The sequence below is a fragment of the Thermicanus aegyptius DSM 12793 genome (assembly GCF_000510645.1).
Classification (GTDB): domain Bacteria; phylum Bacillota; class Bacilli; order Thermicanales; family Thermicanaceae; genus Thermicanus; species Thermicanus aegyptius.
On record NZ_KI783301.1, the window covers coordinates 3,528,236 to 3,585,520 of the forward strand.

The window sequence follows — 57,285 nt, forward strand, 5'->3', positions numbered from 1 at the left end:
GAAAGTTCCCGAAAGAAGCCGAAAGGCGAAAGAGAGAAGTCTGGTGACGATGGCGAAGAGGACACACCCGTACCCATCCCGAACACGGAAGTTAAGCTCTTCAGCGCCGAGGGTACTTGGGGGGCGACCCCCTGGGAGAGTAGGACGTTGCCAGGCCAATGGGAGAAAACCGACGGTCAGCTTGTAAAAACGAGCGAACCCGTCGGTTTTTTATATGGGAAAGAACATGCACCTTCTCTTTTTTATCATAATATATGTATAAAGCAAGTAGAAACCGTCAAGGCTGGTAAAAAAAGAAGGATGTGAATAGAATGCCTCGATGTATCATCTGTGACACGGAGAAAGAAGAAGGAATAGATATTTGGAAGAGTTTTATCTGCAACGAATGTGAACAGGAGATGGTAAGGACGGAAGTAAGCGATCACCGGTATAACGACTTTATCCACAAATTAAAGAAAATTTGGTTAAAGCAAGATGCGTAAAAGAGGCAAAAAAAAAGGCCTCTTTTTTTAAATTTCTGTTATACTAAATACAATATAGATTTTATTCAGGAGTTGTTATGATCTCTCAGAGTCGTGCACCTCTATATGAAGCGTTGCTTAAAATGAAAGAACAGATATCCTTCCATGTTCCAGGCCATAAGCAAGGAAATTTCTTTGATCGCGAGGGGATAAAGGATTTCGGCGGGATCCTCTACTTAGATCAAACGGAATTACCTGGGCTCGATGATCTCCATCATGCGGAGTCCGTCATTAAGGAAGCGGAGGAACTGGCTCGGGATGCCTTTGGTGCGGGTGGGACGAAATTCCTCGTCGGAGGGACCACCGCAGGAATCCTCGCTTTACTCCTCGGGGTAAAAGCTGAAACGATCGGGGTCCAAAGGGATTCACACAAATCCGTCTTTAACGGGCTAAAATTGGCTAGGAAAAAAGGGCTGCTCCTACCACCGGTTATCGATGATTTATCCCTATTACCCAAAGGAGTGAACATAAAAATACTTCTTTCACTTCTAGCAGATCATAAGATGAATGCCCTTTTTCTTACAAGCCCGAATTATTACGGCTATGCGACCTCCCTTCATGAAGTTGTCTTTGCAGCCCATAAAGAGGGGATCCCCCTCATGGTGGATGAGGCCCATGGTGCTCACTTCAAGTTTCATTCTTCTTTTCCGCCTACCGCACTGCAACAAGGGGCCGATGCGGTGGTTCAGTCGATTCATAAGACCTTGCCGGCGATGACGATGGCCTCTATGATTCATTGGCAGGGTAAGAGAATCGGCTGGAAAGGGGTAAAAGAATGGCTTTCCGCTATTCAATCAAGCAGTCCTTCCTATCCTCTCCTAGCCTCTCTGGATCTGGCACGGAGGCACTTGGTCCTCTACGGAGAGGAAGCATTCGAAAGAGCCATGAAAGAGATGAGGAGACTTAGGGAGCGGTTAAAAAGTCTCCCATGGCTACAGGTTGTGGAAAACGATGACCCTCTCCGGCTGGTTCTCCTCCTCCCTGAAGGTTGGGGTCAGCGACTGAAGGAACATTTGGAATCGCTCCGAATCTTTCTGGAAATGGTTACTCCTTATCATCTGGTTTTTGTCTTTACCCCAGGAAATACCGCAGAAGATTACGATAAGTTGTGGAGAGCGTTAACCTCTTTCTCCCTACCTAGCCTGAAAGCTCGTTTTCCCAAGCAGATCCCCTACCCCATGGAGATCTGGGGGAAAGAAAAAGTGATCGCCTTTGACTCCCTGCCCAGGGAGAAAAGAAAAATATCACTAGAGGAAGCCGTCGGGAAAAGAGCTGGAGAGATGATTATTCCATATCCGCCGGGAATTCCCCTTCTTCTTGAAGGGGAAACGGTAGAGAAAGAAGCGATGGAGTGGCTTTTCGCATGGAGAAGAGAAGGGAATTCCGTCTATGGGGTTTATGATGACCAAATTTACATTTATGATGAATAGGAGGTATCATGGATGAAAATGATTATTGCTGTGGTGCAGGATCAAGATAGCAACAAATTGGCCAATGCGCTGGTAAAGGAAAATTTTCGGGCGACAAAGCTTGCCAGCACGGGAGGCTTTCTTAAGGCGGGGAATACCACGTTTTTGATCGGTGTACAGGATCACGAAGTGGAGACCGTTCTTCAAGTGATTCAAAAGAGTTGCAAGTCCAGGGAGCAGATGATCTCTCCTGTTTCCCCCATCGGAGGGACGGCCGAATCTTACGTCCCTTATCCGATTGAGGTACAAGTGGGAGGAGCAACCGTTTTTGTGCTTAATATCGAAGAGTATCGTCATTTTTAAAGGAAGAAGAAGGAATTATGTGGAAAGATCTCATCTATCAAAAGAAAATAGCGGGGATTTTACAAAAAGCTGTTGCAGGGGGGAGGATTTCCCACTCCTACCTATTCATGGGATCCAAGGGATCTGGGAAAGGGGAGCTGGCTCTTCAATTGGCGAAATCCCTTCTTTGTCTTCAAGGCGGAAACGGGGATAGCTGTGATACGTGCAGATCATGTAAAAGAATTGAATCAGGGAATCATTCGGATGTTTACCAGGTTCTGCCGGATGGCGGTTCCATCAAGTTGGAACAAATCCGTCTCCTTCAGGAGGAATTTAGCCGAAAAACAGTGGAATCCCCCCGAAAGATCTATATCATTCACCAAGCAGAAAGCATGACCAAGGAAGCGCAGAATCGTCTTTTAAAATTTTTAGAAGAGCCGACAGGAAGCATCGTAGCCATCCTTCTAACAGAAAGACCTCAGCAGCTCCTTCCCACCATTCATTCCAGGTGCCAAACCTTCCATTTGTTGGACAAACCCTGGAAGGAGATCGCCATGCAGGTGGAGAAAGAAGGAGTAGGAGTGGGGGAAGCCCGGGTTGCCGCCCTTATCGCAGGAAATCAGGAAGAAGCTTTAAATCTTTGTCACAAGGAATCATTTGCAGAACTTCGTCAAAGAGTGATAAAATTTTATCAAAGGAATTGGGAGGACCGTGGAAAAGTCCTTACCTCATTTCATGAAGAATTCCTCCTTAGTGAATTATTAAAAGATGAAATTCCTATATTTTTTGACTTAACTTTAATATGGCACAGGGATGCGCTTCAGCTCGCGTTGGGAAGGACGGATGAAGTGGCTAACCTGGATTGTTTAACTCAATTGAATGATTGGGTTAAATCCTTCAGTTTGATGGACTTGGAACGTCGAATCATGAATATATTAAATGGGAGATGGGCGTATGAATCATCCCATTCCCTCTTTGCATTGGAACAGATGATCCTGCAGATGTAGGAGGAGAAGGATGTACGAAGTAATCGGTGTTCGCTTTAAAAAAGCGGGTAAAATATATTATTTTGATCCGGGTGAATGGCCCGTCGAAAAAGAAGACGGAGTCATCGTTGAAACCGCTCGGGGAATTGAGTATGGCAAAGTGGTTATTGGAAGAAAAATGGTGGGGGAAGAAGATGTCGTTCTTCCGTTAAAACCGGTGATTCGTATCGCCAATGAAGAGGATATCCAGGTGGTCGAGAAGAATCAGGAATTGGCGAAAGAAGCTTTTACGATTTGTCAAGAGAAGATAAAAGCCCATCAATTGCCTATGAAACTGATTGATGTAGAATATACCTATGATCGGAATAAAATTATCTTTTATTTTACCGCTGACGGAAGAGTAGATTTTCGGGAACTGGTAAAGGATCTGGCAGCGGTTTTTCGTACCAGGATCGAACTTAGACAGATTGGTGTTAGGGATCAGGCAAAAATGCTAAGCGGCATCGGCCCTTGTGGCCGAGTCCTCTGCTGCTCCTCTTTCTTAGGCGATTTTGAACCGGTATCGATAAAAATGGCAAAGGATCAAAATTTATCTTTAAACCCAGCAAAGATCTCAGGACTTTGCGGTAGATTGATGTGTTGCCTGAAGTATGAGAACGACAATTATGAATCGGCCAAAGAATCACTCCCCGATATCGGCGAAGAAGTGATCACCCCCTCGGGAACGGGGAGGGTGGTAGCACTGAACCTGTTAGATAAATGGGTACAAGTAGAGATTTATGATTTAAACCGGGTGTTGCAATTCTCTCTGGATGAAGTCCTCGATTTTATGGCGAAAAATTTGCAGTAAAAGAGATCAATTATGATCCGTATGGGGATTGAGGTGAAAAAGTGGAGAGGAAGGATCTTTTTGCTGAAGTAGAATCCATGGAGGAAAATATTGGCCGTTTATATGAACAATTGGGCCAATTAAAAAGACAGCTTAAAACACTCCTAGAAGATCATTATAAACTCTCACTGGAAAATCACAATCTCAGGGAAAGGTTACAAGAACGTGGGGAGAAAGGGGATCTTAAGGAGGGAAAAACCAATCCGATCGGAGAAGGGGTGGATAACTTGGGCCGCCTTTATTACGAAGGCTTCCATATTTGCAACCAATATTATGGAAGTATGCGGCAAGAGGGGGATTGCCTGTTCTGCCTCTCTTTTTTGAATAAACGGTTAGGGGGTAAGGAGTAAAGGAGGAAAGAGGTTTATGGAGATTCACCCAGGGGAGCGGCTTGACCTTATCTCCAAATCGGGGCTAAAAATCATTCAGAGCAAAGAGGTTTTTTCCTTTTCTATCGACGCAATACTATTGGCTCATTTTGCCAATGTTCCCAAGAAAGGGCGGATCATTGACTTGTGCACTGGGACAGGAGTGATTCCTCTTCTCATCAGCCAAAAGACGGAGGGCGAAATCTACGGCGTAGAGATTCAAGAACGCCTGTGGGATATGGCGGAACGAAGCAGAAAGATTAACCAACTGGAGAAGAGGGTTTCCTTTATCCTGGGGGATATTAGAGATATGCCGGCTCGTTTCGGAGATGGGAGGTTTGATTACCTCACTTGTAATCCACCCTACATTCCAAAGGGAACGGCTGATCAGAATGTGAATCTCCATGTTGCCATTGCGAGGCATGAACTTCTCAGCACCTTAGAGGATGTGATCCGTACCTCTAGTCGGCTTGTCCGATCCGGGGGAAGAGTAGCTTATGTCTTTCGTTCCTCTCGTCTCGTAGATCTTCTCGCCCTTATGCGTACCTACCGCATTGAGCCGAAGCTTCTCCGCCTTGTCCATCCGAGACCGGGGAGAGAGGCGAATCTGGTTTTGGTTGAGGGAATCCGGGATGGGGGAAAGGAGATGAAGATTCTGCCTCCGTTATTCGTGCATGATGAGAAGGGGGAATATACGGAGGAAATGAGAAGAATTTACGAAGGGATTCCTCCTGCCACGGGGATAGCCGAGAATAAGGAGCAAGCAAAGTGAAGAGAGTTAAAAGTTTTGCGACGGAACAGGGGGGCGTCCTCTATCTGGTTGGAACCCCCATCGGTAATCTTCAGGATATGACCGAACGGGCGATTCATACATTAAAAGAGGTTGATTTCATCGCAGCGGAGGATACGCGTGTCACACGAAAACTCCTTTCTCATTTCGATATACATACTCCCCTCATCAGTTACCATCAACACAGCAGCAAAGGAAGAATGGAAGAGCTGATCAAACAACTTAAGGAAGGAAAGCAGATCGCCTTGGTAAGTGACGCCGGTTTACCCGGCATCTCCGATCCAGGCCAAGAGCTGGTGGAGGCGGCTGTGCGGGAGGAGATTCGGGTCATTCCAATCCCGGGAGTAAACGCAGCCATCAGTGCCCTCATCGCCTCCGGTCTTCCCACCCAGCCCTTTTTGTTCATCGGATTTCTCCCAAGAAACAGAAAAGAAAGGATAGAGGAACTGGAACGATGGAAGGAGGCAAAGGCCACCCTCCTCTTCTACGAATCTCCCCACCGTGTTAAGAGTACTCTTAAAGATATGACAGAGATTTTAGGAGACCGGAAGGCCGTTTTAGCCAGGGAGCTGACAAAAAGGCATGAGGAGTGGATCCGGGGTAGCCTGACTCAAATATCTTCTTGGTTGGATGGGGAGGAAATCAAAGGGGAGATCACCCTGGTGGTGGAAGGGTCGGCCGAGGAAGAATCCTCGGAGAAAATAAACTGGTGGGATGGGATAAGTATTAAGGAACATGTGGAAATCTGGGTGCAAAGGGGGATGGATCGTAAGCAAGCCATCCTCACCGTGGCGAAGGAGAGAAAGATCTCAAAAAGAGAAGTATATCAAGCGATTCATGTGAAATAATCCCACCTGCCCGAAGACAGGTGGGATGTTCATTAGCGGGTAACCGCTTTTTTATCTTCTTCTACCAATGCTTCAATGCAGTGGTGGCAGATCACTTTGCCGTGGTAGTAAGTCAGCTGTTCTGCATTACCGCAGAAGATACAAGCAGGCTCATACTTTTTAAGGATGATCTTTTCTCCGTCAACATAGATCTCTAAAGCATCCTTTTCTGCGATACCCAAGGTACGGCGCAACTCAATCGGGATCACAACGCGGCCCAGTTCATCTACTTTACGAACAATCCCCGTAGATTTAATCATAAATGTACCCTCTCCTTACGTTCTCTTTGTATCAATTTTCGACAACCTTGTACATTTTGTATGATACCAAGCATTCCCATAAAAGTCAATAACATTTGCAGGAAAAAAATTGTAAATATTGCAGGAACTTTAATAACACGTACACCTTCGAGGCTTCTCTTCACGTGCAAATTGGGAATGATAAAAATTTCCACTTCGCCTTTATTCTCTCTTTTTTGAGGAAATAGGGGGAGAGAAAAATGGATATAATTTCCTTAAATTAAGGAAATACAGAGAACGAATGGAAGAATACTCTTGACACATGGGACTCTTTTTTGTATAATTTTAACAATCTAGTGCAAAGAAGAAAAACGATGAAGGGAAGAGTAGCCATGATCTTGCTTTCAAAGAGAGCCGGGAGGGTGGAAACCGGCAAAGCCGTCATGGTGAAAATGGCCCCAGATGTTGCTCCCACGAAGAGGAGAGTAGGGGGAGACGTATCCGGCGTTATCGGACGGCATGAAGAGGAATGAAGTCCCTTTGCCCATGGGGAAAGGGAGAAGTTGGGTGGTACCGCGGGATCGAACTCGCCCCAAGCAAGGGGTGGGTTTTTTCTTTTGTTGTTTTTAAGATTAGGATTTCCCCGGTTGGTAAAAGAATTTCAGGGGATTCGATTACAAGCAAGATGATCCAAGAGGAGGAAGATGAAATGAAACCTGCTTTTTACATCACATCGCCGATTTATTATCCCAGTTCAACCCTTCACATCGGCAATGCTTACACGACGATCGCCGCCGATGCCATGGCCCGTTACAAGCGGCTGAAGGGGTTTGATGTGTTTTATCTAACAGGGACGGACGAACATGGCCAGAAACTGCAGCGGAAAGCGGAAGGAGCCGGAAAAAAACCGCTGGAGTACATTGATCCGATCGTGGATTGGATTAAAGATCTTTGGAGGCAGCTAGATATCAGCTATGACGATTTTATCCGAACCTCTGAAGAAAGGCATGAAGAGGTCGTTCAGGAGATTTTTCGGAAATTAATGGATCAAGGAGATATCTACCTGGGGGAATATGAGGGCTACTACTGCGTGGAATGTGAAGCCTTTTGGACCCCTTTCCAGGCGAAGAAGGGGGATGAGTATCTCTGCCCGGATTGTGGACGTCCCGTCTCTTTGGTAAAAGAAGAGAGTTATTTCTTCCGACTTTCCAAATATCAGGATCAACTTCTTCATTACATTGAAACACATCCGGAATTTATCCAGCCGGAATCGAGAAGAAACGAGATGATTCAAAATTTCCTAAAACCGGGTTTAGAAGATCTCTCCGTATCCCGTACCAGTTTCGATTGGGGGATTCCGGTTCCGGGCAATCCGAATCATGTCATTTATGTCTGGATTGATGCCCTCTCCAATTACATTACCGCCATCGGATACGGCAGGGATGAGGAGAAATTCTCCCGCTATTGGCCTGCGGATATTCATTTAATCGGAAAGGATATTCTCCGTTTCCACACCATCTACTGGCCCATCTTGCTGATGGCGTTAGGCCTTCCCCTTCCGAAAAGGGTATTTGGCCATGGTTGGCTGCTGATGCCGGATGGGAAGATGTCCAAATCGAAGGGGAATGCGATTGACCCTAAATTTTTAATTGGCCGCTACGGTTCCGATGCGATCCGTTATTACCTGTTGCGGGAAATCGCATTTGGTCAAGATGGGATATTTACACCGGAAGCCTTTATCCAGCGTTGCAATTATGACTTGGCCAACGACTTGGGGAATCTGGTCAGCAGAACGTTGGCGATGATTGAGAAATATTTCGACGGGAAGATTCCCCATGCCCGCCAGCGGGAGGAAGGAGACGAAAAGCTGATCTCATTGGCCATGGCCACCAAAGGGAAAGTGGAGGACCATATGGAAAAGCTTTTATTTGGTCAAGCGTTGGCGGAGATCTGGGCATTGATTCGGCAAACGAATCGCTATATTGACGATAATGCACCTTGGGCTTTGGCCCGGGAGGAAAAGAACCATCCAAGGCTCGGCACCGTTCTCTACCATTTAGCGGAGAGCATCCGCATTATTTCCATTCTGATTCAGCCTTTTCTGACGAAGACTCCCGCCAAGATCTGGGAACAGCTGGGGTTTAGGTCGGGAGAGGAAGGTTTATCCTGGGAGGATGCGGGCCGGTGGGGCTTGCTTCCCGAAGGGCAAAGGGTGTATAAAGGAGAAGCCCTCTTTCCCCGCCTCGACATAACGGCTGAAATTGCTGCGATTGACGAATACACCGCCGAAGCAAAACGAAAAGCGGAGGAAAACAAAAGACTTCAGGAGGCACGGGAAGGAAAAGAGAAAATCGAGTTGCGAGATGGCAAAGAACCGGTTGGGAAGGAACCGAGAAGTAGGATGGACGAAGAAAAGAAAGCCACGGAGGATAAGGGGATTGAAGCGAAAAAAATGAAAAAAGAAAATGGTTTGATCAATATTGATGAATTTGCAAAAGTGGAACTGCGGGTGGCGGAAGTGATAGAAGCAGATCGAATTCCGGGGGCCGATCGATTATTAAAGTTAATCCTTGATCTTGGCACGGAAAAAAGGCAAGTGGTCTCCGGCATTGCCGAGTATTACAAACCGGAGGAGCTGATCGGATTGAAGCTGATTCTCGTGGCAAACTTAAAGCCGGTCAAGCTAAGGGGGGTCGACTCTTACGGAATGATCTTGGCGGCTAAAGAAGGGGATACGCTGAAGGTGGCCACCCTTCCGAAGGAAATACCCAACGGCACCCTTGTGAAATGAAGGATGGATTGGACAGTTTTATTCAATGGTCAACGATGCCAATTCATTAAAAACGGAGGGAAACGATCCCGAAATGCTATTTGATACCCATGCCCACTTAAATGCGGAAGAATTCGACCAGGACCGGGAAGAAGTGCTGAGGAAAGCGAAAGAAGCAGGGGTAGATCGAATTTTGAATATCGGTTATAACCGTGATTCGATTCCTTCTTCCTTGCAATTAGCGGAGAAATATGATTATATTTATTCTACGGTCGGTTGGCATCCCCAAGATGCCCATGATTTTGCAGAGAGAGATTTGGCATGGCTCGGGGAACTTACGCAACACCCTAAAGTTGTGGCGATCGGAGAGATTGGCCTCGATTATTACTGGGATACCTCACCCCGCGAGGTCCAGCAAAAGGTCTTTCGCGCTCAGATCGCCTTGGCGAAGGAGAGAAAACTCCCCATCGTCATTCATGACCGGGATGCACATGAGGATCTTTTGCGCATCCTGAAAGAGGAAAAGGCAGATGAAGTTGGTGGAATTATGCACGCCTTTTCCGGCAGCATTGAGATGGCTAAAGAATGCATTCGCTTAGGATTTTATATCTCCTTCGGTGGCCCTATTACCTTTAAAAATGCCGTCCGACCGAAAGAAGTGGCGAAAATGATCCCCTTAGAATGGATCTTAATCGAAACCGATTCGCCCTACTTAACTCCCCATCCCTACCGGGGAAAACGCAATGAGTCGGGCTATGTCCGACTCGTTGCGGAGAAATTGGCGGAATTAAGAGGTTTAACGGTGGAGGAGATCGAGGAGATCACCTATCGCAATGCCGTTAATGCATTACATCTAAAGGAGTGAGACACCAAGAGAAGAGTCTCTTTTTTCCGTCATACCATGGTTTTTAAAAACGAACGGGTCACCGTGGTATGATGAGGTGAATCAATGAAAAAAATTATTTTGCCAACCCTTTTTTTCTTCAGCTTGTCCAGCACCCTCTCTTTTGGGGTGAGCCTCGATCGCTCCAAACCGGTTACACTCTACACCGAGACTCAGGTGCGGAAAGTGGTAACCACCGCGAGTACGGTGGGGGAACTTCTTCGGCAGGAAGGGATTACGATACATCCCGAGGATTTCGTGTTTCCCACACCGGACACGCCGGTCCGTAAAAACCTGAAAGTGATGGTGCGGAAAGCGAAACAGGTAATGGTGAAATTACCTGGAGTGGGGGAGAGAAAGGTTTGGACCACCGCCCAAACGGTGGGAGGGCTCTTAGAAATCATGGGGGTTCATCCAGATGAAGAGGATCAGGTAACTCCCCGGAGAAATACTCCGATCATCCCAGGCTTAAAGGTGGAGGTCGTGGATGTTTCTTTCCGGACCATCGCAGCGACAGAGAGGATGATGTTCCAGACGAAAGTAAAAGAGACCGCCGCTTTAGCAAAGGGAGAGAAGAGAGTGTCCATCGCCGGAATCCCAGGAGAGGCGAAAGTGACCTATAAAGCGAGGTATCACGACGGGAAACTCGTGGATCTTATCCCTATGCAAAAGGAAGTGGTACGAGAGCCGAAGGACCAAGTGGTCCTCTCCGGGACGGCGCAACCGGTTTCTCTAGGAGGATATGCTTTTAGCCCGAGGAAAATCTTAACCAATGTGAAGCTAACCGCTTACGGTCCGGGGGAAGAGCATACAGGTAAAAATCCGGGGGATCCGGGGTATGGCATCACCCGTTCAGGCTTGCCTGCCAGGGAAGGGAGAACCGTAGCCGTAGACCCCGATCTGATTCCGCTTGGGTGGTGGATTTACATTGAAGGATTTGGCCTGTACCGTGCGGAAGACACGGGGAGTGCCGTGAAAGGAAAGAAGATCGATATCTTCTTTGCCGATGATCAAAAGGCTGAAGGCTTTGGTTTGAAGCGGGGATATACGGTTTATGTCATTGGACCGGAAAAACCAACGGCCAGATAGGGGAACTTCAGGTTCCCTTTTTTCTTTATCAAACGGAAGCAATATGTAAAATGGTTGTAAAAAATCAAAGAGAATCATGTAAAATCATGTATAATAAGAGATTGGAGAAGGCGTAAGCATGGCGGAAGAGAAAGAAATGATTCAGGAAATGATCGTGGTGGAAGGGAAAAATGATACGGCCGCAGTGAAAAGAGCCGTAAACGCGGATACGATCGAAACGGGAGGGGCTTTCGTTTCGGAATCCGTTCTATTGCGAATCCGACGTGCGCAGAAAGTAAGGGGGGTGATTCTCCTCACCGACCCCGATCATGCTGGGGAAACGATTCGGAAACGAATCAGCCGGGAAATCCCGGGGGTAAAGCATGCCTTCATATCCAAGGAAGAGGGATGGAAAGAAGGAGACATCGGCGTAGAAAATGCATCTCCTGAAACGATCCGTAAAGCACTTTCTCATCTCCGCACAGAACAGGAGGGGGGGATAGAACCCGTTTCCTGGGAAGAACTGATTGATTTAGGCTTGGTTGGAAGCAAGCGCTCCTCTATGCTTAGAGGAAAAGTGGGGGAGATCCTGGGGATTGGGTATGCGAATGGCAAGCAGTTTCATATGCGCCTCCGCGTTTTCTCCATTTCCCGGGAGGAGTTTCTCGACGCATATGAGAAGGCGCTGAGGGGGGAGCGGGATGGGAAATGAGGAAAGGATAACCTGGAAAACCGGCGAGATTTTAAAAAAATATGGGGTCTCCCTAAGAAAGAGCTTAGGACAAAACTTTCTCATCGATCCGAATATGGTGAAAAAAATCGCCGAATCCGCCCATTTGGAGTCAGAGGATGGAGTGATTGAGATCGGACCGGGGGTGGGCGTACTAACGGCGGAACTCGCGAAGAGGGCAAAAAAGGTCGTCGCTGTGGAGATCGATGGTCGGCTCATTCCGATTCTGTCGGATATCTTTAGAGACTGGAAAAGCATCCGGATCATCCATGGGGACATCTTAAAAATAAATCTCCATGAAATCACCTCTTTCCTTCTTCAGGAGACGAAGAGGGTGCATGTAGTTGCAAATCTTCCTTATTATGTAACAACGCCTATCTTGATGCGCCTTCTCGAAGATAAACTTCCTCTTACCTCCATCGTGGTGATGGTACAAAGGGAGGTAGCCGACCGTATCGCAGCCGAACCTGGTGGAAAGGAGTATGGAGCCCTCTCCATTGCATGCCAATATTTTGCCAAGGTGGAAAAGGTGCTGCAGGTTCCTAAAGAAGTGTTCTATCCGAAACCGGAGGTGGACTCCACGGTGATTCGCCTAATGCTCTACGCGTTCCCTCCCGTTCGCGTGGAGGAAGAAAACCTTTTCTTCCAAGTGGTTAGGGCCTCTTTTGCTAACCGCCGTAAAACCCTCTTCAATAATTTGCGCAGCGCCTTTCCCGAATTGGAACAAAATCTCTCATCTCTCCTCTCAGAAGGAGGGATAGACCCCAAGCGTCGGGGTGAGACTCTTACCATCCAAGAATTTTCCACACTTTCCAATTTAATTTGGAGAGAAAGGGTTAAAAAAAGGGGTGAAAAACTCCTTTACGAATAGATCATATGATAAAGTATAAGAGACGGCTTCAATTGTAACAACCCCATTTATAAAAGGAGGAAGAAAGATGTATTTTATTAGCCCCACATACGGCAGGCTTACGTTTCAAGAAGTGATATCTTTCACGGAATCCTTTATTCATGAAGATCCGAATAGCTCATATAAATTGGTGATCGGTACCGATTCCCAGACGACGGCGAAGGAAACGATTTTGGTTACCGCACTGATCATACATCGCATTGGGAAAGGAGCCCGATTTTTCTTCAACCGAAAAAGGGAAAAACCGATTTTCGACTTAAGGAACCGGATATATCATGAGACTGCCCGCAGCTTGGCGGTGATCCAACAAATTGAAAAAGATAATTTGTTGAAACAATTGGTAGATCTTCCGGTAGAAATCCATATTGATATCGGTCAAAGGGGAGAGACCCGGGCAATGATTCAAGAAGTGGTAGGGTGGGTAACTTCCGTAGGGTATGTGGTGAAAATTAAACCTTATTCCTATGGAGCAAGTTCCGTCGCCGACCGCCTCACCAAATCATCCCATCGGTAGCTCCCTTTTTTCTTCCCTTCTCATTCCACCATGCCTCATCCCCTTCTCCCGTTCACCATCCGGTCTATGCCTACATAGGATAGAGGATAGATGGGAGGGAGATCCATGAAGAAAGGGATCAAAGTAGGGAATGTGGTTGTCCGAAAATCGTATGGAAAGGATATCCTCTTTCGCGTCATTTTTATCCAACACGAGGATAATATGGCTGTACTAAAGGGAATCGATTGGAGGCTGATCGCAGACTCCCCTTTAGACGACCTGGAAGTAGTCAAAGAGGAAGAAGACTCCGTACCTTACAGGGATGCGAATCGGAACGGAGGGCAAATCAAACCGGTTCAGTATATGAAACCCCCGAATCGACCGGGGCAAGCTTATCATGCATATCCCGGAAAAGTTCTGCACATGGACGGGGATGCCCGATATTTAGCCCTCTGCATGGGAGAATATGAACGGCTGGGGATTCCTGCTGTGGGAGTTCATATGGAAGAGCGGGAGATCCCACGGGCGGTTTTATCTCTGCTGACAAAATATCAACCCGATATATTGGTCATTACCGGACATGATTCCTACCGCAATCGGGAGAGGGGGGAAAAGGATCTTAAATCTTACCGTAACTCCCATCACTTCATGGAGGCAGTGAGACGAGCCCGGACGGAATATGAACGGCATAAGGATAATCTCATCATTTTCGCCGGGGCCTGTCAATCTTATTATGAAGGGATGATGGATTCCGGTGCCAATTTCGCCAGTTCTCCGGGAAGGGTAAATATTCATGCGTTAGATCCGGTACGGGTGGTGGAGAAGATTTCCTATACATCAATTCGTGAGACGGTCCCATTGCTGGATGCCATTCAGTTTACAAAGGCGGGAAATGAAGGGATCGGGGGGATTGAAACAAGGGGCACGATGAGGCTGGCGATGCCGGATTAATATTTTTTAATTGACAGAGGAGATTTTATCCTGCTATAATTATCATTTTATTTGACATACTATATATCACGTGATATAATACATAATGTGAGGTGATACATCCGATGGGAAGAAATGCCTTAACGGATATTAAACATCTGTTAGAAGGGTACGTCGGACAGCGGATCATGCTAAAGGCGAACGGGGGCCGTCGAAAAACCATTGAGCGGTCGGGTGTTTTAGAGGAGACATATCCTTCTGTTTTTATTGTTAAATTGGACGAGCAAGAGCCTTTTAAGCGAGTTTCCTACAGTTATGCCGATATCCTAACGGAGACCGTAGAACTCACGGTGCTAACGGGTAAGGAATCGGTCAGAATCACCTACGCACCATAGCGCAAAAGTACTTCCTTTAAAACAGTAAGACAATGTCTTACTGTTTTTTAACTTCTCTCCGAAAAGGGATGGGATTACCCGAGAACCCCCCACCTCTAAGCGTGAGCGTAGGTGGTGGGAGAATGTCACTGTTTCTTCTGAGCCATACTATAGGCAGATGCCCGATCAGCGGGCATTGGAAAGGAGGGAGGAAACATGGGACGAAGAAGGGGAATGATGTCCCGGGCATTGAAGGAGGAATTAGCCAAAGACCTCGGGTTTTATGATACCGTAAAGGATAAGGGGTGGGGGGGAATTACCACCCGGGATGCCGGAAATATGGTAAAACGGGCCATTCAAATTGCGGAGGAAAATTTACGAAAACAAGGGAACTGAGAGCCGGGGTGGTCCACCTGGCTCTTTTTTTGCGAAGATAAAAGTGGTAAAATAGGGAAACCTAAGCGTCTAGGAGGATACGGATTTGGAAGAAGTGATGGTGACAGCACCGGCAAAAATTAACCTTACGCTCGATGTGCTCGGGAAAAGAGAGGATGGATATCATGAGGTAAAGATGGTCATGACCACCATTGATCTTTCGGACCGGTTAACCTTAATGAAAGCTAGGGATGGGGGAATTTACGTAGCCTCTTCCGCAGGTGCCATCCCCACCGATGAGCGAAACTTGGCACACCAGGCGGCCCTTCTTCTGAAAAGGGAGTTTCAAGTAAAAGAAGGGGTACGAATATACATCGAAAAGAACATTCCGGTAGCGGCAGGCCTGGCCGGGGGGTCCAGCGATGCGGCCGCTGCCCTGAAAGGGCTGAACCAACTTTGGAATTTAGGTCTAAATTTTGAACAATTAGCTCAAGTAGGAGCCCGTCTCGGCTCCGATGTCCCTTTTGTCCTTTATGGCGGGACTTCGCTGGCCACCGGCAGAGGTGAGGTGCTGACGCCGCTCCCTTCGCCACCTCCTTCCTGGGTGGTGTTGGCCAAGCCTCCGATCGGTGTATCCACCTCGGAGGTCTATGGAAAACTTCGTTTGGATCAGATTAAAGAGCGGCCGGATCATGAGAGAATGCTTAGGGCCCTCGCCGAGAAGGATTTTTCAGGGGTGGTCGCCTCGATGGGAAATGTATTGGAGACGGTCACCTTCACCCTTTATCCGGAAGTAAAAAAACTAAAAGAAAGGATGATTCGTTTCGGCGGAGAAGGGGTTCTCATGTCGGGGAGCGGCCCTACGATCTATACCCTTGTTCGGCACGAATCGAGGGCTTTTAGGGTGTATAATGCCCTTCGAGGCTTTTGCAAAGAGGTTTATATGGTGCGCCTAACAGGAAGAAGAGAAATAGGTGTTGCGTAAACACGTATATTCTGATATATTTCTCTGTGAATATTCGGTTTTTATAGGGAGCAGGGCGAATGATGAAGAGAAAGAGAAGTGCCCGCATGGTAGATATGACCAGAAGGCTTCTGGAGAATCCTCATCGACTTTTCTCATTGACGGAATTTGTAGGGGAATATGGAGCGGCCAAATCTTCCATCAGTGAAGATTTGAGCATCATTAAAGAAGTTCTGGAGGAGGAAGGGGCAGGTTTACTTCAATCCCGGGCGGGGGCGGCAGGTGGAGTCCTCTATATCCCTTACATGCCTGTTGCAGAAGCGAGGAAGAAAATCAACGCATTACTTGAGAAACTGCAAGATCCGGGGAGGATCTTGCCGGGTGGGTATCTCTACATCTCCGATCTGTTGGGAAATCCGAGACTGATCCATGAATTAGGGAAAATGATCGCCTCTTATTACCGGAATGAACCCATTGATGTGGTGATGACCGTGGAAACGAAGGGAATCCCCCTGGCTTACGCCTGTGCCCATCATTTAAATGTCCCGGTCGTGATCGTTCGCAGGGATTCACAAATTACGGAGGGTTCCCTCGTAACACTTAACTATGTTTCCGGCTCAACCAAAAGGATCCAGACTATGTCGTTAAGCCGCAGAATGTTGCCGGAGAAATCAAGAGTCCTTATCGTCGATGATTTTATGAGGGCAGGGGGAACCGTTCGGGGAATGAAAGAGCTGTTGCAGGAATTTAAAGCGGAATTGGTGGGAGTAAGCATATTTGTGGAGGGAATGGCAGAAGGAGAGAAAGTGGTAGACCGGTATCTTTCCCTCATCCGCTTGGTTCGCATCGATGATAAAACAAAGAAGATCGAAGTTGAGCTGGGTAACTATTTCCAAACGAAGGAGTGGTAAATATGGAAATCATTTTTACGGACGCAGCGCCGAAAGCGATCGGTCCATACTCCCAAGCCGTACTGGCCGAAGGGATGCTCTTTACCTCCGGACAGATTCCTCTAAATGAAAAAGGGGAGATCGTCCAGGGAGGGATTGAAGCGCAGACGAGACAGGTGTTGGAAAATCTGACGGCGATTCTTAAAGCGGCGGGATTTTCACTTGAAAATGTGGTGAAAACAACCCTCTATTTAAAAAATATGGAGGACTTCGGCAAAGTGAATCAGGTTTATGCTTCATACTTTTCCGAACATAAGCCGGCCCGGACTACGATAGAAGTCTCCCGCTTACCAAAGGATGCCCTCATCGAGATCGATCTGATCGCCACAAAAAAATAAAATAGGAATTTTGCGCCATAAAGAAGGATTTTCAGAATTTCATGTGGAATTAAAAAAAAGGCGTAAATGTGCAGGTAAGGTGGTGAGAATTCAATGGAGATTACTGACGTCAGACTCCGACCTGTCCAAAGCGAGGGTCGCATGAAGGCGATTGCCTCAATTACCATTGATAACGAATTCGTTGTTCATGATATTCGCGTCATCGATGGGAATAATGGACTTTTTGTTGCGATGCCGAGCAAAAGGACGCCGGATGGTGAATTTCGTGATATTGCCCATCCGATCTCATCAGCAACCCGTGAAAAAATTCAAAATGCCGTACTGAAGGTGTATGAGCAGGCGGTAGAACAACAATCGTTTGTAGAAGAGGGAGCATAAAAGGGAGTGGGGGCGCAGGACGTCCCCTTTTTTTTGTTGATCTTAAGTTCTATCGTCCCACTGCTTGAAAAAAAGGTTCGCTTTCGTTATAGTCAATGTGGTATTCTTGATAGGGGGGGCGAATCATGAACGGAGAGCGGTATGCCATCGTATTGGCAGCAGGGAAGGGGACGCGGATGAAGTCTTCTCTGCACAAAGTGCTGCATCCCATCGGAGGAAAGCCGATGGTTGAACATATTTTTTCAACGTTAGAACAAGTGGGTGTGAATCAGATTTATTTGGTGGTAGGTCATGATGCCGATGCGGTGGTTGAGAGGGTAGGGGGCAGGGCGATTCCCGTGCTTCAAGGGGAGCAATTGGGGACCGCCCATGCGGTGTTGCAGACGGAGTCCTTTTTAAGGGAAAAGGAAGGAATTACCTTGGTCATTAACGGAGATACTCCACTTGTTACGGCGGAGACGATGAAAGGGCTTCTCTCCCGTCACCAAGAGACGGGGGCCGCAGCCACCCTTCTGACGACAAAACTAGATCGGCCAACCGGGTATGGACGGATCCTCTACGATGAGATGGGAAATGTTGCGAAGATTGTCGAGGAGAAAGAGGCAACCCCTGCGGAGAAGATGATTCAGGAAGTAAATGTCGGCCTTTATACCTTTCATACGAAGTTTTTATTCGATGCCGTCAAAAAAATTGGAAACAAGAATCAGCAAGGGGAGTATTACCTGACCGATATTTTCCCCATCCTTCAGGAAATGGGACAAAAGATTTCGGCATATCGGACGGAAAATCAACAAGAAACGATAAGCATTAATGACCGCATCGCATTAAGCGAAGCGGAGAGAATCTTGAGAAAGAGGATTAATGAAACACACATGAAGGAAGGGGTAACTCTCCAGGATCCGGAGAGAACCTATATTGATGCGGATGTAAGGATCGGAAGGGATACGGTGATCTTGGCAGGTACTCATCTGCGGGGCAATACCAGGATCGGCGAAGGCTGTATCATTGGTCCGGATGTTGAGATCACCGATTCCATCATCGGAGACGAGGTAACCATTTCCCATTCCGTTCTCATAGAGAGTAGAGTAGAGGAAAAGACGACCATCGGCCCTTTTGCCTATCTGAGGCCCAACTCTAAGATCGGGAAGAAGGTAAAAATTGGAGATTTTGTGGAAATTAAAAACTCCAGCGTTGGAGATGGAGCGAAGGTTCCCCATCTTACGTATGTAGGAGATGCAGAGATCGGTGCCCGAGTAAACATGAGCTGTGGGAGCATCACGGTCAATTATGATGGGGTTCATAAGCATAAAACGGTGGTCGAAGAGGATGCATTCATCGGATGCAATGTGAACCTTGTTGCCCCTGTCACCGTGGGGAAAGGAGCTTTTATCGCAGCCGGTTCAACCATCACCGATCCTGTTCCCCCTGGAGCGTTGGCGGTTGCTCGGCAAAGGCAAGTAAATAAAGAAAATTACGTGGCAAAGCTCATGGCTAAAAAGAAGGGCGAATGACTGGAGGAAATATGCGATGCCGAATTACCGCGATTCAAAGTTAAAGGTTTTTTCCGGGAACTCCAACCCCGCTCTGGCGAAAGAGATTGTCGAACATATCGGGCTTCCTTTAGGAAATGCAGAAATCACCAGCTTTAGCGATGGGGAGATTCAGGTAAAATTAAATGAGAGCGTCCGGGGAGCCGATGTCTTTGTTATTCAATCGACCTGCCATCCGGTGAACGACAACCTGATGGAAATCCTCATTATCTTGGATGCTCTGAAACGGGCTTCGGCCAAAAGCATCAACGTAGTGATCCCATATTACGGGTATGCTCGCCAAGATCGAAAGGCACGAGCCAGGGATCCGATCACTGCGAAACTGGTGGCCAACCTAATCGAAACGGCCGGAGCAAACCGTATCATCGTGATGGATCTCCATGCGACACAAATCCAGGGTTTCTTCGATATCCCTGTGGATCATCTGCTGGGTATTCCCATCCTAGCCAAATACTTTATCGAGAAGGGACTTAAGGATGTGGTGGTGGTATCTCCTGATCATGGTGGAGTAACCCGGGCGCGGAAATTGGCGGAACGATTGCAAGCACCGATTGCCATTATCGATAAACGGCGTCCTGAACCAAATGTAGCGCAAGTGATGAATATTGTAGGGAATATCGAGGGGAAAACCTGTATTCTGGTCGACGACATCATCGACACCGCAGGGACCCTAACCCTTGGCGCCGAGGCATTGATGAAGAACGGAGCCAAGGAGGTATATGCTTCCTGCACCCATCCCGTCCTATCCGGCCCTGCGATAGAGAGAATTCGGAATTCCAAGATCAAAGAGGTTATCGTCACCAATACCATCCCCATTCCCGCGGAAAGGATGCTGCCGAATCTTAAGGTACTCTCCGTTGCCCCACTTATCGCCGAAGCGATTATTCGGGTGCACGAGGAATTGTCCGTAAGCAAACTTTTCGATTAACAGGGTGAAGATGCGTTCCTCTTTTTTGTATCCAAAAAAAAACAAAGCGAAAAGCCTTTAGGTGCGATGATGGAAAGGACTCATGGTTTATGAAATGGATCGTTGGCTTAGGGAATCCAGGAGAGGAATATGAGAAGACGCGGCATAATATTGGCTTTCAGGTAGTGGATCTGCTGGCTAAGGAGTGGTCCATTCCCATGCGAGCCTCTAAATGGCAAGCGCTCATCGGTGAGGCGAAGAAAGAGGGTGAACGGATTCTCCTTACGAAGCCGTTAACCTACATGAACCGATCAGGGGATGCGGTCCGGAAGATTATGGATTGGTATAAACTCTCTTGTGATGATCTCCTTGTCATCTATGATGATTTGGATCTGCCTGTGGGGAATTTACGCCTTCGGGAGAAGGGAAGTGCAGGGGGCCATAACGGCATGAAGTCCATTATTCAACAATTGGGAACCGAACAATTTAAACGGATTCGCGTCGGAATTGGTCACCCCCCCGCCGGAGCTTCGGTGCCGGAGTACGTTCTCTCTCCTTTTGAAAAAGAGGAGAAGGAAAAGGTGGATGCGGGGATAAAGCTTGCCGCTCAGGCGGCAAATGCTTGGCTTAGTCTCCCTTTTCCCCAAGTGATGAATCGGTTTAACCGAAAAAGTGAATAATTGTTTTTCCTCCTGGAGAGAATAAAAAGAGATTCTCTCACAATGGGGGGGCATGAATGACCGTCCGGTACAAATGCAGAAGCTGTAAAACCGTCATGGCGGAGTTTCCTGAGGAGAGTTTAGAAATATCCCTTCATTTGGGGGCCTTAAGCCCTGAGGAGAGGGCCGAAAAGGTTATCGAGGATGAGGAAGGGAACAAAACCGTATATCTATTATGCGAGTATTGCCAAGAGGCTATCTTAAACCATCCGGAACTCTCCCTCTTATCCAGCCCGCTTCAATAAGATCGATGCAAGGATGAAAACCTTCTTTAGGCAAAGGGATGGGAAGTAATGTTAAGAAGTTTCACAGAATTATTAAGGATGAATGCAGAGTTCCAGACGCTATGGGACGGGATGAAGCGGGGAATGAAGGAGCAATTGGTAACCGGGCTCTCAGGCTCGTCCCGTCAGGTTTTTGCAGGGGCGTTGGTTACACTTTTAGACAGAAAAGCGGTTTTCATTACGCATAATAATTATCAGGCGCAGAAAGTTTACGAGGATTTAGCCGAACTGCTCGGAGAGGAGCAGGTTCTATTTTTTCCGGCAGAGGAGATTCATCTAATCGACTATAGAGCGGCCAGCCCCGAGATCCGAAGTGCCCGTATAAGGGCTTTAAATCTATTATGTAGCGAAAATTCTATTAAGTTGGTGGTTACCCCGTACTTGGGGTTAACGTCGTTTCTTACCCCCCCTGCGATTTGGAAGGAGGGGCTATTAACCGTTAGAAGGGGAGATCAACTTCCCCTTGAAACGGTCATTAAATCATTGCTTCTTTTTGGCTATGAAAGAGTAGAGGAGATTGAAAATCGAGGCCAATTTGCGCAAAGGGGAGGGATTGTCGATCTATTTCCTTTGGATGCGGCGGAGCCGATTCGTATCGAGTGGTTTGATGAAGAGGTGGATTCGATCCGCTATTTTCGCCTGGAAGATCAACGATCGACCCGAATGGCAACGGAGGTGAGGATCAGTCCTGCCTATGAAACTTACCTTCCTGAGAATAAATATCGGGAAACCTACCTTAGAGTGGAAGAAAAATTGAACGCAGAATTAGAGAAACTTCATGATAAGGAGAGGAAAGAAGCTCTTTCCTCCAGGGTATTGGAGGATTTGTCTCACTTTAGGGAGGGAAGCTATTTTAAGGGGATAGAGCGGTATCTCGCCCTCATTTATGATAAGCCGGCCACGCTCTTGGATTATTTGGGTGAAGATGCTTTTCTCCTCTTTGATGAGCCTTCCAGGATCACGGAAGTGGCTGAACAGTATGAGCATGAAGAGGCAGAGTGGGTCACAGGGGAAATAGAAAAGGGACGGCTCATCCCCGGCGTTCCCCTTTCGTATTCCTATGAGGAGGCGATGGGCGGAGCCAGGCAGAAGATTTATCTCTCTCTTTTTATCCGGCAGGTGAAAAAAGGGAAACCTCAGAATATTGTAAGTTTCCTCTCCCGCAGCATGCAGGAGTTCCACGGTCAGCTTCACCTCCTAAAATCGGAGCTATCCCGTTGGCTTAAACAGGGATATCCTATTCTCTTCCTTGCTGCGGATGAAGAAAGGGCGGAGCGGTTGGCGCGAGTTCTTAAGGATTACAAGATGGAGGTCGATCTCTATCGGGAGCTTCCCTTTCCCTTACCGGTTCGTCCGATGATTTACATTTCCTCCCTGCAGAGCGGTTTTGAATGGATTACCCTTAAAATCGCGGTGGTGACGGAAAAAGAGGTGTTCCACCAGCGGGCAGCCAAAAAGAGAAAAGGCGAGAAGATGGAAGATGCGGAACGAATCCGTTCCTATCTCGATCTAAAGGTGGGCGATTATGTGGTTCATGTGAATCACGGAATCGGTCGCTTCATGGGGGTAGAGACGCTTACCATCGACGGGATTCATAAGGATTATCTTCACATCAAGTATGCAGGAAACGATAAACTCTTTGTCCCTGTGGAACAACTTGACCTCATCCAAAAATATCTCGCTTCGGATGAGCATGAACCGAAGATTTACAGCCTCGGAGGAAACGAGTGGAAGAGGGTCAAAAACAAGGTAAAAAGCTCCGTCAAAGACATCGCCGAGGACCTTTTAAAACTCTATGCGAAAAGAGAAGCGGCAAAAGGATACGCCTTCAGCCCGGATACCCCGTACCAACGGGAATTTGAAGCCATGTTCCCTTATCAGGAGACGGAAGATCAACTTAAAGCGATTCAGGAAATTAAGCGGGATATGGAGAAGCCTAGACCGATGGACCGCCTCCTGTGCGGGGATGTGGGTTACGGCAAGACCGAAGTAGCCATACGGGCCGCATTTAAAGCCGTATTGGACGGGAAACAAGTGGCCGTGCTCGTACCAACGACCATATTGGCCCAGCAACACTATGAAACCTTTAAAGAGCGTTTCGCCGATTTTGCGGTAAAGATTGGCGTGTTAAGCCGCTTTCGCACCCGAAGTGAACAAAACGAGATCATAAAGGAGTTAAGAAACGGCACATTGGATATCGTGATCGGCACGCACCGCCTCTTATCGAAAGATGTGACCTTTAAAGATCTGGGACTCCTGATCGTAGATGAAGAGCAACGGTTTGGGGTGACCCATAAAGAGCGAATCAAGCAATTGAAAGAGAATGTAGATGTTCTAACCTTAACGGCCACCCCCATACCCCGAACCCTGCATATGTCGCTCATCGGGGTCAGGGACCTTAGTCTGATCGAAACGCCTCCTGAGAACCGTTTTCCTGTCCAGACCTATGTGCTGGAATATTCCCCTAGTGTTGTGAAAGAAGCCATCGAACGGGAGCTGGCCAGGGATGGGCAGGTCTTCTTCCTGTATAACTATGTGCAGGGAATTTATAAGATGGCGGAACAGATCTCAGCCCTTGTCCCGGATGCCCGGGTCGCTGTTGCCCACGGTCAAATGCCTGAACATGAGCTGGAGACGGTGATGCTCGACTTTTTAGATCGGAACTACGATGTCCTCGTTTCTACATCGATCATTGAGACGGGGGTCGATATTCCCAATGTAAATACCCTGATCATTTATGACGCGGACCACATGGGGCTTTCCCAACTCTACCAATTGCGGGGAAGGGTGGGCCGGTCAAACCGCATTGCTTATGCATATTTTACCTATCAAAAAGGGAAGGTACTCAATGAGGCGGCGGAGAAACGTTTAGAGGCCATCAAAGAATTTACCGAATTGGGTTCCGGATTTAAAATCGCCATGCGGGATCTGGCGATTCGAGGCGCAGGCAACCTCCTCGGAGCGGAACAACATGGGTTTATCAATTCGGTCGGTTTTGACCTGTATAATCAAATGTTGAAAGAAGCGATCTCCGAACTGAAGGGAGAGGTGGTGGAGGAACATTTCGAGCCGGAAATTGTATTACCCCTAGATGCTTATCTTCCCGAAGCATATATTGGCAACGTAAACCAGAAAATTGCCGTTTATAAACGCTTTAGCGGTGTACGAACCTTAAAAGAATGGGAAGATCTTCGGGACGAACTCATCGATCGATTTGGTGACCCGCCCGCCCCTGTAGAGCGGCTCCTCCTTCTCACGAAAGTTAAAACGTATGCCTATTCTTTCCGGATCAAAAGGATCTACTATGAAAATGGTCAGATTAAAGTAGAATTTAATCCCGAGGGATTCCTTCCTGATGTGAAACTCCTCTATCAAGTTACAACAGGTTTTAAAGAACGGATTGGATTCTCCTCTGGACAAGGAATAGGAATAACTGTTAAAGTAAAAGAATCAGCGATCGAAGAAGGGCTCCGCATCGTTGAGCAAATTTTAACAAAGCTTGCAGAAGCTGAAGACTTGAAAGGAGTAAGCTCCCATGCCTAAATTCATGAAGCAGCGCTTGATTCTGATTTTACTTTTGGCGGTTACAATAGGGATCCTGGCTGGATGCGGAGGGGGTCAAGCCAATAAAGACCAAAATAACCAAAATAAAGGAAGTTTCGATTTGGGAATGAAATCCGACGATATCGTGGCAACCTATAAAGGAGGAAGCGTTACAGCCGGGGAATTTGAACAATATCTTTCCTTTTTAGGCGTGATGAATCCACAGGATACGACACTGAAAGATCCTACCACCTGGCCTGACATCCTAGATGCCTACGTAGGCCAAAAAATCTTGGCTGCCCGGGCCACGGAGAAGGGGATAAAACCTAACCAGACGGAGATCGATCAATACCTTTCGCAACAGAAAGGGGCGATAACGCAGAACTTAAAGGGAGAAGATTACAACCAGTACCTAGCTAGGCAGGGGCTGAACGAAGGGAAAATGAAGGAATTCCTCACCCAATTTAACCTGATTGATCAGTACCTCCTCACCTCCAAAAGTGATGAAGAACTTAAAAAGATTTATGATCAGGACAAAGATTCCTACACCATCGCTTCTGTCCGCCATATTCTCATTACCACCGAAAAGAGGAAGGATGACGAGGCCAAAAAATTGGCCCAGGATTTGGCGGACCGGATTCGGAAGGGGGAAGATTTTGCCGCTCTGGCGAACCAGTACTCTGAGGATCCCGGAAATACCAATCAGGATGGGACCAAGAATGGGGGGTTATACGAGAATACCCCTGTGGCAAATTGGGTAGAACCTTTTAAGAAGGCCGCCTTGGAACTCCCCTTGAATCAGGTGAGCGATCCGGTCAAGACCGATTATGGCTACCATGTGATGCGGGTAGAAAAAAGAGAAGTACAACCCTTTGATCAGGTGAAGCAGGAGATTGCAGGTCAACAGGCCTATCTTGCGTACATGAACTTTATGTCCCAGGAACTGCCCAAACTAATCGAAAAGAAGAATTTACCTGCGAAAACGGAAAGCCAGAAAAAGTGACGGAGAATAGGAACGCCTCTTCCGCAAATACTATGACCAAGAATTCCTCTCACTCCCGTTTTGCGGTGTAAACCGATAAACCAGGTGCAACAAGAGTGAAACTTCGAAGAAAGAGAGGTATAGGAATGAAAGCAACAGGAATCGTGAGGCGTATTGATGATTTGGGGCGAGTTGTTATTCCTAAAGAGATCCGTAGAACACTTCGCATCCGAGAGGGTGATCCTCTAGAAATTTTCGTGGATCGGGACGGTGAAGTAATCCTGAAAAAATACTCTCCCATTGGAGAGTTGGGTGATTTTGCCAAGGAATATGCCGATTCCCTTTATGAGAGCCTAAATCACATCACGCTGATCTCGGACAGGGATCATATGATTGCGGTTGCAGGTGGATCTAAAAAAGATTATTTGGAGAAGGGCATCGGCCCCTTAATAGAGAGCGCCATGGAAGAGAGGAAGACGATAAAAGAGGTTAACGGCGGAGAATTTGAGTTGGTTCGGGATATGAAGGAGAAGTATAGTTCCTTTGTGATCGCTCCCATCATCGCAGGAGGAGACCCCATTGGATCGGTTATCCTGATTAGCAAAAATGATATGGCAAAGATGGGCGAATTGGAAGTGAAAATGGCGGAAACCGCAGCGGGCTTTTTAGGAAAGCAGATGGAACAGTAATAAAAAGCAGGTTGTTATACCTGCTTTTTTTTCGCTTGTTGGGAGGGTATAATAAAAAGTTGGAGCTTAAAGCGTTCAGGGGAGGAAGAGGCGCGTGAGCCAACGGTCAAAGAGTTTTATTCAGGGGGCATTTATTTTAGGTTCGGCCGCCCTCATTTCCAAGTTATTGGGAGCGATTTACCGGATCCCATATCAGAACATTACCGGGGATATAGGTCTTTATGTGTATAACCAGGTATACCCCCTCTATACGATCTTGCTCTTCCTTTCCACGTCAGGTTTCCCCAAAGCGATCTCAAAGATGATTGCCGAAAAGACGGTGTTGGGGGATGAGGAGGGAGCCTTTCGAATTTTCCGCATCGCCTCGACGGTTCTATTTATGACCGGATTTTTTTTCTTTTTCATCCTTTATGCAGGTGCCCCTTATCTCGCTAAATGGTCCGGAGATGAGAACCTAACATTACCGTTCCGAAGCATTTCCTATGCTCTACTCATTGTTCCTTTTTTGGCCTCGATCCGCGGGTTTTTCCAGGGAAATCAGAATATGCTCCCAACCGCCATCTCGCAGATTGCCGAACAGGTGGTTCGGGTACTTACAATCCTCATCCTCTCCTACTGGTTTATCGCTCATGGGTATTCCGCTTATTATGCCGGTGCAGGGGCGGTATTCGGCGCGTTTACGGGGGCTCTCGCCTCGGCCGCCGTTTTATTTACTTATTTATATCGTTTTCGCAGACAAAAGGGGAATCCTCCTGCCCGTTTAATCATGAGGAAAAAAGAGCCTGCGTTTCAGGTCATGAAGGAAATCATGAAATATTCCATTCCCATCTCCCTCGCCTCCCTTTTGGTCCCTCTCTTACAACTGGTTGACTCCTTCACCGTAAAAAACCTCTTAGACTTAAGGGGTTTTCCAGAACTTACCTCCATGAATCTAAAAGGAGTGTACGACCGGGGGATGCCTCTCGTCCAATTTGCAGCATTCTTGGCAGCTCCCCTCACCATTGCTCTTCTTCCGGCCATCTCCGAAGCGGCTGCGAAGGGGCGGAGAAGACAGATCGCTAGACAAACAGATTTGGCTTTAAGGGTCACGCTTCTTTTTTCATTGCCTGCCTCGATCGGTTTAATGGTGATTGCAGAGCCTGTAAATATTTTCATCTACATGGATAACAAAGGGAGCGACGCCCTGGCCATTCTCGCCTTTACCACTCTTTTTTCTACACTCAACATGACAACGGCAGGCATCTTACAGGGAATAGGGCTTATGATGCTCCCCGCCCGAAACCTCTTCGTCGGCATCGTGGTAAAACTATTTCTCAATTTAACCCTGATTCCTCTTTGGGATATTCGGGGAGCCGCCTTCTCTACCGTTATTGCGTATGGGATAGCAACATTCCTTAATCTGCGGCAGATTCTTAAGTTTACAGATTTTAGACCGAATTATAAACTTTATATTACCCGTCCCCTTCTCTCCGTGCTTATGATGGCATTATCCGCTTGGACCGCGGGAGTTCTCTCCGGGAGAATCCTTCTTCTTTTCCATCTGCCGGAACGTTTATATAATGGAGGGATTGTTCTTTTCTCCATCCTCAGCGCTCTTTTTGTATATTCCTACATGCTTTTAAAGATCGGTGCGATCAGAGCGAGCGAACTGGAAATGGTTCCAAAATTAAACCGGTTCGTACCTCTCTTTAAGAAATGGAATCTATTCAGAGAGTAAGGGCTAGGAAACAAGCCGTAGAGCAAAAAAGGTTTTGATGCACGATGTGTGGATAAATGAAGAAGAAGGGGTGGAAAAGGTGAAACCGGTCATTTATATTTTAGGTCTAGGTCCAGGCGGCGCTGAGGAGTTGACGCAGGATCAAGCGGATCTTCTGCGTAGGCTGGGGAAGATGTATCTGCGTACGATGGATATGCTTGATACCCGTTGGCTTACCGAGTGGGGGATTACCCTTCATTCCTTCGATGCCCTCTATGAGCGAGAGAAGACCTATGAAGGAGTTTACCTGGAATTAGTAAAGGCCCTTATCCAAGTGGCAAAGGAGGAGGGTGAGGTGGTGTATGGAATCCCCGGACACCCGCGGGTTGCGGAACGAAGTGTTTCTTTATTGGAGGAGTTAGGGGAGAAGGAGGGAATTGAGATCAAAATTTTGGGAGGACGAAGTTTTTTTGATGATCTGTTTCATTCCTTGCGGTTTGATCCTGTAGAAGGTTTTCTCCTCTTAGACGCATATACCTTGACCCGGGAACGGTTAAATTCCCGAATGCATACGGTGATCCTTCAATTGGCAGATGCCATGACCGCCTCCGACGTAAAGCTTACGTTGATGGAGAGATATCCCGATGATTATGAGGTCACCTTAGCCTCCAGGCTAGGATCCGATCGGGAGAAGAAGCTCATTCTTCCTCTTTACCGGCTTGACCAGGAGAGGGATTGGGAATGGGATAATTATACCCTTCTCTATCTCCCTCCCTTAGGGGAAGAGGAATGGTATATGAACCAATTTGAGACCGTCCGGCAAATTGTCGCTACGCTGAGAAGCCCAGGGGGATGCCCATGGGATCGGGAACAGACCCATAGGAGCCTCCGCCCGTATCTGATTGAGGAAGCTTATGAGGTGATCGAAGCCATCGATACGGAGGATCTGGATGCCTTGCAGGAAGAACTGGGAGATCTCCTTCTTCAAATTTTGCTACATAGCCGGATCGCCGAGGAAGAGGGCTTCTTTCATGTGGAGGATGTGATTAAGGGATTAAGCGAGAAGCTGATCCGTCGCCATCCCCATGTTTTTGGAGAGAAGAAAGCGAAAAATGTGAATGAGGCATGGGCAAATTGGAAAGAAATGAAGGAAGAGGAGAAAAAGGCGAAAGGAGAAGGAGGAAAGGAGGTTTCCATCCTAGACGAGGTAAAAGTAGGACTTCCGCCCCTCATCGCTGCCGTAAAGTTGCAAAAGAGGGCAAGCAAGGCGGGATTTGATTGGGAGAAAGAAGAGGATGTTGCGCGAAAGGTGGAAGAGGAATGGAGGGAGTTTCAGGAAGCTCTATCCGTTGAAGAGAAGGAGGAAGAATTGGGCGATCTGCTCTTTGCTATCGTTAATTTGGCTCGTTTTGAACGCCTCGATCCGGAAAAGGCGCTTTCTAACGCCAATCGTAAATTCCGCCGCCGTTTCCGTTACATTGAGGAGAGGTTAAGGGAGAGAGGCATCCCCCTAAACGAAGCTACCCTTGAAGAAATGGATAAACTGTGGCAAGAGGAAAAAATTCATCCCGCATCGTCCGAAAAAAAGCAGGAATGATGAAACGATTGTAGAATAAGTACGAAGAAGAGTAGAGTTACTAGAATGGAGGTTTTTCCATGAATAAGCAGGAATTCGTTACCGCTTTGGCGGAAAAGACGGGATTTAAGAAGAAGGACGTAGAGACGGTATTAAACGCTCTTCTCGACGAAGTAACAGAGGCCTTAAAGAAAGGGGAGAAAGTTCAGTTCGTCGGATTCGGCACGTTTGAAACGCGGAGAAGGGCAGGACGAACCGGCCGCAACCCTCAAACCGGAGAAAGCATTACCATCGCAGAAGCGACGGTTCCCGTTTTCAAGCCAGGAAATAAATTGAAAGAAGCGGTGAAATAAGCGGAAGGGATTAAGAAATATCAAGGATGGCCAGCGTGGAAAAAAGAAACCTGCGTTCACAAAGGACGCGGGTTTTTTTTCTCATCCCCTCTTTTTTTCACAAATGATTCACATATTCTTGCGTAATTTGTTCACATCTTTGTGGTACATTCGATACATCATGAAAGGAAAATAAGGAGTGATGTATGTGAAAGCGTTTTTATCATCTATGGTTTTAACGTTTTTTATGATGTTCGCAGTAGCGTGCGGACAAACTGGGGAGATTTCTTCTTCTTTAAATGGGATTACGGTGGAACTGCAGAAGGAAAAAGAGCCGATTCCTACCGGAGAGATGAAGGTCTATACGGTGAAGCTGACTGAAAACGGCTCCCCTGTCGACGTGGATAAGGTTTATTTTTACATGAACATGAAAGGAATGCATCATCCTGCCGAAGGGACCATGAAAAGAGTGGATCAAGGGGTGTATCAGTTGGCGTTGCCCCTCGCCATGCCTGGGGAATGGTATGGGGAGGTTACCCTTTATAAAGGGAATGAAGAGAGAAAGGTAGAAGGATTTACGATTCAGGGAGAAGGGAAAAAATTTATGCAATATATGAAGGGATATAATGCGGATACCCAGGGGAAATAGGAGGGTAAACGAGGGGGGATATGTTTGATTGATCTCATCATTCGTTCTATGTTGAGGCGGAGAAAACATCTATTTCTTACCACCGGGATTGTGGCAGGCATCTTCGCCTCCCTTTTCATCCTTTCCCTTCTCTTCTTAGGATTTCAGAATGGTGTAAACGTAAGCAATGAGAGACTTGGAGCAGATGTGGTGATTCTTCCCAAGGAGGTTCCTGTAGAGGGAAACATGGTGCTCCTCTCCGGTGAACCAGTCAATGTTTATTTTGATGAGAAGAAGACGGAAGAAGCTCTAAAAAAAATCCCGGGGGTTGGGGCGTGGACGCCACAGTTCTTCACCCAAACCTTAAATGCCGATTGTTGTTCCGTAGGCGGAGAAAATCGTCTGGTGGGGATCGATTGGAAGAGCGATTTTTTGGTGAAGCCGTGGCTAACAACGGGGAAGATTGACCATTTTGAGGGGAATATGGCTATTTTCGGAGGAAAAGTTCCTTTTTATGAGGATCGCGTACAGATCTTGGGAGAAAATTTCCGCATTGTTGGCGTTCTTGCCCCTACGGGGACGGCGATGGATTATACCATCTACATTCCCCTTGCTGAGGCTCGCCGTCTCACGGCCCATTCCGACACGGTTGTTCAATATTGGGAACAGGATGATCCATTTACCTCCTTGTCGGCCCTCTTTATCAAAGCGGAGGAAGGATATAATCCGGATTTATTGGCTTACACCCTGAACCGCATACCGGATGTGCAAGTGGTTCAGTCCAGTGAAGTTTTAAATGCAACACGAAACAGTTTCTCGTTCATGGAAAAATTGCTTTGGTTTTTTTATCTTGCATTGCTCTTTTTAGGGGCCATCGGTTTGATCGGCCGTTACAGCGGGTATGTGATGGAGCGGAAGAAGGAATTTGGTTTGATGATGGCCTTAGGGATGTCGGGGAGGAAACTTCGGGATTGGATCATAAAGGAGACCCTTCTCTATGGGATGATAGGTGCTATCCTGGGCCTTATACTCACTTTTGTTTTCTATCCGGTCATGGTGGGGTGGATTGAAAAGAATCCGCTGCAGCCTTATGTGCCTCCAAGTCTTATGGAATGGGTGGGATTAGGATTCTTCACGTTTCTCGTGACTCAAGGATTGCTCATCCTGTCTGCCCTCCTGCCCGGCAGAGGCATCTCCCTCCTATGGGCAGGCAAGGCAATGGCAGAGGGGGAATTGGAATGACCGAGCCTATGGTAAGCATAGAGAACCTCTCCCTTTCTTACCGGGAGAGGAGAAAAAAACATCAGGTTTTAAATGGGATCACTCTTACGGTGCAAAAAGGAGAATGGGTGATGATTACCGGGGAATCGGGTGCCGGGAAATCAACCCTCCTTCATGTCATCGCCGGGCTGCTCCCCCCCTCCGCAGGGAAGATCAGGATCGACGGACGGGAATATACCACGGAGAACGAGAGGGCGCAATTTCGGAATAAACAGATTGGGGTGATGTTTCAGGGCTCTCCGCTTCTTCCCACGTTTTTGGTTTGGGAGAACGTAGCTTTGCCTAGCCGAATCTCGGCAGGAAACAGATCCCGTTTTACTCCTGAGGAAAGAATGAGGGCGATCGAGCTGCTGGATCAACTCGGGATGAGAGAGCATAGCGAACGTTATCCCCACCAACTAAGCCTGGGGCAGAAAAGGAGAGTGGCCATCGCCAGGGCGCTTATGAATCGCCCGACCCTTCTTCTGGCCGACGAGCCCACGAATGACCTGGATCCGATACGGGTGGAAAGCCTTCTATCCTATTTCCAAAAAATCCATCAACAGGGAATGACCATCATCATGGTGACCCACCAGGAACGGCCTCTTCAATATGGAGATCGAAGGATTCGGTTAGAGAACGGAACCCTAAAGGAGGAGTAAGGGCAGGTCCGGAAAGAGATGGAGCAGAGTTTAGCCTGCAAAGAGAAATTTTCGTCGGATCGAAGGTGGAACTTAGTGAGGGATCAAAGCAATTATGGTCAAGCAGGAGAATGGGGGGGAGAGAAGAATAAAAGGAGTGGAAAAAGCGGGTGGATCGGAGGGGTGCTTTTTATCCTGCTCATTTTCATGGCGGGATGTACTCAGATATCAGGGACATTACTCCCCAGGGAGAAGGAGGTTCTTCTCGTAGGCGATGTGGTGAGGCAGGAAGTTCGCTTCTACGATTTGGATTCCTTTAAGTCCATGGGCAGTCTCCATGTAAAAAATTACCGCTTCTCCGGTTTTGAGCTCCTTGATCCGAATCGCCTATTCTTCTACGGTACCAATGAAAAAAAGATCCTGCTCTACGATCTCGTTAAAGGTTCTGTCACAGAGGAGATCTTGGTAGATGAAGGCGTTAAAGATATAATGAAGGTAGACAGGAACTTTTTCCGCCTTTTATTAAGTGACGGGAAAAAAGTAGCCAACCTCAGCTTCCCGGAAGGGAGAGTGGAAGTGATAAAAACTCTTCCTTTTACCGCTCGGAAATTCATACCCTCGGAAGATCATAGGGTGCTTTATTTCCTCCATGAGGGAAAAGATCTTCTCAGCAAGGTGAATATGGAAAGCGGGAAGGTGCTCTTTACTCAGGAAGTGGTGGCGAACGCCGCCGCAGGGTGGGAGAACCCCTCTACTCATGAATTGTGGATCGGAGGGCATGGGACGGTTCAGGAGATGGTAACCTCAATTGCCCGCTATGATGCGGAAACAGGCCGCTTTCTCGGGACGTTAACCGGAGGAATCATGCCCATCCGATTTTATGCGGATAAAGAGCACGAGAGGGTTTATGTGATTAGCCATGGTTCCAACCTGGTTCAGTCCTATCGTTTTTCCGGCGAGAAACTGAACGAAGCGGATACAGGATTAAACCCGTACGGGATTGATGCTGACAAAGAGAGGCTTTATATTGCCAATTATGACAGCAATACCGTTGATATCTTCTCAAAGGATACATTAAAAGAAGAAGGAGAATTTTATGTCGGGGATGACCCGCTTCTTATTCGGTATAGAGGAAAGGGTGGGACAGATGAATGAGCAAAAAAGCATCTTGGTCGCCGATGATGAGCAGGAGATGCGCGAATTGATCAGGGCCTATCTGGAACGGGAGAATTACCTGGTCGATGAGGCGAATGACGGTTATGAGGTGCTGGATAAGGTTCAGAAGAACTCCTATGACCTCCTTCTTCTCGACATCATGATGCCGGAATTGGACGGATTGTCCACCTGTGTCCAGATTCGCCGCTTCTCCAACGTACCGATCATCTTTTTAAGCGCATTGGGTGAAGAACTCGATCGGGTCCAGGGGCTTCGCATCGGCGGCGATGACTATATTGTGAAACCCTTCTCTCCCCGAGAATTAATGGCACGCATCGAAGCGATCCTTCGCCGCAGTCAACCGCCCGTTTCCCACCCCCAACAGGAGGAAATGATGTTTGGGAAACTGCGCATTGATGTGAAAGGAAGAAGCGTCTATGTGGATGAACATGAGGTGACGTTAACCCCAAAGGAATTTGAACTTCTTCATTATCTTGCCCAGCATGAAGGACAAGTCTTTTCCAGGGAACAACTCCTTAACCAAGTATGGGGTTTTGATTACTCAGGACAGGAGAGAACGGTCGATACCCATGTGAAGACGATACGGATCAAGCTGGGTGAGGAAGGAGAACGGATCAAAACCGTTTGGGGAGTGGGATACAAGTTTGAGGGAGAACCATGAAATTTAAAGATTGGTCGATCCAAACCAAGCTGACCCTTACCTACATTTCCATCGCCTTGATTACCCTTTTGTTTGCCCTCTGGTTTGGAAGAATGGTTTATGAGAGCATATATGTAGGCCAATTGAAAAAAACCCTCATGGATGAGGGGAATTCTCTCCTTCAAGAATATGACCCGGCCAAGCCGGAGGATTTCCCTAAGTTGGTCGACCTGGCAAGTCGTCTCTCTAAAACCATGATCCTTTATACGAATAATCCGAGGGAGTTGGGAGCTTGTATTCCCTTTGAAGGGGAAAATGAGGAATCGATCATCAATCTGACTCAGCGCAAAGCATTGCTGAGGGGGGAGACCGTCGTCTCCATGGGGTATAATCGCGGGGTAAACCGGAGCATATTGGCCGTTGCGATCCCACATCTCGATGAAAAACGGAAACTGCTTGGGATTCTTTTTTTATATATTCCCCTTGCCACCATTAGCGAAACTTTTGCAGAGATGAAATGGTTCTGGTTTCTCTATGGGGTCGCATTCTACCTCCTTGCCATTCTTCTTTCTTGGTGGATTAGCCGCCGCATCTCTTCACCCATTCGCTCCATGGATGAAGTCGCCCAGGCCATGGCGGAAGGGAACTATGGGAAGAGAGTAGAAGTGACAAGCCATGATGAGATCGGTCACTTGGGGGAAGTATTAAATCGGCTCTCCACCAATCTTGAAGAGGTGGAAAATAAAAGGAGGGAATTTACTGCCAATCTATCCCATGAATTGCGCACCCCGCTGAGTTATATCTCCGGTTATAGTGAAGCCCTTTTAGAGGGAAAAACCCCTCCCGAGAAGGAAAGGGAATACCTGGAGATTGTCCATCGTGAAAGTCTACGGTTGAAGCGATTGGTGAACGACATGCTAGACTTAGCCCAATTAGAAGGGGAGAATTACCCGCTGAAAAAAGACCTCTTTCCCTTTGCTCAACTGGTAGAGGAGGCGGTACAACCCTTTCGGGCCGCCGTGGAGAAGAAAAGGCAGACGTTATCTTTAAACCTGGATCCTTCCGTCATTTTAGAGGGGGATCGGGATCGTTTAAACCAGGTAATACAGAACCTGGTGGATAACGCCGTGAAATATACACCGGAGGGGGGAGAAATCGCGATTTCCTTAAGGGAGGAGGGAGAGTGGGTTATACTGGAAATCTCCGATTCGGGCATCGGGATCCCGCCGGAGTCTCTCCCTCGCATCGGAGAGCGTTTCTACCGTGTTGATCGTTCGCGTTCCAGGCGACAGGGGGGGACCGGTATCGGAGTGGCGATTGTGAAGCGAATCTTGAATAATCATGGGGGAATGCTTCAATACGAAAGCCGCCTGGGGGAAGGGACGAAAGCGACCGTGAAACTGCCCCGTTGGCGAGAAAAAGGGGAATAAGACGGAAAGGGAGATGGAGGATGAGGGTGGATCAATTTTTAAAAGCATCCAGATTGGTTAAGCGCCGGACTGTGGCGAAGGAACTGGCGGATCAGGGAAGAGTTCTGATCAACGGCCGTACGGCAAAAGCCGGGACTACGGTATCGGTTGGAGATAAACTGACGCTGCTTTTCGGACAGAAAGAAGTAACGGTAGAAGTCCTTGATCTAAAGGAGAATCCGAAAAAAGAGGAGGCCGATTCCTTATATCGTATGATCGAGGAGAAAAAAAGAGAGAGTGATGAAGGGTAAGATTTGTCCAATGGAAAAATCTTTTTTGTTCTAGGCAGGAGGAACATCCCATAGGATAAACTAGGAACTGATTGGGGAGGAAGGAAAAATGGCCGAGAAGACGGTCCGGCACGAAATAAACCTTTTTAACCGAAAATCCTTAAGTTTATCCGGCGTGAAGAAAGTGGAGAGCTTTGACAGCGAGGAGTTTTTGTTGGAAACCGAGATGGGGTATCTCCTGGTGAAGGGAGAGAATCTCCATTTGCGCAATCTCAGTGTAGAAGCAGGGGAAGTAGCCATTGAGGGGAAGATCAAAGAGTTGGGATACCTGGACCAGTATGAACCCGGGGTTAAAGTAAAAGGCTTTTTCGGGAAGTTATTTAAATGAGCCTGGCGGAACAGATCGCAACACTTTTAGCCGTGACAGGCACAGGGATGGGGATGGCCCTCACCTATGATTGGTACGGCTGGTTTCGGAGGCGCCTTCATCTGCGTGGAGCAATACTTGCTTTCCTTGATCTCCTCTATTGGTTTCTCTTTGCCCTTCTTTTCCTGTTCATTTTAATTCGGGTGAACGGCGGACAATTCCGTATTCTTCTCTTCTTTCTCCTCGGTTTTGGAGGCATCATCTATTTTCGTTTTTTTTCGGCGCCTTTTCTTCAAGGGTGGGATAAGGCAGCGATTCTTCTTCTCCGAATCAGCAGATGGATGGAGGAGCTTCTCTTTGCCGTTTGGAGAGGGGTGTACCTCCTGATACTTCGGCCGCTTCAAGTTCTTATAAGAGCCCTGGTGAGTTTTACTCTTTTTATCCTTATGGGTTTTGGTCAAATTTTTGGCGCCTTTTTGCGCAAAACTGGGAAAAGCCTCTATGCACTTTCCCTCATCCCTGTTAAAATGATCTTAAAGATGTTTGGCAAGTCAGGGGAGTGATGGGGATGTGGAGGAAGGAGCAAGGAGTTAAGCGAAGGATGCGGCTTGCTCTTTTTGTCGTCGGGTTACTCCTGATTTGGGCTCTTTATATCGGCTGGCAGCAGGAAAGACTCATCAAATCCCAGGAGGAAGTTAAAAGTAGCATCACAAAAGAACTGGAGCAGAAAAAGGCGGAAAAAAAGGATCTGGAGTACCAGGTGGAACGTTTGAAGGATCCGGACTACATCGCCAATCTTGCTCGCAGCAAATATTATATGTCCAAAGAAGGGGAAGTGATTTTTGAAATTATTCCATCGGATGGCAATTGACAAAGAAATCCTTTCCTGACTATAATCTATAGTGGAAGTCTATATATTTAAGGAGGATTTTGATTTGGATGTCCATTGAAGTTGGCAGCAAATTGTCTGGAAAGGTTACAGGAATTACCCATTTTGGGGCTTTTGTTGAGCTGCCAGGAGGGGTCACAGGACTTGTCCACATTTCCGAGGTGGACGATCAGTATGTGAAAGATATTCACGAATTCCTCAAGATTAATGATGTGGTAACCGTGAAAGTGTTAAATGTTGAACCCAACGGAAAGATCGGATTATCGATTCGCCAAGCGAAGCCCAAATCGGCTCCTGATCCTGTGACTCGACGGGCAATGGACCGAAATTTTGAGGATAAGTTGAGTCGTTTCTTAAAAGATAGCGAAGAAAGACTCACCACACTCCGCCGTTCCACGGAATCAAAGCGGGGTGGACGTGGTTCCCGTAGAAGTTATTAGATCCTTTTATGAATAGATGGAATCTACACTCCCTTTACAAAGGGAGTGTATTTCGTTATCCTTAAGAACAAGGAATTGAGATGGGAGCGTGTCAGATGAGTGGAAAGCGGATCTTTTCGGGGGTGCAGCCCTCGGGAAATCTAACGATTGGGAATTATCTAGGAGCTATACAACAATTTGTTCGCCTTCAGGAGGATGGGGAAGAGGCGTTTTATTGTGTCGTGGACCTGCATGCCGTGACGGTTCCTCAAAACCCCGAGGAGTTGAGGGAGAAGACGGTGGAGGTAGCGGCGCTCTATATGGCCTGTGGACTTAATCCGAAGAAATCCACCTTATTCGTCCAATCCCATGTGCCCGCCCATGCGGAGCTGGGCTGGTTACTCCAATGTGTGGCGAGAATTGGTGAACTAAATCGGATGACCCAATATAAGGAAAAAGGGGGAGGGAAGGATACGGTAAACGTCGGATTATATACCTATCCCGTGCTGATGGCAGCCGACATCCTTCTCTACCAAGCGACGCATGTACCGGTAGGAGAGGATCAGAAACAACATCTAGAGCTTACCCGTGATATTGCCGAGCGGTTTAACAAGCAATTTGGAGAGTTGTTTACCTTGCCGGAACCCATGATCGGTGAAGTGGGGGCACGAATCATGGCCCTTGATGAACCGCAAAAAAAGATGTCCAAATCGGCAAAAAATGAGATGAGTCGAATCATTCTCCTCGATTCTCCAGAGATGATCCTTAAGAAGATAAAAAGGGCAGTCACCGATACGGAGAATGAAATCCGTTATGATCCCGTAAGAAAGCCGGGCATCTCAAATCTCTTAAGTATCTATAGCCTTTTCTCCGGAGAATCTATAGACGCCCTCGAGAGAAAGTATGCAGGAGTTCAATATGGCCCCTTTAAAAACGATCTGGCGGAGGTGATCACCGACTCCCTTTCCGAGATCCAGAGGAGGTACAGGGAATTAAGCCGGGAAGAGGTGATCGCTTCTCTCCAGGAGGGAGCGGAAAAAGCATCCGAAGTAGCTGAACAAACGCTCCGAAAGGCAAGGGAATTGTTCGGATTCCTGCCCAAAACGAATCAGCTATTATCAGAAAAGCTTTGAAGGAAAGTTCATGCACATGAGGAAGGAGCAAATCCCCCTGAGAAGTGGGGGATTTTTCTTTTGATCCCATCCCCTCAGGTATTTTTGTAAGGAATGTTGAAGAATGGCATCTTACTTTTGTCCAGGGAAGGAACTGTCGGAAAAAAATTTATGACGCATCCTCTTTTTGACAGACTTTTATTCATAAGATTCATATAATGGAGACTAACCTCTATCCCAAGGTGGTGTCTCCATGTATAGGAAAGTCCTTCTTTGGTTTCATCCAATAAAAGAGCTCGCTATTCGCTTGCTTTTACATCCCTTTTTTATTCTCTTTTTCCTTGGTTTTCTTTTAGGACGAGCCGTCATCCTTTCTGAGATTGCGCCGTTTCCGCTGGCTTACTATGCCATTGTTTACCATATGCAGAGGGAGAGGGCTAACTTCGCTTTTTTAGGCGTGGTGGCAGGCTCTCTCTTTTCCATCTCCCCCCATTTGTTGGAGACGATCATTCCCATCCTTCTTTTCTTAGGACTTCAGCAAATACTCCGGCGCTTAAACAAGGAGGATATTACCTATGCCCCTTTCTTCGTTCTTTTCTCCTCCTTGATTGGGGGAGGTATGATTCGTTTACCCCATCAACCCTTGGATGGGCATGTCTGGTTGCTCCTTGGTGTAGAAGCTTTGTTGGCGATGGTTCTTACCTTTATTTTTCATCAGGCATTTCCCATTCTCTTGCATCGCCAACTCTCAACACCTATGAAACAGGAAGAGCTGATCTCCCTCCTGATTCTTTTTGCCTCGATCATGACGGGGACGGTGGGTTGGTTCATCGAAGAGTATTCTCTGGAACATATCTTTTCCCGCTACCTGATCCTCCTTCTCTCTCTGGCCGGAGGGGGAACCATAGGAGCCACCGTAGGGGTCTTAACCGGGCTCATCTTAAGCTTGGCTCATGTACAAGCCCTGGCACAGATGAGCCTTCTCGGTTTTTCCGGGTTGTTGGCCGGTCTGTTCCGGGAAGGGAAGAAGGCAGGCGTAAGCCTTGGCCTTCTCCTCGGTACTTCCATTCTTATCGTTTATACCGGTGAACGGGAAGCCATGTGGAGTTCATCGGTGGAGACCATCGTCTCGATTCTTCTCTTTCTCATCACGCCGAAAGCCCTCATTGAGGAGATGGCGAAATGGCTGCCGGGAACGAAGGAATATGTGAAAGAACAGCAGGAGCGGTTAGGTCGCTTCCGGGAACTTACTTCGGAACGGGTGATGCAATTCGCCGATCTTTTCCGCCAGCTTTCCAAAAGCTTTGCCCAAACTTCTGCAGTGGCTCCTGAGAATCTGGAGGAGGTAAAGATCGATTACTTCTTAAGTGCGGTGACGGACCAAACGTGTCAACGGTGTTGGAAAAAAGAGCAATGTTGGACAAGGCAATTTGACTTTACCTATGAACATTTAAAAGGAATGGTATCGCTTGTAAAGGAAGACCAACTGATCCACAAGGTAAAGCTTCCGATGAAATGGCGAAATACCTGTGTGCGGATCGATCAGATGATCCAGGTGATGGAAGGGGAGTATGAAAAGAGATTGCGGGAAGAAAGGTTAAATCGCCGGATTAAGGAGGCACGTCTTCTCGTAGCCGACCAGTTGCAAGGGGTCGCATCGGTCATGCGGGATTTCGCATTCGAGGTAAAGAGGGAGGGGAAGGATCATTCCTTCCAGGAGAAGCGGATCGTTCAAGCCTTGGAGAGCTTGGGGCTTAAAATTCAGAAGGTGGATGTGATCAGCTTAGAGAAGGGAAATGTGGAGATTGAGATTCTTCATCCCACCTGTGGAGGAAGAAGGGAGTGTGAGAAACTGATCGCCCCTCTTCTTACCGATGTATTAAAAGAACATATCGTGGTAAAGGAAGGAGGGTGTTCCGTATGGGAGGGAGGTTGTCTCATGCGCCTTGTTTCAGGGAAAAAATATAGGGTGGAGGTGGGGATGGCGCAGGCAGCCAAAGACGGGGGCATTCTCTCTGGGGATAGCTACATTTCCCTTGACTTGGGTAATGGAAACTATGCCATCGCTTTAAGTGACGGAATGGGAAACGGCCAGCGTGCATTTACCGAGTCGAGTGCTACGGTCGATCTGTTGAAGCGCATTCTCCAATCCGGATTAGATGAGGGTCTGGCGGTTAAGACGGTTAATTCCATTCTTAGCCTTCGTTCCACCGACGAAGTTTTCGCGACGGTCGATTTGGCCTTAATTGATCTCCGTGATGCCTCCGCAAAATTTTTAAAGATTGGGTCGGCCCCTAGTTTTATAAAAAGGGGGGAGAAGGTAAAGCTTATCTCTGCCAACAATCTCCCGGTCGGAATTCTGGAGGAGATTGAGGTGGATGTGGTGAGAGACACGCTTATGCCAGGGGATTTATTAATCATGATCACCGATGGAATTTATGAGGCAAACAGGAACGTGGAAAATAGAGATCAATGGTTCAAAAGAATGATTAGAGATATGGAGACGGAAAACCCTCAGGAGGTCGCCGATCTTCTGTTGGAAAATATGATTCGGGTGATGAACTATGAAATCTCCGATGATATGACGGTGGTGGTCGCCCGTGTCGACCATTTCCGGCCAAAATGGTCTACCATACCCATTCCGGATCTTCTCAAGATGGAAAGGGGTTCTTTTGTGCAATAAAAGTGGAGATTTTCCATTCGTTTGTCTATAATAAAGAAGATATGGCCAGCTAGACCCAAGGGAGTCCTTGGGTTTTCCCTTTGTGATCTTTTAAGGAAATGGAGGGCATCACGTTGGAGAAGACCCTCGGGGAGACGGTGAGAAAACATCATATGATAAAACGGGGGGATAGGGTCCTCGTCGGCATCTCCGGAGGCCCCGATTCGGTAGCGTTGGCCCATTGGCTTTATCGTCATCGTGAGGAATATGGGATCGAAGTAGCTTTAGCCCATTACCATCACGGACTTCGGGGGAAAGAGGCAGACGAGGATGAAGCCTTTGTGCGTCATTTGGCGAAGGAATGGAACCTGCCGTATTATGTAGGGAAGGCTCCTCTGAAAGAGATCCATGAGGAGGAACTGGGGAACCTTCAGGATTTGGCTAGGGAATACCGCTATCGTTTCTTTCGGGAAACAGGAGAAAAGATCGGAGCGAATAAGATTGCGATTGCTCACCATTTGGACGACCAAGTGGAAACGATGTTGATGCGCTTCGTGCGGGGGACAGGTCCCGGGGGATTGGTGGGGATTCCGTATACCCGCCCCCTTACCCCGACGATCACGGTGATTCGCCCTTTTTTGGAGATTACCAGAAAACAGATCGAGGATTACCTGAAACGGAACCTGCTCTGCTTTCGTATAGATAGTAGCAATAAAAAGACCGATTATTTGAGGAATCGCTTGCGGATTGAAACGATCCCCCAACTTCAAGCCATCAATCCTAATCTTTCCTCCGTTCTCCTTCATCTGTCGGAAATGCTCAGGGAAGACGAAGATTATCTGGCAAGTGAAGCGGAGGATGTATTCTCTTCCCTCACCACCTACAAAGAGCCTGAAGAAATTAGGATCTCCCTCGCAAAATGGAGGGAAACCCCCTTTCCTTTACAAAGACGGGCAATTAAACTAATATGTAATTACTTGGTTCATGTAGAAGAAGAGGTTCCTTATTTTCATGTTGAGGCGATCCGGAAAATCTTCGCAGAAGATCATCCGAAGGAATGGAATCTCCCTTGGGGGATTACCGTGATTGCTCGATATGGAGAGGGGATCTTCCGCATGAAAAGGGAATCAAGAGGGAGGGGATTTCATTATCCGGTTCAAATTCCCGGTTCCATATGGATTGCAGAAATGAACAAGAGACTTATCTGTTCCGTCCTTCATGAGATTCCCCGGATCGATGGCGAACATGCTCTCTTTGATTATGAAGAGGTTATGAAATTAGGCCCTCTCTCTCTCCGCTCAAGAAGAGCAGGAGATTATCTCTACCTGAAGGGATTAGCCGGACATAGAAAAGTAAAAGATATATTTATTGATGAGAAGATACCTAAAGAAAAGAGGGATCAAATTCCTCTCCTTTGTGCAGGAAAAGAGGTGCTTTGGATCCCTGGACTCAGGAAATCGGGTAAAGCGGAGGTCCTGCCTGGGACTCGCCTGATTCTTTCCTGCAAACTTGAAGAGAAGTGATTTAGCGTTATGAGGAGGAAGAATGGTTATATGAGCGGAATTTTTGAGGACATCAAGGAAATCCTAATCCCGGAGGAGGCGATTGACAAGCGAATACGGGAACTGGGTGAAATCTTGAGCGAAGAATATCGGGATAAAAACCCCCTGGTTATTGCCATTTTGAAGGGGGCGGCCCCCTTTATGTCTGATCTGACGAAGAGGATGGATGTTTATCTGGAAATGGATTACATGGTGGTATCGAGTTACGGACTTTCCACCCGCTCTTCGGGTGTGGTAAAGATTATTAAGGATTTAGATTATGATATATCGGGAAGACACCTTCTCATCGTGGAAGACGTGATCGACAGTGGACTTACTTTAAATTATATCGTAGATTTGTTAAAAAGAAGAAATCCCCGCTCCTTAAAGGTGGTTACTCTCCTTGATAAGCCGAAACGCCGCCACGTGGACCTTAAACCGGACTATATCGGTTTCGAAGTACCCGATGAGTTTGTGGTCGGGTATGGATTGGATTACGCCGAACAGTACCGGAATCTCCCATTCATTGGCATATTAAAACCGGAAGTATACGCCGAGAAATGAAGGGATTGCCTTATTTCTCCACGTTATGCTAGAATAAAATATGTGTCTTTTGACCTGAGAGGAGGTAAGAAATGAACAAGATGTTCCGCAACACCGCTTTTTATCTGATCATCATCCTTGTTGTGGTGGGAATCGTCCAACTCGTCGCAGGACAGGGAAAACCGACGGCGGAGATCCCCTACAGCGAATTTAGAAAATACTTAATCGAGGATCAGATCCAATCCTTAAGGATGAGACAGGATAGCGGAACGCTCTATATAGAAGGTCAATTGAAGTCTGCTCCGGGGAAAGAGGAGATGTTCATCACACGGGCACCTCTTTATACCGAACAAGTCTTTAATTTGATCGATCAAAAAATTGACCAGAACCATCTTGTCGTGTACAACGACAGGGCAAAAGAGGGTTCACTCTGGCTCACTTTCCTCACGTCCATCATCCCATTCATTCTTATGGCCGTTCTCTTCTTTTTCTTGCTGAACCAGGCGCAAGGCGGCGGCAGCAAGGTAATGAACTTTGGCAAAAGCCGGGCCCGTCTCTATAATGATGAGAAGAAGAAAGTAACGTTTAAGGATGTCGCGGGGGCTGATGAGGAGAAAGAGGAATTGGTAGAAATTGTGGAATTTCTGAAAGATCCCCGCAAATTTGCGGCGCTCGGAGCACGAATTCCGAAGGGTGTTCTCTTAAACGGACCGCCCGGTACCGGGAAAACGCTCCTCGCCCGGGCGGTAGCAGGGGAAGCGGGCGTTCCCTTCTTCTCGATCAGCGGCTCCGATTTCGTGGAGATGTTCGTTGGGGTGGGCGCCTCCAGGGTTCGGGATCTGTTCGAGACTGCGAAGAAAAATGCCCCTTGCATCATCTTTATCGATGAGATTGATGCGGTAGGTCGCCAACGTGGGGCAGGTCTCGGGGGAGGACATGATGAACGGGAACAGACATTAAACCAACTCCTCGTAGAAATGGACGGCTTCAGTGCCCATGAAGGGATTATCATTATCGCCGCCACCAACCGTCCGGACATCCTCGATCCGGCTCTTCTCCGCCCAGGACGCTTTGACCGTCAGATTACGGTTGATCGACCGGATGTGAGGGGCAGGGAAGAGGTGCTTAAAGTTCATGCCCGCAATAAACCGCTGGGGCCTGACGTCGATTTGAAGACCATCGCGCGCCGCACGCCCGGATTCACGGGGGCAGATCTGGAGAACCTCCTAAACGAGGCGGCTCTTCTTGCAGCCCGTCGCAATAAAAAAATGATCGAGATGGCGGAAATCGATGAAGCCATTGATCGGGTTATTGCCGGACCGGCAAAGACAAGCCGAATCATCAGCGAAAAGGAGAAAACCCGGGTAGCTTATCATGAATCGGGTCACGTGATCGCCGGATTTTATGTTGAACACGGGGATGAGGTGCATAAAGTAACCGTGGTTCCCCGAGGAGCGGCGGGGGGATATACCGTTCCTCTGCCGAAGGAAGATTCCGCTTTCCCTACGAAAAATTATCTTCTGGATCGTATCACAACCCTTTTGGGAGGACGTGTTGCGGAGGAGATCGTCTTTGGGGATGTGAGTACCGGAGCCTATAATGATTTTCAGCAGGCGACAACTATTGCCCGCCGTATGGTGATGGAGTTTGGGATGAGCGAGAAGTTAGGCCCCCTCCAATTTGGTCGCAGGCAGGGGGAGGTTTTTTTAGGCAGAGATATTGGACATGAACAGAACTACAGCGATGCCATCGCGTATGAGATCGATTTGGAGATTCAACGGATCATTCGGGAACAATATGATCGCTGCAAAGTACTGATGAACGAAAAACGGATAAAATTGGAGACGATTGCCCAAACTCTGCTGAAGGTAGAGACTTTAACGAGTGCACAGATCCGTAGCCTTTTGGAAAAGGGGCGAACGGAAAACGATGATATCATCGTGGAAGAGGTATCCCCGACGAATGTACGGGTGATTCTAAAAGGAGAAGCAGAAGGGATGGCGTAGCCATCCCTTCTTCCCTCTTTATCTCGAAGGATCGATCTCCGGAAAAAGAAATCCCCGTGGGGAAACCTTTTTATGAATCGGATCAATGAACCGGGTTACCCCTGTGAAATTCATTTTTTGAGAGAGAGGGTCGATGCATGAGTGCCATAACGGAAAAGATCCCCACAGATATCGAGATTGCCAGAAGCGCGAAAATGAAACCGATTACAGAAATCGCTTCGGGATGGGGGATTAATGAAGACGAGATAGAACTTTACGGAAAATATAAAGCGAAGATCCACCTTTCACTTTTAAAGAGACTTCAGGATAGGCCGGATGGACATCTCGTTCTCGTTACCTCCATCAATCCAACCCCGGCTGGAGAGGGAAAGACAACCGTAACGGTAGGATTAGGTCAGGCGATGAACCGAATTGGAAAAAAAGCGGTGATCGCGCTGAGGGAGCCTTCATTGGGCCCTGTTTTTGGGTTAAAGGGTGGGGCGGCCGGAGGAGGGTACTCACAGGTGGTTCCCATGGAGGAGATCAATCTTCATTTTACCGGGGATTTTCATGCCGTTACTACCGCCCATAATTTATTAGCGGCCTTGATGGATAATCATCTTCACCAAGGGAACGAACTTCATCTCGACCCCCGGCGTATCCTCTGGAGGAGGGTTATGGATATGAATGACCGCTCCTTAAGAGAGATCGTCATCGGTCTCGGGGGAAAGAAAAACGGAGTGCCTCGGGAAGACGGATTTGATATCTCCGTTGCCTCCGAAGTGATGGCCATCCTTACTCTCTCCGAAAACATCGAGGATTTGAAAGAATCGTTGGGGAAAATGCTTATTGGTTACACCTATGAGAATCAGCCTGTATTCGCAAGGGATCTTAAAGCGGAAGGAGCCATGGCCCTTTTGTTAAAGGATGCCCTCATGCCGAATCTGGTTCAGACCATGGAGAATACACCGGCCTTTATTCACGGAGGACCATTCGCCAATATTGCCCACGGAACCAACAGCATCTTGGCTACGAAAATGGCCCTCAAACTAGGGGAATACGCCGTAACGGAGGCGGGGTTTGGAGCAGATCTTGGCGCGGAGAAATTCTTTCACATCACTTCCCGAAAGGGGAACTTTACCCCGGCTGCCGTGGTCGTCGTGGCTACACTGCGAGCCCTTAAGATGCATGGAGGGGTGCCTAAAGAGCGATTGGGGGAAGAAAATCGGCTTGCTGTAAAGATCGGGTTTGAAAATTTAAAGAAACATGTAGGTACAATCCGGCGTGTCGGCCTTCCTCCCGTCGTGGCGATCAATCGCTTCATTCACGATCATGAGGGGGAGATCGAAGAGCTATTTGATCTATGCAGAAGGGAGCATCTCCCGGTCGCCCTAACCGAGGTATGGGAGAAGGGAGGGGAGGGGGGTGCAGAATTGGCCCGCCTCGTGGTGGAGACGGTGGAAAAAGGGAAGCATTCCTTTCGTCCGCTCTATTCGGTGGATCAAGGGATTGAAGAGAAGATTGGGTCCATCGCCAGGGAGGCTTACGGTGCAGACGGGGTGGAGTTTACCGATGAAGCCAAAAAGCAGATCCGCTTTTTTAAAGAGCAGGGATGGGATAAACTGCCGATCTGCATGGCTAAAACCCAATACTCCCTTTCCGATCGCCCGAAGTTACTGGGGAGGCCGAAAGGCTTTACCATCACGGTACGGGAGTTGAAGGCCTCCTTGGGGGCGGGATTCCTCGTGGCTTTTACCGGAGATATCTTAACCATGCCCGGCCTGCCCAAGGAACCGGCCGCCATTCATATGAATGTGGACGGAGACGGGAATGTGTATGGCCTTTTCTAGATGATATAATAAAAAAGATCAGGCATGGAATTTGGAAAGAGGGGGAGCTCACATGCTCTTAGTGATGGATGTGGGAAATACCAATATTGTGATCGGCATTTTTAAAGAAGATCAATTGATTCACCAATGGAGAATGGCTACCGATCGGCATAAGACGGAAGATGAGCTGGGCATGCACCTTAAGATGTTCTTTGATAGCGTAGGGATTGGATTTCATCAAATTGACGGATTGATGATCTCCAGCGTCGTCCCCCCCCTAAGGTTCGCTCTGGAGCAACTGGGGAAGAAATATTTCCATCACCCTCCCCTTTTCGTCGGCCAGGGAGTGGACATAGGCCTTACGATACGGCAGGATCATCCTCAAGAGGTGGGGGCGGACAGGATCGTCAATGCGGTTGCGGCCATTAAAGAATATGGCCCCCCGCTCATTATCGTTGACTTTGGAACAGCCACCACATTCTGTCTGGTTAATGATGAAGGAATCTATCTTGGGGGAGCCATTACTCCGGGGATTCACATCTCGATGGAGGCCCTTTATCAAAATGCCTCTAAGCTGCCTAAGATTGAGTTCGCCAAGCCGGCGTCGGTCGTTGGAAGAAATACGGTGATGGCGATGCAGTCCGGGGTTTATTATGGGTATGTGGGGCTGGTAGATGGGATTGTTAACCGCCTAAAGAAAGAAGTAAAGAAAGATCCCAAGGTCATCGCAACCGGCGGACTGGCAGAATTAATTCGCTCCGATTCGGAGACGATTGATGTGGTTGATTCCACATTAACCCTTAAAGGATTAAAGATCATTTATGATCGAAATCGCTCTCTGAGTGGAAAGATATAATGAGGTGATCATCATCGAGTTATTTCAGATGGAGAAGATGAGAAGGGGAAGAAATCCTTCTCTTTTTGAATGGATGCATGGGATATTCGCTTTTTTAGCGAAAAGCAAAAGGAAAGGAGTAAAACATGGCGTTACAAGGAGATTACTTGGTGCGGGCGACGGCATTTGATGGGCAGATCCGGGCTTTTGCCGTCCGGACCACGGAAACGCTTCAGGAGATAACGAATCGTTTGGATTTATGGGCAACGGCTAGCGCGGCCGTCGGTAGAACGATTAGTGCCGGTGCCATGATGGGAGCCATGTTAAAAGGGAAAGAGAGGTTGACCATTTCGATCCACGGCAATGGCCCAATCGGGCGAATCGTCGTCGATGCCAACGCCAAGGGAGAAGTGAGGGGGTATGCTACCAACCCTCATGTTCATTTTCCACTCAATGAGCAAGGGAAACTGGACGTGGCGAGAGCGGTGGGTAAGGAAGGAACCCTTTATGTAGTTAAGGATTTAGGCCTTCAGGAACCTTATCGCGGCAGCTCACCCATCATCTCCGGCGAGATTGCCGAGGATTTTACCTACTATTTCGCCACCTCCGAGCAGACTCCTTCTGCCGTAGGATTAGGGGTACTGGTGAATCCCGATCATTCCATTCTTGCTTCAGGCGGATTTATCCTTCAAGTGATGCCGGAAGCAGAGGAGGAGGCGATAAACACCTTAGAAGAGCGTCTAAAGATCATCCCCTCCGTTTCCGGGATGGTGGAAAAGGGGCTAACCCCCGAGGAGATGTTAAAAGAGGTGGTCGGGCGAGAGGTCCGTATCCTTCATGAGCAACCGATTCGCTTCCATTGTGGTTGCTCCTATGAAAAATCCCTCGCCGCTCTCAGCAGTTTAGGGACAGAAGTGCTAAAGGAATACGTAGAAAAAGGAGAAGAACCGGAAATCCTCTGTCATTTTTGCCGTGAGCGTTATGTGATTCCTGTCGCCAAGGTGGAAGAGGTGATAAAAAGCCGAGAATGGAACGAGACCTCTTGACGAATTCTCCATTTATTATAAAATGGCGGAAAGATATAAATTGAGCTGAGCAGAGAGGAGAAGAGCAGATGATTTTCGTGATTGATAATTATGACTCCTTCACGTTTAATTTGGTGCAATATTTGGGTGAGTTGGGCAAACAGGTGGAAGTGGCCAGGAATGACCGGATCACTATCGCAGAGATTAAGGAGAGAAATCCCGAGGCGATCCTGATCTCCCCGGGACCTTGTACGCCGAATGAAGCAGGAATCAGCCTTGAAGTGGTTCTTCATTTGGGGAAGGAGTATCCCATTTTGGGGGTTTGTTTAGGGCATCAGGCGATCATACAAGCGTTTGGAGGGAGAATCATCCCTGCACCCCGCCTCATGCATGGAAAAACATCGGAGATCTATCATCATGGAAAGGGGATTTATGAAGGGCTTCCGTCTCCCTTTCCGGCCGCCCGCTATCACTCCCTCATTGGAGAAGAGCAGAGCCTTCCTGATGTTTTGGAGGTAACCGCATGGACCGACCGGGGTGAAATTATGGGTGTGAGGCATAAGCAACTGCCTATTGAAGGGGTTCAATTCCACCCTGAATCGATTCTGACTCAATACGGCAAAAAGATATTGCATCAGTGGATAAATAAAATTAGCGCATAAAGGGGGGGATCAGGTGAACCGATATAATCTCATTCATCTTTACCCGAAGAACAGGGAGGAGATCGGTGAGATCTTTGCCCGCTTTGGGGAGGGAGAAGCAGAACGAGAAAATTTGCTACAAAAAGGGCAATTCTTCTTCCTTTTCGTACAAGATTTGCCGTGGAAAGCGGCCATAAAGTTAAAGGAGGAATTCCGATCTTGCGGCGGAGAGGTCCTGTTGGAGAATAAAGGGGAGGATTCCCTTTCTCCCCATACCAATGCTTTACTGATGGGGAGAAATGGCGAATATATGGAGCTGGTTCAAAAATTAAAGAATCAACCGTTTGGCTTGAAGAGGTTAAGTGTGGAGGTGATGGAACTTTTACAAAAAGAGAAGGAGTATGGCCGGATCCTGGAGATGCCGCTTCCCCATGGGGCTTCTCCCCTCATCATCGGGGAAAAAACCCTTATTATGGGAATTCTTAATGTAACCCCCGATTCCTTTTCCGACGGAGGGCGTTACAACACGTTGGAAAAAGCAATCGCCCATGCCGAGGAGTTGGTGGAGGCAGGCGCGGATATTATCGATGTCGGCGGAGAATCGACACGCCCAGGCTATGAAAAGGTAGCGGAAGAAGAGGAATTAAAGAGGGTTATCCCTGTGATCGAAGAACTGAGCAAGCGAATTTCCCTGCCGATTTCCATCGATACATATAAAGCGGCCGTAGCCAAGAAGGCCATCGAGGCGGGTGCCCACATCATCAACGATGTATGGGGAGCGAAGGGAGACCCCCATATGCCTGTGGTGGTCGCTGAATCAAAAGCACCGGTCATCCTCATGCATAACCGTAAAGCGAGAAATTATCGGGATCTTATTCCGGATATGCTGAACGATCTCCGCGTTTCCATCGACTTGATTTTAGCGGCAGGGGGGAAAGAGGAACAGATCATCATTGACCCGGGTATCGGATTTGCCAAGGATTATGAAGAAAATTTAACGGTGATGCATCATCTTCGGGAATTTTCCTCCCTGGGATATCCCATTCTCCTGGGTACTTCAAGGAAATCGATGATCGGTAAAACCCTTGATCTTCCGGTAGAGGAGAGGATCGAGGGGACGATTGCCACTGTCGTCTATGGCATCGAACAAGGTGCAGAGATCGTACGGGTACACGATGTAAAGGAAGTGGCCAGGGCTGTAAGGATGACAGATGCGATGGTGAGAAGAGGGTGGAGGCATGGATAAGCTCTTCATTCGGGGTATGCAATTTTATGGTTACCATGGCGTTTTTCCGGAAGAAAACAAGTTGGGCCAGCTTTTTATCGTCGATGTGGAGTGCACGTTGTCCTTGAGGGAGGCAGGGCTTACCGACCGTCTGGAAAATACGGTAGATTATGCCGAACTTTATAAAGATGTGAAAGAGGTGATGGAAGGGAAGCCTTGTAAGCTTCTTGAAACCCTGGCAGAGAGGATTTGCGACCGAATCTTTGGGCGAAACGAAAGGATCGATGAAGTCCGATTGGAGATAAGAAAGCCCAATCCTCCCATCCCAGGCCACTATCGGGAGGTAGGGATCGTGATGGAGCGGCGTCGTCATGGATGAAGCTGGAGAAAAGGTGTATATTTCTTTTGGTTCAAATCAAGGAGATCGTTTAGGCTTCCTCGGGAAAGGGCTCCTCCTACTTAGCCTTCATAGGGAGATTTCCATCTCCAGGATCTCATCGGTGTACGAAACGGATCCTGTGGGATACTTAGAACAACCCTTGTTTTATAATATGGTGGCTGAAGCCAGGAGCACACTTTCTCCCTATGCTCTCCTCTCTTTTCTTCTCGAGGTGGAAAGGAAATTGGGGAGAGTGAGGATCATGAAGAACGGTCCCCGTACTTTAGATTTAGATCTTTTGCTTTATGGAGATCGGTTGATCTGCGAAGAGAATCTTATCGTTCCCCACCCTCGTTTACACGAAAGGGCCTTTGTCATCGTTCCCCTCTGGGAACTTGAACCTACACTTCTTCTCCCCCATTTGGGGAAGAGCATTGATGAGATAAAAAACGAGATTGGTGAGGAAGGGGTAAGGAGAGTTTCCCTCCTACCCAATCCATGAGGGGCGTGAAAAATACTCTTTCGGTTTTTTAATCATTTCAGGAACGCCCCGATCGTTCAAGCGTATTTCGTTTTTGATGCCGAGGTTACGAGAGAAAGGAGGAAAGCATGTTTACCATAGGAAATGTAACAATCCATAATCAAGTGGTTTTGGCTCCCATGGCGGGCGTGAGCAACCCTGCTTTTCGTGTGATCGCCAAGCGCTTTGGCGCCGGATTGGTCTGTGCGGAAATGGTAAGCGATAAAGCGATCCTCCATGGAAATGAAAAAACCTTGTCCATGCTGCATGTAGAGGAGGAGGAACATCCATTAAGCCTGCAAATTTTCGGCGGTGACAAGGAAACTTTGGTAAAAGCGGCTCAATACGTGGATCGATACACCGACGCGGATATTATTGACATAAACATGGGATGCCCTGCTCCGAAGATTAATAAAATCGACGCTGGGGCCGTATGGCTTCTAAGCCCGCCGAAGATCGAGGAACTGGTGGCGGCTGTAGTGAAAGCGGTCAAAAAACCTGTTACGGTAAAAATGAGGACCGGATGGGACGAGGATCATCTCTACGCCGTGGAGAATGCCCAAGCGGTGGAAAGGGCAGGCGGACAAGCTGTGACGGTACACGGACGTACCAGAATGCAAAAGTATGAAGGGCAGGCGGACTGGGAGACGATTCGTCGAGTAAAAGAGGCGGTCGCCATTCCGGTGATCGGGAACGGTGACGTCTTTACCCCGGAAGATGCCAGGCGGATGATTGATGAGACAGGCGTAGATGGAGTCATGATCGGCAGGGGGGCTTTAGGGAACCCCTGGATGCTGTATCGGACGGTTCATTATCTGGAGACCGGAGAGCTGTTGCCTGAACCTTCTCCCCGGGAAAAAATCGAGGTAGCCCTTCTTCATTTAGATCGCCTCGTCGCATGGAAGGGAGAGAGGGTAGGAGTAGCGGAGATGAGAAAACATGCGGCTTGGTATATAAAAGGTCTAAAAAAATCGGCGGAAGTGAAAGAGGAAATAAACAAAGAGAGCACAGTGGCCGGGATGAAAGAAATTCTCCTTCGCTATGTAAAACAGTTGGAAGAAATGGAAGAGATGATAAAAATCTGATTGACAAGAGGGACCTAATTCCATATAATAACGTTTAATTGCCAGTACTTGTGACTGGCCTTTCTCTATTCTTTGTCGTTTGTTCTCATCATCGTGAAATCGCCTACATATACATGTAAAACACAGCCAAATCAACGCATATGGGGGAATTGAGGATGTCGGAAAAAGAAGTGATCTTAACACCATCCGGTTTAAAAAAGCTTGAAGAAGAACTGGAGTATTTGAAGACCGTTAAACGGAAAGAGGTGGCGGAACGAATCAAGATTGCGATTGGTTACGGCGACCTAAGCGAGAATTCCGAATATGAAGATGCGAAGAATGAACAGGCCTTCATTGAAGGTAGGATCATTACCCTGGAGAAAATGCTTCGCAATGTGAAAGTCATCTCGGACAACGATGTTCAAACCGATACGGTCTCCATCGGCTCCACTGTCCGAGTGAAGGATTTGGAATTTAACGAAGAGATAGAGTACACGATCGTGGGATCGGCCGAATCGGATCCGTTATCCAATAAGATCTCCAACGAATCCCCCGTAGGGGAGGCGCTTCTCGGACAGAAGAAAGGAGCGATCGTTGAAGTTATAGTTCCGGCAGGAACGATTCGCTATGAAATTTTAGATATTCAGAAGAACAACGAATGATGAAAGAGAGCAATTGAGGTGACCCATTCATGAATGAAATGGACGCGAACGAAATTGAAACCATACGGAGAGAAAAACTGGATACCCTTCGTGAGTGGGGCATTGATCCTTTTGGAAAGAAATTTAACCGGACCGACTGGGCTGGGCAGATTCATGCCCGCTATGACGAAAAAGCGAATGAGGAATTAGAATCTCTCTCCATTGAAGTTGCGGTGGCCGGACGGATCATGACAAAGAGGGTGCAAGGGAAAGCCGGTTTTGCCCATCTACAGGATCTGACCGGTCGGATTCAGATCTATGTCCGTCTTGATCGAGTCGGAGAGTCAGCGTACAAAGCCTTTACCCTCTCCGATTTGGGAGATATCGTAGGCGTTAGGGGGACGGTTTTTAAGACGAGGACAGGAGAGACGACCATTAAAGTGGATGAATTTACTTTCCTCACCAAATCCCTCCGCCCTCTCCCCGACAAGTTTCACGGTTTAAAGGATATAGAAACCCGTTATCGCAAGCGTTACATCGACCTTATTGTAAATCCGGAGGTGAAGGAAACCTTCCTAATCCGGAGCCGGATTGTAAGTGCGATGAGGCGATACTTAGATAAGGAAGGGTATATCGAAGTAGAGACGCCGACGCTCCATGCCATAGCCGGTGGTGCGGCTGCCCGACCTTTTATCACCTATCATAACGCGTTGGAAATGCAAATGTTTCTTCGCATCGCCATAGAGCTTCACCTGAAGCGGCTCATCGTAGGCGGGATGGAAAAAGTATACGAAATTGGCAGAGTATATCGGAATGAAGGGATATCTACCCGACACAATCCTGAGTTCACGATGTTGGAACTCTACGAAGCCTATGCCGATTTCCATGATATTATGACGCTAACCGAAAACTTGATTGCCTATATCACCAATGAAGTAAAAGGAACGCTGCAAATAGAGTATCAGGGAAACTGGGTAGATTTGTCAACGCCTTGGAAGAGAGCCCACATGGTGGATTTGATTCATGAAGTGACAGGCGTAAACTTCTGGAACAAGATGAGTGATGAAGAGGCTCACCGCCTTGCTAGGGAGTATGGCGTAGAGGTTGAGGAGAGAATGACCTTTGGCCATATCGTGAACGAATTCTTTGAACAAAAAGTGGAACATACCTTGATTCAACCGGTCTTTGTCTATGGGCACCCGGTGGAGATTTCACCTCTTGCGAAAAAGAACGAAAAGGATCCCCGCTTTACGGATCGTTTCGAGCTCTTTATCGTAGGTCGGGAACACGCCAATGCCTTCTCCGAATTAAATGATCCAATCGACCAGAGACAACGGTTTTTGGAGCAGCTTAAAGAAAGAGAAGCGGGAAATGAAGAAGCCCATATGATGGATGAAGATTTTCTTGAAGCTTTGGAAATCGGCATGCCCCCTACCGGCGGTTTAGGCATTGGAGTGGATCGATTGGTGATGCTCCTCACCAATTCTCCTTCCATCCGGGATGTTTTGCTCTTCCCCTTGATGCGATTCCAAGGGCAGTAAGTCTCTTTGTCTACCGGGTGTCCATGCTTCTATGCTCTTTAAAAGGGGAGAGGAAAGACACAAATTACCACTTTACTTTCCTCTGTCGCATGTGTTATAGTACTACCTGTCGCCAATCGCGACGAAGAAGGAATCTCACAAACTGCTTAAAGTGGAACTGCGGGTTGGAGAAAAATAGTGATTGACGATAATAGGAGATTATGATATACTACTCTTCGTCGCCGCGATAAAAGGCGATGGTTCCTTGAAAACTGAACAGAAACGCCTGTGAGGAATAAAAGCAAGAAGAATTGAGAGTCGAGGAAGAAGACTCGAGCAGGGGGGAAGGAAGGGAACTTCCGGAACCCTCTTATATGGAGAGTTTGATCCTGGCTCAGGACGAACGCTGGCGGCGTGCCTAATACATGCAAGTCGGACGGTTTAGAAGTGAGAGGCTTGCCTCTCGCTTTTAGACAGTGGCGGACGGGTGAGTAACACGTAGGCAACCTGCCCGTAATACCGGGATAACCTGGGGAAACCGAGGCTAAGCCCGGATAGGCTCCTTTTCCGCATGGGAGAGGAGGGAAAGGGTGCGACCCGATTACGGAGGGGCCTGCGGCGCATTAGCTAGTTGGTGAGGTAACGGCCCACCAAGGCGATGATGCGTAGCCGACCTGAGAGGGTGACCGGCCACACTGGGACTGAGAGACGGCCCAGACTCCTACGGGAGGCAGCAGTAGGGAATCTTCGGCAATGGGCGAAAGCCTGACCGAGCAACGCCGCGTGAGTGAGGAAGGCCTTCGGGTTGTAAAACTCTGTTGTTTGGGAAGAAGGGAAAGGGTAGGCCCCTTAGGTGACGGTACCAAACGAGAAAGCCCCGGCTAACTACGTGCCAGCAGCCGCGGTAATACGTAGGGGGCGAGCGTTGTCCGGAATGATTGGGCGTAAAGCGCGCGCAGGCGGTCCTTTAAGTCTGATGTGAAAGCCCGCGGCTTAACCGCGGAAGGTCATTGGAAACTGGGGGACTTGAGGCTAGGAGAGGGAAGTGGAATTCCTGGTGTAGCGGTGAAATGCGTAGAGATCAGGAGGAATACCGATGGCGAAGGCAGCTTTCTGGCCTAGAACTGACGCTGAGGCGCGAAAGCGTGGGGAGCAAACAGGATTAGATACCCTGGTAGTCCACGCCGTAAACGATGAGTGCTAGGTGTGAGGGGTTTCAAGGCCCTTCGTGCCGCAGTACACACAATAAGCACTCCGCCTGGGGAGTACGGTCGCAAGACTGAAACTCAAAGGAATTGACGGGGGCCCGCACAAGCGGTGGAGCATGTGGTTTAATTCGAAGCAACGCGAAGAACCTTACCAGGGCTTGACATCCCTCTGACGGGAGTAGAGATACTTCGTCCCTTCGGGGCAGAGGAGACAGGTGGTGCATGGTTGTCGTCAGCTCGTGTCGTGAGATGTTGGGTTAAGTCCCGCAACGAGCGCAACCCTTGAGCTTAGTTGCCAGCATTCAGTTGGGCACTCTAGGCTGACTGCCGCAGACGATGCGGAGGAAGGTGGGGATGACGTCAAATCATCATGCCCCTTATGTCCTGGGCTACACACGTGCTACAATGGCCGGTACAGAGGGAGGCGAAGGAGCGATCCGGAGCGGAACCCAAAAAGCCGGTCGTAGTTCGGATTGCAGGCTGCAACTCGCCTGCATGAAGTCGGAATCGCTAGTAATCGCGGATCAGCATGCCGCGGTGAATCCGTTCCCGGGCCTTGTACACACCGCCCGTCACACCACGAGAGTCGGAAACACCCGAAGTCGCTCAGGCGCCTAAGGTGGGGCCGATGATTGGGGTGAAGTCGTAACAAGGTATCCGTACCGGAAGGTGCGGATGGATCACCTCCTTTCTATGGAGAACGCCTCACAGGGGAAGTTTCTGTTCGGTTTTGAGGGAAACCCCCTTACAAAAAAACGAAGTCTGGTGACGATGGCGAAGAGGACACACCCGTACCCATCCCGAACACGGAAGTTAAGCTCTTCAGCGCCGAGGGTACTTGGGGGGCGACCCCCTGGGAGAGCAGGACGTTGCCAGGCTTAAACGGGCCTATAGCTCAGCTGGTTAGAGCGCACGCCTGATAAGCGTGAGGTCGATGGTTCGAGTCCATTTAGGCCCACCATCT

At 48.0% G+C, this 57,285-nt stretch carries 59 protein-coding genes, 1 tRNA gene, 3 rRNA genes and 1 other annotated feature; of the genes, 62 read left to right on the top strand and 1 reads right to left on the bottom strand.

What is annotated here, in order from left to right; genetic code table 11:
• The first annotated feature begins 39 nt into the window (after window positions 1-39).
• From rrf (THEAE_RS0118695) to rsmI, 10 genes are all read left to right on the top strand, one after another.
• A 5S ribosomal RNA gene (gene rrf / locus THEAE_RS0118695) occupies window positions 40-156 on the top strand.
• Window positions 148-306, top strand: a complete 159-nt coding sequence (locus tag THEAE_RS23195) for a hypothetical protein (protein WP_156920669.1) — start codon at window positions 148-150, stop codon at window positions 304-306. The genes rrf (THEAE_RS0118695) and THEAE_RS23195 overlap by 9 nt, the downstream gene beginning before the upstream one ends.
• Before the next feature lie 5 nt (window positions 307-311).
• Window positions 312-482 carry a sigma factor G inhibitor Gin gene (locus tag THEAE_RS0118700; protein WP_005588578.1) on the top strand — a complete coding sequence of 57 codons (171 nt, stop codon included), beginning with the start codon at window positions 312-314 and terminating at the stop codon, window positions 480-482.
• A 77-nt stretch (window positions 483-559) separates the two neighbouring features.
• On the top strand, window positions 560-1,951 hold the full coding sequence (locus THEAE_RS0118705) for an aminotransferase class I/II-fold pyridoxal phosphate-dependent enzyme (RefSeq protein ID WP_005588577.1): 1,392 nt from the start codon (window positions 560-562) through the stop codon (window positions 1,949-1,951).
• A gap of 12 nt (window positions 1,952-1,963) precedes the next feature.
• The gene (locus tag THEAE_RS0118710; RefSeq protein ID WP_005588576.1) at window positions 1,964-2,293 is read left to right on the top strand and encodes a cyclic-di-AMP receptor; all 330 of its coding nucleotides are present in this window, start codon (window positions 1,964-1,966) and stop codon (window positions 2,291-2,293) included.
• 17 nt (window positions 2,294-2,310) lie between these two features.
• Window positions 2,311-3,279 carry a DNA polymerase III subunit delta' gene (holB, locus tag THEAE_RS0118715; protein ID WP_005588575.1) on the top strand — a complete coding sequence of 323 codons (969 nt, stop codon included), beginning with the start codon at window positions 2,311-2,313 and terminating at the stop codon, window positions 3,277-3,279.
• 10 nt (window positions 3,280-3,289) lie between these two features.
• Window positions 3,290-4,108: a PSP1 domain-containing protein gene (locus tag THEAE_RS0118720; protein WP_005588574.1), complete on the top strand. Its 819-nt coding sequence runs from the start codon at window positions 3,290-3,292 to the stop codon at window positions 4,106-4,108.
• Window positions 4,109-4,149: 41 nt separating this feature from the next.
• On the top strand, window positions 4,150-4,497 hold the full coding sequence (gene yabA / locus THEAE_RS0118725; protein WP_005588573.1) for a DNA replication initiation control protein YabA: 348 nt from the start codon (window positions 4,150-4,152) through the stop codon (window positions 4,495-4,497).
• Between the two features lie 16 nt (window positions 4,498-4,513).
• Window positions 4,514-5,287 carry a tRNA1(Val) (adenine(37)-N6)-methyltransferase gene (locus tag THEAE_RS0118730; RefSeq protein WP_005588572.1) on the top strand — a complete coding sequence of 258 codons (774 nt, stop codon included), beginning with the start codon at window positions 4,514-4,516 and terminating at the stop codon, window positions 5,285-5,287.
• The gene (gene rsmI, locus THEAE_RS0118735; protein WP_005588571.1) at window positions 5,284-6,153 is read left to right on the top strand and encodes a 16S rRNA (cytidine(1402)-2'-O)-methyltransferase; all 870 of its coding nucleotides are present in this window, start codon (window positions 5,284-5,286) and stop codon (window positions 6,151-6,153) included. The genes THEAE_RS0118730 and rsmI overlap by 4 nt, the downstream gene beginning before the upstream one ends.
• Before the next feature lie 32 nt (window positions 6,154-6,185).
• Here rsmI and THEAE_RS0118740 read toward each other — a convergent pair whose 3' ends face one another.
• The gene (locus THEAE_RS0118740) at window positions 6,186-6,452 is read right to left on the bottom strand and encodes an AbrB/MazE/SpoVT family DNA-binding domain-containing protein (protein ID WP_005588570.1); all 267 of its coding nucleotides are present in this window, start codon (window positions 6,450-6,452) and stop codon (window positions 6,186-6,188) included.
• Window positions 6,453-6,796: 344 nt separating this feature from the next.
• Window positions 6,797-7,029: a binding site (T-box leader), on the top strand.
• Between the two features lie 111 nt (window positions 7,030-7,140).
• On the opposite strand from THEAE_RS0118740, the gene metG reads away from it, so the two are divergent.
• From metG to THEAE_RS0119015, 52 genes are all read left to right on the top strand, one after another.
• Window positions 7,141-9,222 (top strand): methionine--tRNA ligase, encoded by a 2,082-nt coding sequence (gene metG / locus THEAE_RS0118755; protein ID WP_028988474.1) that lies wholly within the window; start codon window positions 7,141-7,143, stop codon window positions 9,220-9,222.
• 73 nt (window positions 9,223-9,295) lie between these two features.
• Complete coding sequence (locus THEAE_RS0118760) at window positions 9,296-10,066, top strand: TatD family hydrolase (RefSeq protein ID WP_028988475.1); 771 nt, start codon at window positions 9,296-9,298, stop codon at window positions 10,064-10,066.
• A gap of 84 nt (window positions 10,067-10,150) precedes the next feature.
• Window positions 10,151-11,173: a resuscitation-promoting factor gene (locus tag THEAE_RS21770; RefSeq protein WP_005588567.1), complete on the top strand. Its 1,023-nt coding sequence runs from the start codon at window positions 10,151-10,153 to the stop codon at window positions 11,171-11,173.
• 118 nt (window positions 11,174-11,291) lie between these two features.
• On the top strand, window positions 11,292-11,864 hold the full coding sequence (rnmV, locus tag THEAE_RS0118770; protein ID WP_245605590.1) for a ribonuclease M5: 573 nt from the start codon (window positions 11,292-11,294) through the stop codon (window positions 11,862-11,864).
• Window positions 11,854-12,753, top strand: a complete 900-nt coding sequence (gene rsmA, locus THEAE_RS0118775; protein WP_028988477.1) for a 16S rRNA (adenine(1518)-N(6)/adenine(1519)-N(6))-dimethyltransferase RsmA — start codon at window positions 11,854-11,856, stop codon at window positions 12,751-12,753. The genes rnmV and rsmA overlap by 11 nt, the downstream gene beginning before the upstream one ends.
• A gap of 67 nt (window positions 12,754-12,820) precedes the next feature.
• Window positions 12,821-13,306 carry a ribonuclease H-like YkuK family protein gene (locus THEAE_RS0118780; protein WP_005588565.1) on the top strand — a complete coding sequence of 162 codons (486 nt, stop codon included), beginning with the start codon at window positions 12,821-12,823 and terminating at the stop codon, window positions 13,304-13,306.
• A gap of 105 nt (window positions 13,307-13,411) precedes the next feature.
• Window positions 13,412-14,236 carry a sporulation peptidase YabG gene (gene yabG / locus THEAE_RS0118785; protein WP_005588564.1) on the top strand — a complete coding sequence of 275 codons (825 nt, stop codon included), beginning with the start codon at window positions 13,412-13,414 and terminating at the stop codon, window positions 14,234-14,236.
• Window positions 14,237-14,340: 104 nt separating this feature from the next.
• Entirely contained in the window at window positions 14,341-14,610 is a 270-nt protein-coding gene (veg, locus tag THEAE_RS0118790) for a biofilm formation stimulator Veg (protein ID WP_005588563.1), read from the top strand.
• 195 nt (window positions 14,611-14,805) lie between these two features.
• Complete coding sequence (locus THEAE_RS0118795; RefSeq protein WP_005588562.1) at window positions 14,806-14,985, top strand: small, acid-soluble spore protein, alpha/beta type; 180 nt, start codon at window positions 14,806-14,808, stop codon at window positions 14,983-14,985.
• Window positions 14,986-15,082: 97 nt separating this feature from the next.
• Complete coding sequence (gene ispE, locus THEAE_RS0118800) at window positions 15,083-15,949, top strand: 4-(cytidine 5'-diphospho)-2-C-methyl-D-erythritol kinase (RefSeq protein ID WP_039945551.1); 867 nt, start codon at window positions 15,083-15,085, stop codon at window positions 15,947-15,949.
• A 59-nt stretch (window positions 15,950-16,008) separates the two neighbouring features.
• Window positions 16,009-16,839 carry a pur operon repressor gene (gene purR, locus THEAE_RS0118805; protein WP_005588561.1) on the top strand — a complete coding sequence of 277 codons (831 nt, stop codon included), beginning with the start codon at window positions 16,009-16,011 and terminating at the stop codon, window positions 16,837-16,839.
• A gap of 2 nt (window positions 16,840-16,841) precedes the next feature.
• Entirely contained in the window at window positions 16,842-17,216 is a 375-nt protein-coding gene (locus tag THEAE_RS0118810) for a RidA family protein (protein ID WP_005588560.1), read from the top strand.
• A gap of 93 nt (window positions 17,217-17,309) precedes the next feature.
• A complete protein-coding gene (gene spoVG / locus THEAE_RS0118815) occupies window positions 17,310-17,594 on the top strand; it encodes a septation regulator SpoVG (RefSeq protein ID WP_005588559.1) in 285 nt (94 codons plus the stop codon).
• Window positions 17,595-17,719: 125 nt separating this feature from the next.
• Window positions 17,720-19,105 (top strand): bifunctional UDP-N-acetylglucosamine diphosphorylase/glucosamine-1-phosphate N-acetyltransferase GlmU, encoded by a 1,386-nt coding sequence (gene glmU / locus THEAE_RS0118820; RefSeq protein ID WP_005588558.1) that lies wholly within the window; start codon window positions 17,720-17,722, stop codon window positions 19,103-19,105.
• 16 nt (window positions 19,106-19,121) lie between these two features.
• Window positions 19,122-20,072 (top strand): ribose-phosphate diphosphokinase, encoded by a 951-nt coding sequence (locus THEAE_RS0118825; protein WP_005588557.1) that lies wholly within the window; start codon window positions 19,122-19,124, stop codon window positions 20,070-20,072.
• Between the two features lie 89 nt (window positions 20,073-20,161).
• The gene (pth, locus tag THEAE_RS0118830) at window positions 20,162-20,731 is read left to right on the top strand and encodes an aminoacyl-tRNA hydrolase (protein WP_005588556.1); all 570 of its coding nucleotides are present in this window, start codon (window positions 20,162-20,164) and stop codon (window positions 20,729-20,731) included.
• 56 nt (window positions 20,732-20,787) lie between these two features.
• Window positions 20,788-21,015 (top strand): anti-sigma-F factor Fin, encoded by a 228-nt coding sequence (locus tag THEAE_RS0118835; RefSeq protein ID WP_028988480.1) that lies wholly within the window; start codon window positions 20,788-20,790, stop codon window positions 21,013-21,015.
• Window positions 21,016-21,063: 48 nt separating this feature from the next.
• A complete protein-coding gene (gene mfd, locus THEAE_RS0118840) occupies window positions 21,064-24,597 on the top strand; it encodes a transcription-repair coupling factor (protein WP_005588555.1) in 3,534 nt (1,177 codons plus the stop codon).
• Window positions 24,590-25,600 (top strand): peptidylprolyl isomerase, encoded by a 1,011-nt coding sequence (locus tag THEAE_RS21775; RefSeq protein WP_051430812.1) that lies wholly within the window; start codon window positions 24,590-24,592, stop codon window positions 25,598-25,600. Before mfd ends, THEAE_RS21775 begins: the two co-directional genes overlap by 8 nt.
• 125 nt (window positions 25,601-25,725) lie before the next feature.
• Complete coding sequence (gene spoVT / locus THEAE_RS0118850; protein WP_005588554.1) at window positions 25,726-26,268, top strand: stage V sporulation protein T; 543 nt, start codon at window positions 25,726-25,728, stop codon at window positions 26,266-26,268.
• A gap of 94 nt (window positions 26,269-26,362) precedes the next feature.
• Entirely contained in the window at window positions 26,363-27,985 is a 1,623-nt protein-coding gene (locus THEAE_RS0118855; RefSeq protein ID WP_028988481.1) for a putative polysaccharide biosynthesis protein, read from the top strand.
• 79 nt (window positions 27,986-28,064) lie between these two features.
• Window positions 28,065-29,561, top strand: a complete 1,497-nt coding sequence (gene yabN / locus THEAE_RS0118860; RefSeq protein WP_039945555.1) for a bifunctional methyltransferase/pyrophosphohydrolase YabN — start codon at window positions 28,065-28,067, stop codon at window positions 29,559-29,561.
• A 59-nt stretch (window positions 29,562-29,620) separates the two neighbouring features.
• Window positions 29,621-29,893, top strand: coding sequence for an HU family DNA-binding protein (locus tag THEAE_RS0118865; RefSeq protein ID WP_005583135.1), 273 nt, complete (start codon window positions 29,621-29,623; stop codon window positions 29,891-29,893).
• Between the two features lie 187 nt (window positions 29,894-30,080).
• The gene (locus THEAE_RS0118870) at window positions 30,081-30,521 is read left to right on the top strand and encodes a FixH family protein (RefSeq protein WP_005583137.1); all 441 of its coding nucleotides are present in this window, start codon (window positions 30,081-30,083) and stop codon (window positions 30,519-30,521) included.
• A 24-nt stretch (window positions 30,522-30,545) separates the two neighbouring features.
• Complete coding sequence (locus THEAE_RS0118875; RefSeq protein ID WP_028988484.1) at window positions 30,546-31,742, top strand: ABC transporter permease; 1,197 nt, start codon at window positions 30,546-30,548, stop codon at window positions 31,740-31,742.
• Window positions 31,739-32,422, top strand: coding sequence for an ABC transporter ATP-binding protein (locus tag THEAE_RS0118880; protein WP_005583140.1), 684 nt, complete (start codon window positions 31,739-31,741; stop codon window positions 32,420-32,422). The genes THEAE_RS0118875 and THEAE_RS0118880 overlap by 4 nt, the downstream gene beginning before the upstream one ends.
• 75 nt (window positions 32,423-32,497) lie before the next feature.
• Window positions 32,498-33,556: a YncE family protein gene (locus THEAE_RS0118885; protein ID WP_156920671.1), complete on the top strand. Its 1,059-nt coding sequence runs from the start codon at window positions 32,498-32,500 to the stop codon at window positions 33,554-33,556.
• Window positions 33,549-34,238 carry a response regulator transcription factor gene (locus THEAE_RS0118890; RefSeq protein WP_028988486.1) on the top strand — a complete coding sequence of 230 codons (690 nt, stop codon included), beginning with the start codon at window positions 33,549-33,551 and terminating at the stop codon, window positions 34,236-34,238. The genes THEAE_RS0118885 and THEAE_RS0118890 overlap by 8 nt, the downstream gene beginning before the upstream one ends.
• Window positions 34,235-35,647: a sensor histidine kinase gene (locus THEAE_RS0118895; RefSeq protein WP_005583145.1), complete on the top strand. Its 1,413-nt coding sequence runs from the start codon at window positions 34,235-34,237 to the stop codon at window positions 35,645-35,647. Before THEAE_RS0118890 ends, THEAE_RS0118895 begins: the two co-directional genes overlap by 4 nt.
• Window positions 35,648-35,667: 20 nt before the next feature.
• On the top strand, window positions 35,668-35,937 hold the full coding sequence (locus THEAE_RS0118900) for an RNA-binding S4 domain-containing protein (protein WP_005583147.1): 270 nt from the start codon (window positions 35,668-35,670) through the stop codon (window positions 35,935-35,937).
• A gap of 88 nt (window positions 35,938-36,025) precedes the next feature.
• Window positions 36,026-36,304 carry a sporulation protein YabP gene (gene yabP, locus THEAE_RS0118905; RefSeq protein ID WP_005583148.1) on the top strand — a complete coding sequence of 93 codons (279 nt, stop codon included), beginning with the start codon at window positions 36,026-36,028 and terminating at the stop codon, window positions 36,302-36,304.
• Window positions 36,301-36,846, top strand: a complete 546-nt coding sequence (gene yabQ / locus THEAE_RS0118910; protein WP_028988487.1) for a spore cortex biosynthesis protein YabQ — start codon at window positions 36,301-36,303, stop codon at window positions 36,844-36,846. The genes yabP and yabQ overlap by 4 nt, the downstream gene beginning before the upstream one ends.
• A 5-nt stretch (window positions 36,847-36,851) precedes the next feature.
• Window positions 36,852-37,154 carry an FtsB family cell division protein gene (locus THEAE_RS0118915; RefSeq protein WP_169730010.1) on the top strand — a complete coding sequence of 101 codons (303 nt, stop codon included), beginning with the start codon at window positions 36,852-36,854 and terminating at the stop codon, window positions 37,152-37,154.
• A gap of 68 nt (window positions 37,155-37,222) precedes the next feature.
• Window positions 37,223-37,612, top strand: a complete 390-nt coding sequence (locus THEAE_RS0118920; protein WP_005583150.1) for a S1 domain-containing RNA-binding protein — start codon at window positions 37,223-37,225, stop codon at window positions 37,610-37,612.
• Between the two features lie 95 nt (window positions 37,613-37,707).
• Window positions 37,708-38,724 carry a tryptophan--tRNA ligase gene (trpS, locus tag THEAE_RS0118925; RefSeq protein WP_028988489.1) on the top strand — a complete coding sequence of 339 codons (1,017 nt, stop codon included), beginning with the start codon at window positions 37,708-37,710 and terminating at the stop codon, window positions 38,722-38,724.
• A gap of 232 nt (window positions 38,725-38,956) precedes the next feature.
• Window positions 38,957-41,386 carry a stage II sporulation protein E gene (gene spoIIE / locus THEAE_RS0118935; RefSeq protein WP_028988490.1) on the top strand — a complete coding sequence of 810 codons (2,430 nt, stop codon included), beginning with the start codon at window positions 38,957-38,959 and terminating at the stop codon, window positions 41,384-41,386.
• Between the two features lie 113 nt (window positions 41,387-41,499).
• Window positions 41,500-42,888: a tRNA lysidine(34) synthetase TilS gene (gene tilS / locus THEAE_RS0118940; RefSeq protein WP_028988491.1), complete on the top strand. Its 1,389-nt coding sequence runs from the start codon at window positions 41,500-41,502 to the stop codon at window positions 42,886-42,888.
• A gap of 30 nt (window positions 42,889-42,918) precedes the next feature.
• Window positions 42,919-43,470, top strand: coding sequence for a hypoxanthine phosphoribosyltransferase (gene hpt / locus THEAE_RS0118945; protein WP_039944573.1), 552 nt, complete (start codon window positions 42,919-42,921; stop codon window positions 43,468-43,470).
• A gap of 71 nt (window positions 43,471-43,541) precedes the next feature.
• Window positions 43,542-45,455, top strand: a complete 1,914-nt coding sequence (ftsH, locus tag THEAE_RS0118950) for an ATP-dependent zinc metalloprotease FtsH (RefSeq protein WP_005583113.1) — start codon at window positions 43,542-43,544, stop codon at window positions 45,453-45,455.
• 137 nt (window positions 45,456-45,592) lie between these two features.
• Window positions 45,593-47,284, top strand: a complete 1,692-nt coding sequence (locus THEAE_RS0118955; protein WP_039944575.1) for a formate--tetrahydrofolate ligase — start codon at window positions 45,593-45,595, stop codon at window positions 47,282-47,284.
• Window positions 47,285-47,336: 52 nt separating this feature from the next.
• A complete protein-coding gene (locus THEAE_RS0118960) occupies window positions 47,337-48,119 on the top strand; it encodes a type III pantothenate kinase (protein WP_028988494.1) in 783 nt (260 codons plus the stop codon).
• Window positions 48,120-48,244: 125 nt separating this feature from the next.
• Entirely contained in the window at window positions 48,245-49,144 is a 900-nt protein-coding gene (gene hslO, locus THEAE_RS0118965; protein WP_028988495.1) for an Hsp33 family molecular chaperone HslO, read from the top strand.
• A 68-nt stretch (window positions 49,145-49,212) separates the two neighbouring features.
• On the top strand, window positions 49,213-49,785 hold the full coding sequence (locus THEAE_RS0118970) for an anthranilate synthase component II (RefSeq protein WP_028988496.1): 573 nt from the start codon (window positions 49,213-49,215) through the stop codon (window positions 49,783-49,785).
• A 13-nt stretch (window positions 49,786-49,798) separates the two neighbouring features.
• A complete protein-coding gene (gene folP / locus THEAE_RS0118975; protein WP_005583107.1) occupies window positions 49,799-51,010 on the top strand; it encodes a dihydropteroate synthase in 1,212 nt (403 codons plus the stop codon).
• The gene (gene folB, locus THEAE_RS0118980; RefSeq protein ID WP_028988497.1) at window positions 51,003-51,368 is read left to right on the top strand and encodes a dihydroneopterin aldolase; all 366 of its coding nucleotides are present in this window, start codon (window positions 51,003-51,005) and stop codon (window positions 51,366-51,368) included. Before folP ends, folB begins: the two co-directional genes overlap by 8 nt.
• Window positions 51,361-51,870 carry a 2-amino-4-hydroxy-6-hydroxymethyldihydropteridine diphosphokinase gene (gene folK / locus THEAE_RS0118985; protein WP_028988498.1) on the top strand — a complete coding sequence of 170 codons (510 nt, stop codon included), beginning with the start codon at window positions 51,361-51,363 and terminating at the stop codon, window positions 51,868-51,870. Before folB ends, folK begins: the two co-directional genes overlap by 8 nt.
• A 107-nt stretch (window positions 51,871-51,977) precedes the next feature.
• Complete coding sequence (gene dusB / locus THEAE_RS0118990) at window positions 51,978-52,973, top strand: tRNA dihydrouridine synthase DusB (protein WP_028988499.1); 996 nt, start codon at window positions 51,978-51,980, stop codon at window positions 52,971-52,973.
• A gap of 155 nt (window positions 52,974-53,128) precedes the next feature.
• Complete coding sequence (gene greA / locus THEAE_RS0118995) at window positions 53,129-53,614, top strand: transcription elongation factor GreA (protein ID WP_005583100.1); 486 nt, start codon at window positions 53,129-53,131, stop codon at window positions 53,612-53,614.
• A 29-nt stretch (window positions 53,615-53,643) separates the two neighbouring features.
• On the top strand, window positions 53,644-55,134 hold the full coding sequence (gene lysS / locus THEAE_RS0119000) for a lysine--tRNA ligase (RefSeq protein ID WP_005583099.1): 1,491 nt from the start codon (window positions 53,644-53,646) through the stop codon (window positions 55,132-55,134).
• 350 nt (window positions 55,135-55,484) lie between these two features.
• Window positions 55,485-57,012 (top strand): 16S ribosomal RNA (locus THEAE_RS0119005).
• A gap of 70 nt (window positions 57,013-57,082) precedes the next feature.
• A 5S ribosomal RNA gene (gene rrf / locus THEAE_RS0119010) occupies window positions 57,083-57,199 on the top strand.
• A 6-nt stretch (window positions 57,200-57,205) separates the two neighbouring features.
• Window positions 57,206-57,282: transfer RNA gene (locus THEAE_RS0119015), tRNA-Ile, on the top strand.
• Window positions 57,283-57,285: the final 3 nt, after the last annotated feature.

Excerpts from the sequence above, each read along its gene's own strand:
- THEAE_RS0118895 (WP_005583145.1), top strand. The coding sequence starts at position 34,235 with ATGAAATTTAAAGATTGGTCGATCCAAACCAAGCTGACCCTTACCTAC.
- spoIIE (WP_028988490.1), top strand. The coding sequence starts at position 38,957 with ATGTATAGGAAAGTCCTTCTTTGGTTTCATCCAATAAAAGAGCTCGCT.
- THEAE_RS0118825 (WP_005588557.1), top strand. The coding sequence starts at position 19,122 with ATGCCGAATTACCGCGATTCAAAGTTAAAGGTTTTTTCCGGGAACTCC.
- THEAE_RS0118740 (WP_005588570.1), bottom strand. The coding sequence starts at position 6,452 with ATGATTAAATCTACGGGGATTGTTCGTAAAGTAGATGAACTGGGCCGC.
- lysS (WP_005583099.1), top strand. The coding sequence starts at position 53,644 with ATGAATGAAATGGACGCGAACGAAATTGAAACCATACGGAGAGAAAAA.
- THEAE_RS21775 (WP_051430812.1), top strand. The coding sequence starts at position 24,590 with ATGCCTAAATTCATGAAGCAGCGCTTGATTCTGATTTTACTTTTGGCG.
- dusB (WP_028988499.1), top strand. The coding sequence starts at position 51,978 with ATGTTTACCATAGGAAATGTAACAATCCATAATCAAGTGGTTTTGGCT.
- mfd (WP_005588555.1), top strand. The coding sequence starts at position 21,064 with ATGTTAAGAAGTTTCACAGAATTATTAAGGATGAATGCAGAGTTCCAG.
- THEAE_RS0118880 (WP_005583140.1), top strand. The coding sequence starts at position 31,739 with ATGACCGAGCCTATGGTAAGCATAGAGAACCTCTCCCTTTCTTACCGG.
- THEAE_RS0118900 (WP_005583147.1), top strand. The coding sequence starts at position 35,668 with ATGAGGGTGGATCAATTTTTAAAAGCATCCAGATTGGTTAAGCGCCGG.
- THEAE_RS0118810 (WP_005588560.1), top strand. The coding sequence starts at position 16,842 with ATGGAAATCATTTTTACGGACGCAGCGCCGAAAGCGATCGGTCCATAC.
- pth (WP_005588556.1), top strand. The coding sequence starts at position 20,162 with ATGAAATGGATCGTTGGCTTAGGGAATCCAGGAGAGGAATATGAGAAG.
- THEAE_RS0118720 (WP_005588574.1), top strand. The coding sequence starts at position 3,290 with ATGTACGAAGTAATCGGTGTTCGCTTTAAAAAAGCGGGTAAAATATAT.
- THEAE_RS0118960 (WP_028988494.1), top strand. The coding sequence starts at position 47,337 with ATGCTCTTAGTGATGGATGTGGGAAATACCAATATTGTGATCGGCATT.
- greA (WP_005583100.1), top strand. The coding sequence starts at position 53,129 with ATGTCGGAAAAAGAAGTGATCTTAACACCATCCGGTTTAAAAAAGCTT.
- THEAE_RS0118730 (WP_005588572.1), top strand. The coding sequence starts at position 4,514 with ATGGAGATTCACCCAGGGGAGCGGCTTGACCTTATCTCCAAATCGGGG.
- spoVG (WP_005588559.1), top strand. The coding sequence starts at position 17,310 with ATGGAGATTACTGACGTCAGACTCCGACCTGTCCAAAGCGAGGGTCGC.
- THEAE_RS0118795 (WP_005588562.1), top strand. The coding sequence starts at position 14,806 with ATGGGACGAAGAAGGGGAATGATGTCCCGGGCATTGAAGGAGGAATTA.
- THEAE_RS0118920 (WP_005583150.1), top strand. The coding sequence starts at position 37,223 with ATGTCCATTGAAGTTGGCAGCAAATTGTCTGGAAAGGTTACAGGAATT.
- folB (WP_028988497.1), top strand. The coding sequence starts at position 51,003 with ATGGATAAGCTCTTCATTCGGGGTATGCAATTTTATGGTTACCATGGC.
- THEAE_RS0118835 (WP_028988480.1), top strand. The coding sequence starts at position 20,788 with ATGACCGTCCGGTACAAATGCAGAAGCTGTAAAACCGTCATGGCGGAG.
- THEAE_RS0118970 (WP_028988496.1), top strand. The coding sequence starts at position 49,213 with ATGATTTTCGTGATTGATAATTATGACTCCTTCACGTTTAATTTGGTG.
- THEAE_RS0118710 (WP_005588576.1), top strand. The coding sequence starts at position 1,964 with ATGAAAATGATTATTGCTGTGGTGCAGGATCAAGATAGCAACAAATTG.
- glmU (WP_005588558.1), top strand. The coding sequence starts at position 17,720 with ATGAACGGAGAGCGGTATGCCATCGTATTGGCAGCAGGGAAGGGGACG.
- spoVT (WP_005588554.1), top strand. The coding sequence starts at position 25,726 with ATGAAAGCAACAGGAATCGTGAGGCGTATTGATGATTTGGGGCGAGTT.
- ftsH (WP_005583113.1), top strand. The coding sequence starts at position 43,542 with ATGAACAAGATGTTCCGCAACACCGCTTTTTATCTGATCATCATCCTT.
- hpt (WP_039944573.1), top strand. The coding sequence starts at position 42,919 with ATGAGCGGAATTTTTGAGGACATCAAGGAAATCCTAATCCCGGAGGAG.
- yabP (WP_005583148.1), top strand. The coding sequence starts at position 36,026 with ATGGCCGAGAAGACGGTCCGGCACGAAATAAACCTTTTTAACCGAAAA.
- veg (WP_005588563.1), top strand. The coding sequence starts at position 14,341 with ATGGGAAGAAATGCCTTAACGGATATTAAACATCTGTTAGAAGGGTAC.
- folK (WP_028988498.1), top strand. The coding sequence starts at position 51,361 with ATGGATGAAGCTGGAGAAAAGGTGTATATTTCTTTTGGTTCAAATCAA.
- yabQ (WP_028988487.1), top strand. The coding sequence starts at position 36,301 with ATGAGCCTGGCGGAACAGATCGCAACACTTTTAGCCGTGACAGGCACA.
- THEAE_RS0118780 (WP_005588565.1), top strand. The coding sequence starts at position 12,821 with ATGTATTTTATTAGCCCCACATACGGCAGGCTTACGTTTCAAGAAGTG.
- THEAE_RS0118705 (WP_005588577.1), top strand. The coding sequence starts at position 560 with ATGATCTCTCAGAGTCGTGCACCTCTATATGAAGCGTTGCTTAAAATG.
- THEAE_RS0118915 (WP_169730010.1), top strand. The coding sequence starts at position 36,852 with ATGTGGAGGAAGGAGCAAGGAGTTAAGCGAAGGATGCGGCTTGCTCTT.
- trpS (WP_028988489.1), top strand. The coding sequence starts at position 37,708 with ATGAGTGGAAAGCGGATCTTTTCGGGGGTGCAGCCCTCGGGAAATCTA.
- purR (WP_005588561.1), top strand. The coding sequence starts at position 16,009 with ATGATGAAGAGAAAGAGAAGTGCCCGCATGGTAGATATGACCAGAAGG.
- THEAE_RS0118890 (WP_028988486.1), top strand. The coding sequence starts at position 33,549 with ATGAATGAGCAAAAAAGCATCTTGGTCGCCGATGATGAGCAGGAGATG.
- THEAE_RS21770 (WP_005588567.1), top strand. The coding sequence starts at position 10,151 with ATGAAAAAAATTATTTTGCCAACCCTTTTTTTCTTCAGCTTGTCCAGC.
- rsmA (WP_028988477.1), top strand. The coding sequence starts at position 11,854 with ATGGGAAATGAGGAAAGGATAACCTGGAAAACCGGCGAGATTTTAAAA.
- ispE (WP_039945551.1), top strand. The coding sequence starts at position 15,083 with ATGGTGACAGCACCGGCAAAAATTAACCTTACGCTCGATGTGCTCGGG.
- THEAE_RS0118700 (WP_005588578.1), top strand. The coding sequence starts at position 312 with ATGCCTCGATGTATCATCTGTGACACGGAGAAAGAAGAAGGAATAGAT.
- yabG (WP_005588564.1), top strand. The coding sequence starts at position 13,412 with ATGAAGAAAGGGATCAAAGTAGGGAATGTGGTTGTCCGAAAATCGTAT.
- metG (WP_028988474.1), top strand. The coding sequence starts at position 7,141 with ATGAAACCTGCTTTTTACATCACATCGCCGATTTATTATCCCAGTTCA.
- hslO (WP_028988495.1), top strand. The coding sequence starts at position 48,245 with ATGGCGTTACAAGGAGATTACTTGGTGCGGGCGACGGCATTTGATGGG.
- rnmV (WP_245605590.1), top strand. The coding sequence starts at position 11,292 with ATGGCGGAAGAGAAAGAAATGATTCAGGAAATGATCGTGGTGGAAGGG.
- holB (WP_005588575.1), top strand. The coding sequence starts at position 2,311 with ATGTGGAAAGATCTCATCTATCAAAAGAAAATAGCGGGGATTTTACAA.
- THEAE_RS0118955 (WP_039944575.1), top strand. The coding sequence starts at position 45,593 with ATGAGTGCCATAACGGAAAAGATCCCCACAGATATCGAGATTGCCAGA.
- THEAE_RS0118865 (WP_005583135.1), top strand. The coding sequence starts at position 29,621 with ATGAATAAGCAGGAATTCGTTACCGCTTTGGCGGAAAAGACGGGATTT.
- THEAE_RS0118760 (WP_028988475.1), top strand. The coding sequence starts at position 9,296 with ATGCTATTTGATACCCATGCCCACTTAAATGCGGAAGAATTCGACCAG.